Origin of the sequence: Pararhodonellum marinum (assembly GCF_015354735.1) — a bacterium.
In the GTDB taxonomy this organism is placed as follows: Bacteria; Bacteroidota; Bacteroidia; order Cytophagales; family Cyclobacteriaceae; genus Pararhodonellum; species Pararhodonellum marinum.
Genome location: NZ_JACEFJ010000020.1, coordinates 1 through 57,671 on the forward strand (window position 1 = coordinate 1; position 57,671 = coordinate 57,671).

The window sequence follows — 57,671 nt, forward strand, 5'->3', positions numbered from 1 at the left end:
AACACAGGGGCAGAATCCAGCCTGACACCTTATTCCATTTTATCGCGGGTTAAGGTGGTCTAAATTAAAAATCGGTTGGATTTGCCTTAGTCCTATCAATCAGAATTTTTTGTTTCATTACAGTCGATAAATCTCTTTCCCATACTATTTCTTTTTTAACTTCCTCAAATTCCATAATAAGTGTATAAATTTAGTTGATTTTTACCTATTTCAGTAGTATATATGTAGGCATTATAGTTAATTGATTGCAGTCCCTTACTTTAATTCTAGCCTTGACATTATAGACCATGCAAAGACTGTTTTGTGTATTCCTGATTATTGTATTGGTTTCATGTGAAAGGAAAGCCGGTGAAAAATCAGAAGAAATCTATGCCGAAATTCATATCAGCATAGATACCGTAATGGTGGATTCTGGAAATGAGATTTTGATGGCCGCAACTGGAAGCTACGGACATGTGATCAGCAGTGACTTAGACAGGTTGTATTACTGGGACCCCAATTCATCCAAACTCGAAATTATCGATTTAGATGAGTTCCAACTGTTAGAAAAAATCTCTTTTGAAAAGGAAGGGCCCAATGGGGTTGGCCAATATGCCAATACATTGTCCACTTACAGGGAGGATCAATTGGCATTCATTGGCTGGGACGATAGAATTGCCATCTCCAGTTTGGATGGGGAGGTCATCCAAAGGATTAAACTGGATGAACCCTGGATGGTGGAAGATTTTGAAGATAATGGCTCCCTTTCCTTCAAGGGTTTTTCTGAGGATGGGAAAAAAATATACTGTGGGTTTTTGAATTTCAAAAAACTGGATAGTGATATTCTGGAATTGGATCTGGAAAACCAAACAAAAAAAGTTCTCCGATTGGCTGAATTTGACAAGCTTGATCAGTTTAGGGTATCATGGACATCTGATGATGGGAATGCCATGTCAATGAGTCATCCGAGTTTAGATATTACGACCTGGAACGGGCATAAACTTATTTACACCAACATACTCAACAGTGTTTACCGCTATGATCCACAAAGGGATTCACTTCAATTGCTTTCCTATAGCAGTTCGCTCACACCAAATGAAAAATCCGGCACTTATAAGAATGATGTTTCTACCCAAAATGAAGTCCAAGAAATAAGTGCCAAAATAAGAGAAGAGGTGAATTTCACCCAACTTGTATGGGACAAGGAAAACGAAGTATTTTATCGCTTCACTTATTTCTTACTTCCCAAAGTGGCTGATGAACAAACAAAACAGCGTAGTTTCATAAGCATTCTAAATGCTGATCTGGAACTAATAAAGGAAAAGGAAATCACTGAATTGGGTTTTAAATTCCCTAACCCACAATTTGTAAAGGAAGGAAAGATTTATTTCCCCCTCAACCTGGAAGATGAATTGGCCTATGTTAGGATGCAAATAGAATAACATGAATTAAATCAAGGTTTTCCCCTCTATGAAACCTACAATTTTGTCATATTTCTCCTAGAAAACCTACACTTTCACATACACCTTTTTTCTATCCATCCACCAGCCTATCAACCAAATGAGTATCATGTATGTAAGCGCAAAGCCTAAAGAGGCAGATTTATCAGGAAGCCAGCTGAGAAATAGGTTTTGATATAACCATTGATTTAAGGTGTCTCCTCCTACAGGAATGGCCCAGAAAAGGCTGATCAACATCAGGGATAACATATACAAAACCAAGGGATTTCTGCCAAAAACCTCAAAAAAGTAGGTCCATTTTTTTAGCAACCAAACCTCAATCACAAGCATCAGTATACCAATCAAAATCAGATCAAGCCCAACCGTAAGCAAAACAAAAGAACTTGTCCATATCTTTTTGTTGATAGGAAAGCCCAAGTCCCAAACCAATGATAGGCCAATAAAAATTAATCCTACGATCAATAGCACCTTGATTGTTTTGAGGTTGTTACCCCATTTCTGAATAAAAATACCTGCCATATATCCCATCAAAACGTTGACCACTGCTGGAAGGGTGCTCAACAAACCTTCAGGATCAAAAGGTACTCCCTCACCCCCATAAAGATTTTGAGGTCCTATGATGATTAAGTCCAAGTGGTGACCTGCATTTCCCAACATGCTGTAGGGAGCTTCAGGATCACCCAAAAACCAAAGGATTCCCCAATAACCTAGCAAGGCGAGCAAACTGTAAATTATGAGGCCTTTTTTTCCAAAATAGTAGATGATCAGTGAAGCCAACAGATAACAAAGGGCTATCCTTTGCAAAACTCCCATGATTCGGAGTTCTGACAAGTTGATCAGCACATAATCTCCTGCTGCGTTGATGTCGACAAAAGGAAAAGCATTGAGGAAAAGACCGATTAAAAAAATCATCAAAGTCCTTTTCAAAACTTTCCGCAAGAAAAAACCACCCCCAATCTGCATCGAATTCTTCATACTGAAACTCATGGCATTTCCAACCACAAACAGAAAAGTAGGAAATACCAGATCTGTGGGCGTGAACCCATGCCAATCAGCATGCGCAAAGGGAGCATAAATATGTCCCCAGCTTCCCGGTGTATTGACAATGATCATCAAACAAATGGTCAAACCCCTTAATACATCCAGAGATAAATATCGCTCTGAGATCCCAATGCCCCTTTGGACAGGCGCAATAACAGTTGCTTCTCGCATAGATAGATTGAAAACAGATTAATTCCTTTTTCTGTAAAGTTCATTTTCCAAATGAAACTAAAGAAAAATAAACAAATGCAAAAGGATGGACCAGTAAAATTTTATTAGGGGAAAGCGATGATAAATAAAAATTTGGGAGGAAGTAATCCAGATTGACCGAGTTATTGACTTTTAGGACCCCTCAATCACTATTCCATTGGTAGGTGGATAAGGTCCACTGGTAACAAGCCACTTCTCTTCTGCATCTATTTTTTGTAATTTAAAATCCATTCGATCATTTGAATTGCATCATGCCGGAAATAATACTGGAAATAAACGGAAAAGAAGAAAAACTGGATGTTGATCCAAAAACGCCTCTTCTATATGCGCTAAGAGGAAATTTGTCCCTTAACGCTCCAAAATTTGGCTGTGGGCTTGGACAATGTGGTACCTGTATGGTTTTGGTGAATGGAAGTCCTCAGCCTTCTTGTTTATTGACCTGTGAATCCATGAGCGGCAAATCAATCCGTACCTTGGAAGACCTTGGTAATGAGGAGAAGATGGACCCTGTACAGGAAGCATTTTTTGAAAAACAAGCTGCCCAGTGTGGATTCTGCACCAATGGCATGATCATCTGTGCAAAAGCCTTATTGGAACAGCATTCGGAACCTACCACTGCGGATATCACAAACGCTTTGAACCGGGTCTTATGCAGATGTGGCTCTCATTCGAGAATTTTGGATGCGGTAAAGTACGCAGTTAATTTGAAGAGAAACCAAGGGTAGATTCCTTTTCCTCATGGTAGAAAATACAAATAACGAAAAATTGATCAATAAGGGCCGAAGAGATTTTATCAAATCCTCCGGTTATCTGATGGTAGGATTTAATTTGTTTCCGATTGTTTCCTGTGTTCAAGGTAATCAGGCTGAAACCAAAAACCTCAATGAAGAATTTCCTCGTCCCCTTGATGCTAACCAAATCAATGCCTGGCTAAAAATTGACGAGAAGGGCCTGGTTACCGTGATGACTGGAAAAATGGAGCTTGGTCAAGGCATTAAAACGGCTTTACAGCAAATTGCGGCCGAAGAATTGGATGTATCCATGGACAACATGCGGATCCTGATAGCTGACACCGGAATCACCCAAGACGAGAGATATACCGCAGGAAGTGGGTCTATAGAAGGAAGTGGCGGATCAATCAGAAATGCCGCCGCTACTGCCCGGCAATTGTTGCTGGAAATGGCAGCTAAAAAACTGGAAGTAAACGAAAATCAATTGAGCATCAAGGATGGAATCGTAAGTGACATGAATTCCACTAAGACGATTTCTTATGGGGCATTGGTTCAAAATCAGCAAATTGATGGAAAAACCAATGAAGCTGTCAAGAAAAAAGATCCAGCTGCTTACAAAATTGTTGGCCGACCTATTCTGAGAGAGGATATTCGGAATCTGGTTTTGGGGAATGAACATTTTATACATGATTTGAGGCTACCGGAAATGGTCCATGCCCGGGTTTTAAGGCCACCGGTTTATAAAGCCAAGATAAAATCCATTCCTGAGACTGAAGTAAAAAGCATTCCCGGCGTCTTAAGTTTGATCCGTGATGGAAACTATATAGCCGTGATTGCAGATGAAGAATATGCGGCTGTAAAGGCCTTGAAGGTTCTAAAGGAGAAAAGTGTTTGGGAGAAACACCCCCTCTCTTTGGATGATCCAAATCTGAAAGAAGCCATCTTTAAAAGTGATGAAAAAGAACAGGTAGTAGACGGAGAAAAACAATTCGCCTGGGCTTCAGATGCACAGTTTAAAACTTTGGAAGCTTCTTATTTCAGGCCCTATCACATGCACGGATCGATAGGTCCCAGTTGCGCCATTGCGATGTGGAAGGAGGATTTTTTGACGATTTGGTCGCCTTCTCAGGGAGTATACCCTTTAAGGAGAACTGTTTCAGATCTTTTGAAAATACCGGAAGAAAAAATCAGGGCGATTGGCGTTCCCGGTTCGGGTTGTTATGGGCACAACGGTGCGGATGATGTTTCAGCAGATGCAGCCCTTTTGGCCATAAAATTCCCCGGACGACCCGTGCGCGTACAATGGATGCGGGAGGATGAGCACTCATGGGAACCTTATGGTTCAGCCATGGGCTTTACATTGAAGGCACAAATTGACAGAGAAAAGAAGGTAAGCTTTTGGCAAACCAAACTATGGTCAGATACCCACAGCACAAGACCCAATGGGAAGGCCGGTCATTTCATTGGGGCAAGACATCTTGATCAACCATTCAATTTTGATGCAGGGGGATTTTCGGGAGGAAGTTATAGGAATGCAACTCCTCTTTATAACTTTGGAGGCAAACAAATCATCTCCATCCCGTTTGTTGGACCTTTGAGGACCTCCGCATTGAGGAGTTTAGGAGCCTATGCCAATATTTTTGCTTTGGAATCTTTCATGGATGAATTGGCCTACTTGGCAGAACGAGATGTGGTACAATTCAGATTAGATCAACTTGAAGATCCCAGAGCAAGGGCAGTCATTGAAGAGGTTGTTGAAAAAAGTGATTTCAAAAGCAAAAGTTCTAATGTAGGGAAAGGATTGGCTTTCTCCAGGTACAAAAAAACAGCAGCTTACCTTGCCGTGGTAGCTGAGGTGAAAATTGATCCTGTGGGAAAAACTTTTAGGTGTTCTAAGCTTACTGCTGTGATAGATGCAGGCCAGGTCATCAATTCTGATGGGCTCAAAAACCAAACCGAAGGCGGCATGATTCAGTCTGCAAGTTGGACTTTAAAGGAATATGTAAGATTTAATGCTCAAGGTATCAAAAGTACCAGCTGGGAAACCTATCCTATTTTCAGATTTGAAGATGTACCTAAAATAGAAGTCTTGGTTTTAGATAGGCCTCAAGAAAAGGCCCTAGGTGCAGGTGAAGCTGCCCAGGGACCCGTGGCTGCGGCCATTGCCAATGCCATTTTTGATGCCACCAAAAGCCGTGTGAGAGATCTGCCCATTACTCCAGATAAGATCCAATGGAGTCGATGACCACTTAAAACATGACTATTATCAGTTTTTGACCTTTTGATTGTCAGTTCTTTTTTGACTTGCCGGATATATTTTTGTATAAATGATTACTTCCATGCAGGTCAAATCTTCCGATTCGATACAATTCGCCATTCCGGAACAAATCCTGAAAAGGCATTACGATCAAAAATTACCCAAAAGTTTTTGTCAGGATGTATTTAAACGGCCCATCATAAAGTCTGTCTTCCACCCGGAGGAGATACCATCTCTACTTTCGGCCAATCTTCCAAAAGTTTTGGACTGGCTTCATAAACAGGAAAAACCCCTGCCTCTAGAAAATGAGGTGTGCAATATTCCGGTATTGCTTTATGACAAAGCCCTCTCCACTGAAAAACTGCTGCTTCATTACGATGGAAGCCCTACCTCTGCGGAACTGATCAGGAAATTCGTCAATCTTTTTGAAGATGTCATTCAAAACAGCAAAGCAACCATCATTTCACCCAGCTTTATACCCAAATCAAAACTTAAAGAAGAGGAAGAGATTATTCAATTGGTGAGTCAATTTACCGCTGAAACCTCCTTTATCAAATTCAATTTTAACCGGATAGGTGATTTTTGGTCTTATGCGGTTAAAAATGAATTTACCCTGTTGGTAACCTCCAAAAACCATCAGGTAGATTTGGCTAAAGTGCTTTTCCATTTTTACAAAGGAGGAATGTGGTATGACCGGCTATCATTTTATCTTTCGCTTTAAGTCATTTCAAAGTATGATTTTTATCATGTTTTTTAGGGTTGATCCTCAGTAACTTGCTTCGAATGAACAAGCCTATCAGAATCATACCTCAGCAAAATAAGCAGTCCTGCTACCATTGCGGGGAGGATTGTGTGGACGAAAACATCGACTATGACCAGAAAAATTTTTGTTGTAATGGATGTAAACTTGTCTATCAAGTATTGCAGGAAAGTGATCTTTGTAATTACTACGACCTGAATCGAAACCCAGGTACCAGTCAAAAAGAGATTGATAAAAGAAGTAACCGATTCGATTTCCTATTGGATGAAGAGGTCATTCAGAAATTGGTGGACTTTAAAGATGAAAAGGAAACTCACATTACCTTTTCCATACCCATGATCCATTGTGCATCCTGCATTTGGCTTTTGGAGAATCTTCATAAACTTCACCAAGGGATCATCTCAGGCAGAGTGGATTTCATAAGAAAGAAAGTTCAGATCAAATTTGACCCCAAGTGGATTGATTTAAAGGAATTGGTGCTTTTGTTGTCCAAGATTGGATATGAGCCCAGCATAAGTCTGGCAGATTTCGAAAAGAAAACTTCCATTAAAATAGACCGAAAGCTGATATACAAATTGGCAGTTGCCGGTTTCTGTTTTGGAAACATGATGTTCTTTAGTCTTCCAGAATATTTTTCTGAAACAGAGCTCTTGGGGGAAGGTTTTAAAGGACTTTTCAATTACCTCAATGTATTGTTGGCCTTGCCTGTATTTTTTTATTCAGGGAGTGATTATTTCCGTTCGGCCTATCTTTCTTTGAAAGGTAAGAAGGTAAATATGGATGTTCCCATAGCGATTGGGATTTTTACCCTTTTCTTTTACAGCCTTTTTGAAATTTTCCTAATGGGAAGGGAAGGGTATATGGATACCCTGGGAGGACTGGTGTTTTTTCTGCTGATTGGGAAGATTTACCAGCAAAAGACTTACGACACACTTTCTTTTGATAGGGATTACAAGGCTTATTTTCCACTCTCTGTAACCAAAATCCTGAAAGGTGAAGAAGCGGTCATTCCGTTGACAAAAGTGGAAGTAGGGAATGTGATTAGGGTACGAAATGAGGAATTGATTCCTGCAGACAGTATCTTGATTGAAGGAGAGGCATGCATTGATTACAGTTTTGTCACCGGTGAAGCCGTACCTGTAATCAAAAAGAAAGGCCAGCTCATCTATGCAGGAGGAAGACAGAAGGGAAATGCAATTACCTTGGCCGTTCAGAAATCTCCCTCTCAAGGTTACCTGACTGATTTGTGGAACAATGAAACCTTTGAAAAGGAAAAACCGCATGGCCTCAATTCTCTTGCCAATGAGATCAGCGGAAAATTTACTGGTGTGGTTTTGCTGATTGCTTTTCTTTCTCTGGCATTTTGGAGCATGCATGACATAGGGATTGCCGTAAAGGCCTTCACTGCTGTATTGATCATTACGTGCCCCTGTGCCTTGGCCATGTCAACCCCTTTTACCCTAGGTAATACGCTCCGGGTTTTTGGACAGGGAAAGTTTTATCTAAAAAATGCTGATGTCATAGAGAAGCTTGCCAAGACAGATACAGTGGTATTTGATAAAACCGGTACTTTGACTGCGCCCTCTGCCGCTGCTGTTACCTATCATGGTGAACGGCTTTCTGAAGAAAGTAAATCCATCATTAAAGCCATGGTATCCCTATCTACCCATCCATTGAGCAACAGAATCAACAATTTGCTAAAGGAAGTCAAACCTGCAAAAGTTATGGATGTTCAGGAATGGCCAGGTTCTGGGATCCAAGCAACTTACCTATCACAGGTTGTGCGCTTGGGATCAAAGGAATTTGTTGGAGTTCACAATTTTGACAGGCCTGAAGAGGGTAACCTTGTTTACTTTAGTGTGGAAGGGATGGTATTGGGCTATTTTTCTATCCGAAGTGGCCTGAGAAATGGAGTGGGGAGACTCATTGAGGAATTGAGTGATAACCGATCTATTCATATCATATCCGGAGACAGTGACCATGAAGCAGCAAGTCTTCGTCAGTTGGTAGGTCCAAAGGTCCGCATGAAATTCAATCAAAGCCCGGATGACAAACTCAGGTATGTCAAAAAGCTGGGCCATAGGAAAGCCAATACACTGATGATTGGTGATGGACTCAATGATGCAGGTGCCTTGAGGGCCAGTCAGGTGGGTATAGCCTTGACCGAACATGTTGGCCATTTCTCTCCTGCAAGTGATGCCATATTGGATGCATCTGCTCTCAACCTGTTGCCCACTTTTGTGGCTTTCAGCAAAACCAGCCGCAACATCATCAAAGCCAGTTTCGGGTTGAGCTTTGCCTATAATTTTGTTGGGATTTTCTTTGCCGTCCAGGGCTTGGTAAGCCCGGTTTTCTGCGCCATCCTTATGCCGATCAGTAGCATATCCGTGGTTGCTTTCACCACGCTTACCACAAATTTTCTGGCTTACAGAAAAGGAATCAAATCTAAAATATTGTAAAAATGGAGGTGATTTTCATATTGATAGGAATCAGTTTGTTATTGGCCCTTGTATTCTTGGGCTTGTTTTTCAGAGCGATGAACAAAGGCCAATACGATGACAATTATACCCCATCCGTCAGGATGCTATTTGAGAATAAAACAAAACAAAGCATAAAAAACACACAAACTATTAAATCCAAGAAAAATGTCAGGAGTAACACTGGAAAAGTTTAGTTACGACAATAAGATCGTAAAATACTTCGGCGCAGCCACCCTTATTTGGGGTTTGGCTGGTATGCTGATTGGGGTTTTGGCTGCGACACAGCTATTTCTCCCAGAAGCCAATTTGGGTAATCCATACACTACCTATGGCAGGATAAGGCCTTTGCATACCAATGCTGTGATTTTCGCCTTTGTGGGCAATGCCATCTTTGCAGGCATTTACTATTCCATGCCTAGGTTATTGAAAGCACCTATGTGGAACAAGACCCTGAGTTGGTTCAATTTCTGGGGATGGCAATTGATCATCCTTTCGGCAGTCATCACATTGCCTTTGGGCTTGACCACTTCTAAAGAGTATGCTGAATTGGAATGGCCAATCGATATAGCCATCGCCGTTGTTTGGGTTTCTTTTGGGGCCAACATGATCGGTACCTTGTTAACAAGAAGAGAAAAACACATGTATGTGGCCATTTGGTTCTATTTGGCCTCTTTTGTGACCATTGCGGTTTTGCATATTTTCAATTCCCTGGCCCTGCCGGTTTCCTTTTTCAAGAGTTATTCCGCCTATGCAGGAGTGCAGGATGCTTTGGTTCAGTGGTGGTATGGGCACAATGCCGTGGCATTTTTCCTGACAACCCCATTCTTGGGCTTGATGTATTACTTTCTGCCCAAAGCTGCCAATAGGCCGGTTTATTCTTACAAGCTTTCTATTGTGCATTTTTGGTCTTTGATATTTATTTACATCTGGGCTGGCCCTCACCATTTGCTCTACACGGCTTTGCCAGAATGGGCTCAGGTGCTGGGAGTGGCATTTTCAGTAATGTTGATCGCTCCTTCTTGGGGAGGTATGGTCAATGGTCTGCTTACCCTAAGGGGAGCCTGGGACAAGGTAAGGGTTGATCCTGTTTTGAAATTTATGGTTGTGGCCGTTACAGCCTATGGTATGGCTACTTTTGAAGGTCCTTTGTTATCGCTCAAAAGTGTCAATGCCATTGCCCACTACACGGACTGGATCGTAGCCCATGTGCACATTGGCGGTCTGGGTTGGAATGGGTTTCTGACTTTCGGTATGCTTTACTGGTTGTGGCCCAGGATGTGGAAAACCAACCTTTACTCTGTCAGGTTGGCCAACACCCATTTTTGGTTGGGTACGCTCGGCATATTGTTTTATGCACTTCCCATGTATGTGGCTGCGCTTACGCAAAGTTTGATGTGGAAGGAATTCAGTGATATGGGCAGACTGGCCTATCCCAACTTTCTGGAAACCGTCATCCAAATTGTTCCCATGTACATGTTGAGGGCAATTGGGGGACTGTTGTATTTGAGTGGAGCCATCATCATGGTGTATAACCTGATCAAGACCGCCGGTCAGGGCATCTTTGTGGAAGAGGAAATGGATGAAGCACCTGCTTTGGCCAAATACCAAAGTCAGGCTGGGGAGTATTGGCACAGGGCATGGGAAAGAAAACCCATTTTCTTTACCTTAATGGCCACTGTAGCCATCCTTATAGGAGGTATAGTGGAAATCATTCCTACCATTCTAGTCAAATCAAATGTTCCTACCATTTCCAGCGTACAGCCCTATACGCCGCTGGAGCTGCAAGGAAGAGATCTTTACATTGCCAATGGCTGTGTGGGTTGTCATTCACAAATGATAAGACCTTTCCGGTCGGAAACTGAACGGTATGGTGAATATTCCAAAGCAGGGGAGTTTGTCTATGACCGTCCATTTCTTTGGGGGTCTAAGCGTACCGGTCCTGATCTTCACCGTATCGGGGGCAAGTATCCTGACAGTTGGCATTATCACCACATGGTAGATCCAAGAAGTATGTCTCCTGGCTCTTTGATGCCTCCCTATCCTTGGATGTCCACCAACACGCTTTCCCATGATGACATAGGGGCTAAAATCCGGACTCTTCAAAAGCTTGGGGTGCCTTACCCTGAGGGTTATGATGAAATCGCAAGGGCTGATCTTGAAAAACAAGCAGACCAAGTGGTGGAAAACCTAAAAGGAGCAGGCATAGAAGTAGCTCCCAATTCAGAGGTAGTGGCCTTGATCGCTTACCTACAGCGCTTGGGTACTGATATTAATAAAGAAACTGCTGACCTTCCAATCCGATAAAACCATGCAAAAAGAAATTCTAAGAACCATAGAAAATGTTGAAATCTATCCCCTCATCTCACTGATCATATTTGTGCTCTTTTTTATAGGGATGTTTTGGTGGGTGGTAAGGGTAGACCAAAAATACATTGATCATATGAAGCAACTTCCTATGAATGAGGAACATCAAAAAACCAGCGATCATGAGACAAATAAAAATTAACCTATTGACATTCATAGGCATGATTTTGACGATTCCTGCCTTCGCCCAAGCATCCGATCCAGGGCTGATAGAGTCTTTTTCCGCCATGAGCGGAACAGAAGTAGCCATACTAATTATCATCGCAGTGATCATAGGTTTGATTCTTTTGATGTTGGTAATGATGCTATACCTACTTTCCTTTTTAACCAAAGTTTTGAAAAAAGAGGATGAATCATTGGTAAATGAACCCTCATTTTGGGAGAAATTTAAGGTGAGGTACCTTACCGGCCAATTGAAGCCTGTAGAAAAGGAGCATGAAATCATGATGGACCACAGTTATGATGGAATCGTCGAGTTGGACAATTATATGCCTCCATGGCTCAAATATACTTTCTACTTGACCATCATTTTCGGTGTTGGGTACTTTTTGAATTACTCCGTGCTTGGTATCGGTCAGACACAATTTGAGGAGTATCAGGAAGAATTGCGAATTGCTTCAATTGAGGAGGAGCAGAGGCGGTCCATGGCACTTGCCACCATTGATGAAACCACAGTTGTTTTTGATGCAACTGGTCCTGGACTTAGGGCCGGACAGACCATCTATGAAAACAACTGTGCAGCCTGTCACGCCAGAGATGGTGGAGGGGGAGTAGGACCTAACCTTACAGATGAATACTGGATCCATGGAGGCAGTATTTCAGATATTTTCAAAGTGGTAAAATATGGCGTGATCCAAAAAGGCATGATTCCTTGGCAGGATCAACTGAGCCCGGAAGAAATGCAACAGGTTTCAAGTTTCATATTAACCCTTCAGGAAACAACACCGCTTAATCCCAAAGCCCCCGAAGGTGAAAAATATGAACCTGCCATAGAGGAGCCGACAGATGCATTAGGAGGCGATGAGTTGGGTTTGGAACCAGTGGATGAAAGTGAAGAAGAAAATTAACACCAATCAGAAATAGCTTAGATCTCAATAAAATAATCACAGGGATTCCCTTCATTGAATGAGTAAGAAAAACCCACATATACAACCGGATAAATTCAGAGATTCCTTGGCTACCGTCCAAGAAGATGGAAAAAGGAATTGGATTTACCCTAAAAAAGTTTCCGGTAAATTTTACCGTTGGAGAACATATGTGTCATGGGTGTTGCTTGGGATTTTGTTTGCCGGACCATTTATTCAGGTAGGAGGGAGACCTTGGTTTTTATTTAACATATTCGAAAGAAAATTCATCATTTTCGGAGCGGTGTTTTGGCCGCAGGATACCCATTTGTTGATATTCTTGCTTTTGATTTTTGTGGTTTTTATCATATTGTTTACAGTGGTTTTCGGACGGGTATTCTGTGGTTGGGCCTGTCCGCAAACCCTGTTTATGGAAATGGTGTTTCGTAAGATCGAATATTGGATCGAAGGAGATGCCAATCAGCAGAGACAACTGAACGCCATGGAATGGAATGGTGAGAAGATCAGGAAAAAAGGATTTAAAATGACCTTGTTTGTGCTGATTTCTCTTTTGATTTCCCACACTGTAATGGCCTATCTGATAGGTTTGGACAAAGTCGTAGAAATCGTATCCCAGCCTCCAAGCCAAAACCTCTCGGGTTTTATTGGGCTGATGGCTTTTACGGGTATTTTCCTTTTCGTCTTTACCTGGTTCAGGGAACAGGCCTGTTTGGTAGTATGTCCATATGGCCGATTGCAAGGTGTATTACTGGATAACAACTCTATCAATGTCAGCTATGACTATGTAAGAGGTGAGCCTAGGGCACCCATAAGAAAAAACCAAGCGACTGAAGCGCCAAAGGGAGATTGCATTGACTGCGGACTTTGTGTTCAGGTCTGTCCAACAGGAATAGACATCAGAAATGGGATCCAAATGGAATGTGTCAATTGCACGGCTTGTATGGATGCCTGTGATGAGGTAATGGTCAAAGTAGACAGGCCGCTTGGATTGATCCGGTATGCCTCAGAAAACAGCATTCAACAAGGGAAACAGCAATTGGTTACACCTCGTGTAAAAGGTTACTCAGTGATTTTGGTGATTTTGATGGCGATGTTTATTGGCCTTTTAGTCACAAGGGATGATTTAGGAGCTACTGTGATGCGTTTTAGTGGCATGACCTTCCAGGAGAGGGAAAATGGTCAGATTAGCAACCTTTACCAGATAACCATCATCAACAAAACCTTTGAAGCCCAGCAAGTGGGTCTTGGTGCTGAAGACGAAAAATATCACATAGAGATCATTGGGGATCAAAATTGGACCATCCCCGGTCAGACAAAATTTGAAGGTAGATTCTTTGTCGTGATTTCAGGAGAAAATGTTAAAGCCAATCAAGAAAACATCCATTTGAATTTACTTCAAAATGGAAAGATCATAGAGAGAAAAAAAACGAGTTTTGTGGCTCCCTTATCCCAGAAGTAGGAAAGGAAAAAATCATTATTAATTGAAAAAATATGAATTGGGGAAATAGCATTGTAATTGTTTTTGTGGTTTTTGCTGTTATAATGATCAGCATGGTGACCATTTGTATGAAGCAGGATGACTTGCACTTGGTCACTCAACATTACTATGAGGAGGAAATCAAATATCAAGAGCACATAGACAGGGTGATCAATGCCTCGACACTTAATTTGACGGCATTGGCCTATGATAGGGATAAAAAAACCATGACCCTTGATTTACCGATTGGAGCTGTGGGTAGCCTGCATTTTTTTAGGCCATCTGATGCTCGACTTGACCAGATATTGGCAGTGAACATGGATCAGGAAAAAGGTATACAAGTAGATGTAAAGGGCTTGAAACCAGGTTACTGGAGAGTCAAATTGAACTGGACAGCATCCGGCAAGGAATATTTTCAAGAACTCAAAATCAATATTTAAATGCTTTGGACAGCATTCTTATTGGGCTTACTGGGGTCGTTCCATTGTTTGGGCATGTGTGGGCCTATAGCCTTAGCTATATCAGCTAAGGAGAAGAGCCAGTACTACAGCAGAAAGCTGGCTTATAACTTTGGGAGGACTGTTACATACACTTTTTTGGGAGCGATTATCGGAATGCTGGGTTTTTCTCTCAGCCTGGTGGGAATACAGCAATGGGTTTCAATTGGCATGGGCGTATTGATCCTGATCATGGCCTTCAACTATAAAAAAGCGGAAGCTTTGTTGGCCAAAGCCGGGTGGTTTGGAATCATATTCAAACTGAAAAACGCATTGGGATCACGGTTAAATCCTAAGCAAAGCGGCAGTTACTTCATAATCGGGTTGCTCAATGGTTTTTTACCTTGCGGCATGGTCTACATGGCCTTGGTGGCATCTTTGGCCTTACAAAACCCGCTTCAGGGTGCCTTTTACATGTTCTTTTTCGGTTTAGGAACCATCCCACTCTTGCTCGGATTAATGGTGTCAGGAAAGATGTTTTCGCTCCGAGTGAGACAAAAACTGCTCAAAGGCATGCCTTATTTAGCCATGTTTGTAGGTATTCTCTTTATTGCAAGAGGATTGGGACTGGGAATCTCCATGTTCAGCCCGAGTTTTACCATGGCTCAGGGTAGAACCAACGGAACCATTGAAATGACAATGTGTAGCGGGGACTGAAATTAAAATCGGACAGAGCGACATTAATTTGTTGCCGCTCTCTCCAATGAAACAATTTTTTAAGTTGCTTATTCTTTCGCAAAAATTGCTTTGTAAGCCAAGCCTGCCAATATGGCTCCTATAACGGGTGCAACAATAAATAACCAAACCTGACCCAGGACCTCTCCACCCACAAATACGGCCTGACTGATGCTTCTAGCTGGATTGACCGAAGTATTGGTAACCGGTATACTGATCAAGTGGATCAAGGTCAAAGCCAAACCAATCGCCAATCCAGCGAATCCTTTTGGTGCCCTGGAATCTGTAGCCCCTAAAATGATGAGCAAAAACATAAAAGTCATGACGACTTCTGTGAGGAAGGCAGAAGTCAGGTTATATCCCCCTGGGGAATGTTCTCCATATCCATTGGCCGCAAAATTACCAATCGCATCACCGTTTCCGGTAGCAATCACATAGAGAATGGTAGCTGCAAACAGAGCACCCAGGATCTGAGCGATGATGTAGGGGGCCAATTCCTTACTGCTGAACCTCCCCCCGACCAAAAGACCTACCGACACCGCGGGATTGAGGTGAGCCCCGGAAATGTGCCCAAGACCATAAGCAATGGTCAATACAGTTAGTCCAAAGGCAAGAGATACCCCTACCAAACCAATACCTACCTCCGGAAAGCCAGCTGCCAATACCGCACTGCCACAACCTCCCAGCACCAGCCAAAAGGTTCCGAAAAATTCCGCAACTAATTTTTTCATCATAATTTTTAAGACGTTGAATTAAAAGAAAATTGAAAACAATGACTACCAATAACCAATTGGAATAGCGAACTAAAATAAAAATATTATTTCTTAAAAATGAATTATATCAAAATAAAAAATACAAAAAGTCATATAAATTAGAATAATTATTTTTTGATATCTGTTTTAATTTTTTTGTGTAATTATAAATTATTTTAATAATACTTTTCTATAATTTATTATAAAAATCATTGTCGGAAATAGATTAAATCGCATTACTAAAGACAGATTTCCCTTGCCTAGTTGTTCGGAAAGCCGGGTCAAAAGTGGAACAAATATTTCTGACAAAAGGTATACCAGGCTCTAAAATTATCAGCCCCATTTGGTCATATGCAACCATACCATCTTCAACGAATTCATCTAAGCAAATCTTTATGCCCTCTTCCATTTGATTGTAAAATGCGGTATCCCATTCCAGTTGGTGGTTGCAAATCAAAGCTAGTATGATGTTTTTTATCTTGAAGTCTTCTTGGGATAAAACATGGCCTTTTTCGATGGCCAATTGATTATTTTCTAGATGGTTTTTGTATGTCTCAATTGACTTGGAATTCTGGGCATAGGCAAGGTGGACATCACTGATTGCACTGCTGCCCAATCCAATCAAAATCTTGGAAGGCGATGTAGTATAACCCATAAAATTCCGGTGCAATTTTTTTGCAAGTTTGGCATGACAAATCGGGTCTTCCTCCAGGGAAAAATGGTCCATTCCAATTTCCAAATAGCCGGCTTCCTCAAGAATGGCTCGTCCCCTTTCATAAAGCTTTCTTTTTTCTGTTTCTTGGGGAAGAAAAGGGGCAAAATGGTTTTGAGAAGGGAATACGGAAGGCAAGTGGGCATAGCTGTAGAAGGCAATCCTGTCTGGTTTCAGGTCCAAGGTCTTTTGAAAAGTATCTTCTATGCTGCTCAAGGTTTGGTGAGGAAGCCCATAAATCAGGTCGTAATTGATGGATTCGTATCCGATTTTTCTGGCAGTTTCGGTCACTTCCACTACTTTCTCCAAGGGCTGAATGCGGTGAATGGCCTGCTGTACCTTTAGATTCAAATCCTGAATACCAAAACTCACCCTTCGAAACCCCAAATCAAATAGGGTCTGAAGATGGTCTTTTGAAGTATTGTTGGGATGACCCTCGAAACTGAATGAAGCCTGATCCAGCACAATTGCCTTTGAGGTGATCTCAGTAATAAGTCTATGAAGAGAGCTCGGCGAAAAAAAAGTAGGCGTCCCTCCTCCCAGATGGATTCCAGCCAGATTTGGAAGATCGGGTAGCCAACTCATATAAAGGTCCCATTCGGTCAATAGGGCATCTATGTAAGTATCTTCTACTTGGTGATTTTTGGTGATCCTTTTGTTGCAGCCACAGTAAGTGCAGAGGCTTTCGCAATAGGGTAAATGGATGTAAAGAGTGATTCCTTCTTCTTTTCCGAAAAGCTGGTAAGCACTTTGAAATTGACTCACCCAGGATGCTTCATTTACATTTCCAGACCAGTGCGGTAGCGTGGGATAACTGGTGTACCTCGGAACTGGAACATTGTATTTTTGGATCAGATCCTCTTGTGTCAAAGGTTTTTTAATGGTCATAGTGTTGCAAATTTCCCCTAATCTTTATATAAAACACATGAGTAAAAACTTCACTAAACCTGATAAATGTCAGTTTTTAGCACCTAAACATTGTTATAGATTAATGGTTATCCGCTTCTTTGCCACTAACCCAACATTCTTCTTCAAACGGGTTGGAAGTCCGAAGTCTGATGTACCGGACATTTCAATTTGCTGGCGAGAATTATATTGAATTACCATTTTACTGGCATCATTCCGTACATACATGTATAGATTTTAACACACACAAGTTTAGAAGCCTAATTAATTCTTCCTACAGGCGATTTTAAATGATATGAATTGGCTATTAGGATATTTCCTTGTACTAACTCCCAACGTACACCGGATTAAGTAAATCCTTTCAAATCCGGTTTTTTAAAGCTCATTTATTTTGATTAAATTTTGGAATGAAATCCCTAAGGAAAATCGGTTTTTACAGTGCCTTTATTCTCCCATTGCTCCTGGTGCTGGGCTATTTGGGAGGAGGATTTTGGATGTTGAGCATCCATTTGTTTGTTTTCGGTATGGTGCCTTTGATGGATTACTTTTTTCAGAAAGACCAATCCAATGTCCCAAAATCAGCCATCAGTGAGGTGGAGAAAGAAAAGTTTTATCGATTGGTCACCTATGTGTGGGTTTATGTGCAATTGGGTGTTTTGATTTGGGCATTCTATATAGTGAGTCAGATGGACTTAGGGCTTATGGAATGGGTCCTGTTTACAACCGGAACTGCCCTGGTCACTGGAGGAGTGGGCATCACAGTGGCCCACGAATTGGGACACAAACAAAATCGCCTTGAACAGTTCTATGCCAAGGTTTTATTGATGACGGTATGTTACATGCATTTTTTTATCGAGCACAACCGAGGGCACCATGTCAGGGTGGCTACCCCTGATGATCCTGCGACGAGTCGTGTTGGAGAAAATTTTTATGCTTTTTGGTGGAGGTCAGTAACCGATGGATACAAAAGTGCATTAAGCCTGGAAAAGTCCAGACTTCGAAAAATTCAAATTCCATTTTGGTCCACGCAAAATCAGATGATACAATTTGCCTTTTGGCCCTTATGCTTTGTTGTATGCTTTACACTTGTTTTTTCTGGATTCCAAAACCGATTGGTTTTGGAAATTCCAATTTTCTTTTTTGCCCAAAGTGTTTTGGCATTCACCTTACTTGAATTGGTGAATTATCTGGAGCATTACGGTATGGAAAGGAAGCGGTTAGCTACAGGTAAGTACGAACGGGTTACTCCTTTGCACTCTTGGAATGCAAGCCATGTGGTGAGCAATTTCCTACTGTTTCAACTCCAGCGGCATTCGGACCACCATGCTTTTGCCCACAAAAGGTATCAGGTGCTTGACCACCATTCTGACAGTCCGCAGCTCCCAGCAGGCTATTCGGCCATGATCATTCTTGCCATGTTTCCGCCGTTATGGTTTAGCGTTATGAATCCCAGGTTGGAAGAATGGAAGAGACTCACATCCAATTTGAAAACCTGAATTTGATTTAATGATTTGTGAGAAAAAAGATACATCTTTTTAATTTCCACGAAATTCAATGAATGTAGAAGAGACAGCAGAAATAAGACGTAAGTACTGTTGCCATTAACCGATTAAGTAAGATGCCAATGCCTATTCAATCAAACTTGTAACTGTGTGGTTAAAGCATAAAAAAGGCCCTGAATCTAATCAGAGCCTTTCCAGAAAAGAAGCTACTTTATCAGCCTAAAGCGTTCTGCTTACGCTGCACATTTCAAAACAAGATTCCGGATTCAATTCCAATATCCGCAAATATCCAATATCAGTTAATTGTCTAACGGTGATTCTGAACATTTATTCGCAAATGCTAAGAAACGAAAATCGATGCTTTTTTAATTTTCAAGATATTTCTCAACAGGAACAAATGGCAAACCAAATGCTTCCGCCACAGCCTCATACACAATATCCCCATGGATAATGTTCAGACCGGGTTTCAGTTCGGGGTTTTCCAATGCAGCTCTTTTCCATCCTTTTTCAGCCAATTGCATGGCATATGGGAGGGTGGCATTGGTCAAGGCCAAGGTGGAGGTGTAAGGAACTGCACCAGGCATGTTGGCTACACAGTAATGAACCACTCCATCTATGACATAAGTGGGATCCTGATGGGTAGTGGGCTTGCAGGTTTCAATGCACCCACCCTGATCCACCGCAACATCCACCAATACAGTCCCTGGACGCATGGCGCCCAGCATGTCTCTAGTGATGAGGTGAGGAGCTTTTGCCCCGGGTATTAGCACAGCGCCTACGATCAGGTCTGCATCCACAATCATTTTCCGAATATTGAATTCATTGGACATCATTGTTTTCACATTCGCCGGCATCACATCTGCCAAATACCGCATTCGGGGTAAGGAGACGTCCATGATGGTCACATCGGCGCCTAAACCAGCTGCCATCCATGCGGCTTGGGTTCCTACTACACCACCGCCTAGAATCAGGACTTTAGCAGGTAAGGTTCCTGGAACTCCGCCGAGCAGAATACCTCTGCCACCAAGGGGTTTTTCAAGATAATTGGCTCCTTTTTGAACGGCCATTCTTCCTGCTACTTCGGACATTGGGATTAAAAGAGGTAAGCCGCCTGCTCTACCTTCCACCGTTTCGTAGGCCAAGCAAATGGATTTGCTTCGGACCATGGCTTTGGTCAGCGGTTCGTAAGAAGCAAAGTGGAAATAAGTAAATAATAACTGGTTTTCCTTGATTAGGTTATATTCAGGTTCTATCGGTTCTTTGACCTTCATGATCATTTCTGCAGCATCATAGACCTCCTCTATTGTTGGAAGAATCTTCGCTCCTGCCGCCTCGTAAAGTGCGTCTGAAAAGCCACTTCCTTCTCCTGCTGTATGCTGCACATAGACCGTATGGCCCTTTTTCACTAATTCGATGGCACCTGCAGGGGTTAAAGCCACGCGGTTTTCGTTGTTTTTTATTTCCTTTGGAACACCTATGATCATGATAATCGCATTTGGGTTAATATTTTGGACAAATATACACAGGGAATTTGAAACAAAAACCAAGTTCAGAAGGCATGTTTTGTCCTTTTCAAAATTTTCTTTTATTTTCAAAAACAAATTTTGAATTAAATACCAAAAATGAATTTTATTTTAAAAATTCTTTGTATTTAGTGTAAAATTTTAAGGCTAAAACACAATTTAATAAGATATATTCAATATAATAGCAGTTTCATTGCCAAGTTTATAAATATATGCTATTTAAATAAAAACAAAATAATATTCTTTGCCGTATAATTAATTTCAATTAATTCAGAATTTATTTTGGATAATTGAACCAATTAATAGAGAATATAATTTGTTATCCTGATAAAATTTTCTATTTTTGACATAAAACCTATAATAGGTCTTGAACCCAAATTGCTCTTAAGATTAAAATGGAAAAAGTGGCCATATTATCCAACAAGAAAATAAAAGCTGAACTGGACAAATCCCAGGTGATACGCGACTATCAACTCGCTCAGGAAAGCAGGCATGCCTCACTGATGGGTAGAAAAGAAGTATTTATGGGTAAGGCCAAATTCGGGATTTTTGGAGATGGTAAAGAACTGGCTCAGCTCGCCATGTCCAAGTACTTTGAACCTGGAGATTGGAGATCCGGTTATTACAGGGACCAAACTTTTATGTTTGCCGTGGGTGAACTGACCATCCAGGAATATTTTGCTCAGTTATATGCCCATACAGATGAGGTAGCCGAGCCGGCTTCGGCAGGTAGACTTATGAACGGACATTTTGCTACCCGATCACTGAATCCGGACGGTAGCTGGAAAGACCTCGCCAAAATAAAAAACTCCTCCGCAGACATATCTCCCACCGCAGGACAAATGCCCAAATTGTTGGGTTTGGCATATGCATCTAAATTGTTTAAGCTTAACCCTGCTTTAGCCAAACTGCCTAAATTTTCAAATCAAGGAAATGAAGTGGCTTGGGGCACAATAGGAAATGCTTCTACCTCCGAAGGGATGTTTTTCGAAACCATCAATGCGGCAGGTGTATTACAGGTGCCAATGGTGATTTCTGTTTGGGATGATGAATACGGGATTTCAGTTCCCAATGAATTCCATACCACCAAAGGCAGTATTTCTGAGGCTTTATACGGTTTTCAAAGAACCGAAGACAAAAAAGGTTTTGAAATCCTGGTTGTGAAAGGTTGGGATTATCCTGCTTTGTTGGAGACTTATAAAAAGGCATCAAAAATAGCAAGGGAAGAACATGTTCCAGTTTTGGTTCACGTGATTGAGATGACCCAACCGCAAGGGCATTCGACTTCTGGTTCACATGAACGGTATAAGCCAAAAAGCAGGCTTGCTTGGGAAGCAGAATATGATTGTCTACTTAAATTCAAAACTTTCATTTTGGAATCCGGATGGGCTACAGAGGAAGAGCTGGATGAAATAGACAAAAAGGCCAAGCAGACCGCAAAAGAATACAAAGACGCTGCCTGGAAGGCATTTCTGGGTGAAATCAAGCAGGAACTCAATGAGGCTGTTTCAATCCTGAGACAAGCAGCCGAAAAAAGTAGGGAAAAAGGTCATTTGGAAATGCTGGCAGATGAATTGAGTAAAACCATGAATCCGATTCGAAAGGATGTGATCAGTACGGTCAGGAAGGCCTTACTCTCGATGCGCCATGATGATGCAGAAGTGCGGGAACCGCTGAGGATTTGGTATAATTCTCAAAAAGAACTGAACTACGATCGGTACAATAGCCACCTTTACAGCGAATCTGGATTCAGCACTTCCCACGTAAAAGAAATCCCCATTAAATATGGAGAGGAAGATGCCTTGGTGGATGGCCGCGAGATACTTCAGGCTTATTTTGACCAATTGCTTCAGAAAGATCCAAGAGTTTTTGCCTTTGGTGAAGATGTGGGTAAAATAGGGGATGTAAACCAAGCTTTTGCCGGATTACAGGCCAAACATGGTGAGTGGCGCGTAACTGACACAGGGATAAGAGAAGTTACCATCATAGGACAAGGTGTTGGAACAGCACTTAGAGGCTTGAGACCCATTGCCGAAATCCAGTACCTGGACTATTTGATTTATGCCTTACAGACTTTATCAGATGATCTGGCTTGCCTTCAGTACCGAACCAAAGGAGGTCAAAAAGCCCCTTTGATCATCAGAACAAGAGGGCACCGGTTGGAAGGTGTATGGCATGCGGGCTCTCCCATTAGCATGATTTTGGGAAGTCTAAGGGGTATTTTGCTCTGTGTTCCAAGAGACATGACCCAAGCTGCGGGTATGTACAATACCCTGATGAAATCTGACGAACCAGCCTTGGTGATAGAATGTCTTAACGGATATAGGTTGAAGGAAAAAATGCCTTTAAATCTTGGAGAATTTACCGTACCCATGGGTATGCCGGAGGTACTCAAAACCGGAAGTGATATCACTGTGGTAACTTATGGATCCATGTGCAGAATAGTACTTGAAGCTGCTGATCAACTTTTGGAATTAGGTATTTCCATTGAAGTAATCGATGTGCAAACGCTCCTTCCATTTGACAAATCCAACCGAATTCTTGAATCTATCCAAAAAACAAATCGAGTTATTTTTGCCGATGAGGATGTTCCAGGTGGAGCTTCAGCTTACATGATGCAACAAGTCCTTGAGGGACAGAAAGCGTATTATCATTTGGATGCCGAACCGGTTACTCTTACCGGCAAAGCCCATAGGCCGGCTTATTCCTCGGATGGAGATTATTTCTCCAAACCCAGTGTAGAGGATGTGGTGGAAAAGGCCTATGCCTTGATGTCAGAAGCAGATCCTAAACGGTTTCCCGCTTATTGATTTATTGAAGAGGAGATTTGTCCTTAATAGATTACAACATATTCAAACTTTACTCTTTGACCTCAGGCATTCCCTGAGGTTTTTTTTAAATTGGGCTGGAAACCAATTGGCTGCCCTTACTTTATGGTACCGGCAGGCCTTTTTCAAAGAAAAGCATGTATTTTGTAATCAACCTAAAATCATCCTAGATGAAAGCCCTTGTTTTGACCGCGTACAATAAATTGGTTTACCAAGATGAACCAATGCCCGAATACAAATTCGATGAAGTTCTTATCCGTGTAAAAGCCTGTGGCATTTGTGGGAGTGATGTGCATGGAATGGACGGCAGCTCCGGACGTAGGATTCCCCCACTTATCATGGGGCATGAGGCATCAGGAATCATTGAAGAGGTCGGTAGCTCGGTGAGTGACTTTTTACCAGGAGACCGGGTGACCTTTGATTCCACCATTTATGAACTGAATGACTGGTACACCTTGCAAGGGAGGTACAATCTCAGTGATAATCGAAAAGTTTTGGGTGTGTCACCCAAAGAGTACCGCCGGCATGGTGCCTTTGCGGAATATGTGGTGGTCCCGTCCCACATACTTTACAAGTTGCCCGATTCAGTTTCTTTTGAACAGGCAGCCATGGTAGAACCGGTTGCAGTGGCGGCACATGCAATAGACCTGACACCGATAAGGCTCGGAGAGACTGTATTGGTCATCGGCGCAGGGATGATAGGCTTATGCCTGATTCAGGTACTCAGACTTTCCAATGCAGGGACCATCATTGCCTTGGATATTGCTGAAGAGAAACTGGAATTGGCAAGAAAATTTGGTGCGGATTATACTTTTTTGTCCTCTGACCCAGAGCTAAAGGAAAAAATACTTTCCTTGACCCATCAGCGGGGAGTAGATGTGTCTTTTGAGGCAGTTGGGGTAGGGGCAACTGTACAGACTGCTATTCAACTGGTGAGAAAAGGAGGTTCGGTTACCCTAGTTGGTAACCTCGCCCAAGAAATTAATTTTCCCCTGCAAGCTGTCGTCACACGGGAAATCCGACTTCAGGGAAGTTGTGCCATTGCCGGAGAATATGGCAAAGTTCTGGAAATGATGGAAAAGGGGCTGATCAAAGTAGATGATTTGCTCAGTGCCAAAGCACCTTTGAGTGAAGGGGCGGATTGGTTTAAAAGACTTTTTGATAAAGAACCAGGCCTAAACAAAGTAATCTTAGAACCATGACATTCAAGACAGGAATTATAGGCTGTGGAAAGGTAGCTCATCTTCATGCCAAAGCTTTGAAGCAATTAGACAACTCAGTATTTTCTGCTGTTTATAGCCGGACCTTAACAAAAGCTGAGGATTTTGCGCAAAACTATGGGGTGAAAGCCTATGACAGCATCACAGAGATGATTGTCAAGGAGAATTTGCAGGCAGTGGTGATCTGTACCCCTCATCCCAATCACAGAGATCCAGCCATCGAGGCGCTAAGATCCGGTGCCCATGTCATGGTTGAGAAACCCCTTGCTGCCAGTTTATCGGACTGCGATGCCATGATTAAGGTGGCCAAAGAACAGGGAAAGAAACTGTCTGTCATTAGCCAAAGGCGATTTTATGAGCCTGCCCAGCGGGTAAAACAGGCCATTTTAGACGGAAAGATTGGAGAACCTGCTTTAGCAACCGTGGTCATGTTGGGCTGGCGGGATGAAAAGTACTACCGTTCCGATCCTTGGAGGGGTTCCTGGGCCAAAGAAGGAGGAGGGGTCATGGTCAATCAGGCGCCACATCAACTGGACTTGTTGCTCTGGTATATGGGAGATATTGAGGAAGTTTACGGCACTTGGTCCAACATTAATCATCCCTACATCGAAGTGGAGGATACGGCATTGGCCATTGTGAAATTCAAAAACGGGGGGCTTGGGAATATAATACTAAGCAATTCGCAGAAGCCTGGCATACATGGAAAGGTACACATCCATGGCAGCAATGGAGCATCAGTCGGTGTTCAGCCGGAGGGAGGGGCCATGTTCATAGCGGGCGTTTCCAAAATTGCGGAGCCACCCATCAATGACCTTTGGACAGTACAGGGAGAGGAACAGCATCTAGATAGATGGATAAAAGAAGATACCGCTCATTTTAATCAAATTGATGCTACCGTTTATTACATTCAAAAGCAATTGGAAGAATTCATTGCAGCAATAAAGGAGAATAGGGATCCGATGGTCACCGGAGAGGAGGGTAGGAGAACGGTGGAATTGTTTACAGCAATTTATCGATCCAAAAGAGACAAAATGCCTATTTCATTTCCTTTACAACCTGAATTTGCAAGGGATGATTACGACGGGAGGATTCAAAAGAGTTAATCCCAACTGTTCTGAAAAGGCCTGAATAGATAACCAACTCAGATTCTACCTTAATTTCTTGAGATTTGTTGGAGGGTGAAATCCGGGGTGGATACCACATTGCTTTTGTTCAGCTGTCGATCTTGGATGTGGACGTCCAGACGTACGGTATCGTTTCTAAAAATAATATTCCACCCTGATGAAAGCATGGCATATCGGATGGTACCTTCTATGGGCTGCGTCCTGCCTTCATTCAGTATTCTTGGGAATCTGCCATTGAAGGTAGTGAAAAAGGGAGGAGCGGACCAATCAAATTCTGTATAATTCCCTTGTCTTTTGATAAAAAACTTTACAAAAATATTGAAATGGTTGGGATTGATGCTTACCCATACCGTATCCCTGATTTCTATGTTATTGATAACGGGATTAATTTCCCAATCGAGGGGATTGTATGAAGGTGCATTGGGAGGCCGATTGCTGTAAGTGATTAGATTTCCCGTTGCATCTCTCAGATAATCAAGATTGTTAAAAGGTGGATCAGTATCCCTGGGGTTAAGTCCTAGGTCACCTTCGGAATCCCTAAAATCAATGGCTACAATCAAGGAATCAGAACCAGGGGTTTCGACAAATTCAACTGTATTGTACTCTATTTCAGGAACTGTCGGGAAATTCTCTGGCGGGGTAACGCAGGCACTTAAGATTAAGCCGCAAAATAATATGTAACTTAGGTTTTTTACCTTCATGAGGGCGCACTAAATTTGAGGCTAAATATAGGCAATTGTTCAATAAGGTTGAAAAAATGCCTATGACATTATTTTAACGATGACAATATTCAAAAGTTTTGTAGAAAAGGTTCAAAGTTGGGTGAGCACTGGTCACGAGAAATCACCTCAAGAGTTTGAGGCGTTGGCCATGGAGCTTTTTTATTTTCAAGCTGAGGCCAACCCTGTCTACAGGCAATACCTTTCGGCTAGAAAAATCGATCCCGCAAGTATCCAATCCATACAAAACATCCCATATCTTCCTATCGGTTTTTTTAAATCCCATGCTGTCATTTCTGGAAGGGAGGCTGATTTTTCTAAATTTTATGCAAGCAGCGGAACTACCGGTGTCATTACAAGCAGACACTATATATGGAACGAGGCATTTTACCTTCAACACAGCAAAAGGCTGTTTGAGCAGCAATATGGTGCCTTAAGCGACTTTCATATCCTTGCTCTATTGCCTGCTTACCTGGAAAGAAAAGACAGTTCCTTGGTGGCAATGGCTGATTTTTTTATTCAAGAAAGCCAATCTCCAATTTCAGGGTTTTATTTGTATGAGCAGAAAGAATTAATCGAAAAATTGATTGCCATTCGGGATGACTCAAGAAAGGTACTCCTATTGGGCGTGACTTTTGCACTGTTGGATTTGAGTGAATCGGGATTTGCACTTCCTAAGATGTCCAATCTGACGGTAATGGAGACCGGAGGGATGAAAGGCCGGAGAAAAGAGATGATACGGGAGGAGGTGCATGAGAGATTAAAAGTCTTTTTTCAGGTTGAAGCGATACATTCGGAGTATGGCATGACGGAATTGTTGTCTCAGGCTTATTCCAAAGGGGACGGGAAATATACCATGCCCCCGAGCATGCAGGTTTCGCTCAGAGAAATCAATGACCCATTTTCTCCGAGCCACAGAAGCCAAGGAGGCATCAATCTGATAGATCTTGCCAATTTTCATAGTTGTGCCTTTCTGGAAACCCAGGATTTGGGACGTGTAGATGATAAAGGCTTTTTGGAGGTTTTGGGCAGGATTGATAACAGTGAAATCCGGGGATGCAATTTAATGGTCAATTAATTTTGTATTCCTTGGATTATTAAACATATTTGGTTTTTAAAATTCGATGATCATGAAAAAATTAGCAGCAATTGTCCTAGCGGTAGGTATTTTGGCCATGAGTGCCTGTGCCTCGAGCAAACCTTGTCCAGCATATGGAAAGGTAATGGATAAGCAAGAAGTGAAAGGATAAAAATATGCTGACTCAATAGTCAGCATATTTGTTGATGTCGTCTAGGGTAATCACCTGATTGCCTAAAATGACCAGTCTTTCAACCACATTTCTGAGTTCCCGGATGTTTCCGGTCCAGGGATATTCCTGGAGCTTTTTAACGGCCTCTTTTTCAATCGATTTTTTTGCGGTTCCATATTCTAAAGCAATATCCTCCAAAAATTTATCGACAAGGACGGGTATGTCCTCTTTTCGGTCTTTCAGTGCGGGAACGGCGATGAGGATCACACTCAAACGGTGGTATAGATCCTCCCTGAATTTATTGGCTTCAATCTCTTTTCTCAGGTCTTTGTTGGTGGCAGCGATGACCCGCACATCCACTTTGATGTCCTTGTCTCCACCTACCCGCGTGATTTTGTGCTCTTGTAATGCCCGCAAAACTTTAGCCTGAGCTGAGAGGCTCATGTCCCCGATTTCATCCAGAAACAAGGTGCCATCATGCGCCAATTCAAATTTCCCCTGCCTTTGTTTGTTGGCTGAGGTAAAAGACCCCTTTTCATGGCCAAACAACTCACTTTCTATCAGCTCCGAGGGAATTGCGGCACAATTGACAGCAATAAAGGGGGCATCGGCCCGGTTGCTTTTTTGGTGAAGCCAATGGGCCACAAGTTCTTTCCCAGTACCGTTAGGACCAGTGATGAGCACCCTGGCATCTGTTGGGGCGACTTTTTCAATGGTCTGTTTGACTTGAGTCAATGCGGCAGAATCACCCACCATATCCAGTTTTTTGGAAAGTTTTCTTTTGAGGACTTTGGTTTCCGTAACCAGATTTTTCTTGTCCAAGGCATTTCTCACCGTAAGTAAAAGCCTGTTGAGGTCCGGGGGTTTGGGGACAAAATCAAAGGCACCTTTTTTGGTTGCTTCCACTGCGGTTTCTATACTGCCATGGGCCGAAATCATGATGAATTGTGGTTGTTTGTCCAGCGTTTTGACTTTGTCCAATACCTCAATGCCATCCATTTTTGGCATTTTGATGTCACAAAGCACAAGGTCAAAATCCTGTTCTGCAATCATATTAAAGCCCTGTTCGCCATCCTCGGCTTCAAAAATCTCATATTTTTCGTATTCCAATATTTCTTTTAGGGTGGCTCGGATGATTTTTTCATCATCCACAATCAAAATTTTAGGCATATTTTATCGCAATGTTAAATGTAAATAAAAGTGCAAGCCTATAAGCCGGGTTCTGTTCCCTGATCAACAGGGTACTCGCCATTTATCTAGCCCTGACCTCGCGGACAGGATCCATCGATCTACCCACTCCGGTTTTCCGGCGAGCCGGAATTGGACGAGCAGCCCTTGGACCGGAGCCTATTTGATCTTTCAACCCATAAGGTTTGCCCTGCGGCTTCGGTCACCCGAAACCCGGTGGGCTCTTACCCCACCATTTCACCCTTACCGCTACAAAGATAGCGGCGGTATATTTTCTGTGGCACTGTCTGTGACCATACCGTCACCGGTATAGCCCCTTCCCGTTAGGAAGTATGGCGCTCTATGTTGCCCGGACTTTCCTCTCTCCATCTTCTCAAGAGAATTTGGACAGCGGCGAGTCGGCTTGCACGGTACAAAAGTAACACAAAATATCTTCGCAGTTACTCATTGGAATTGAAATAAGCCCCACAATTAATCAAAACTGCCCATCCAAAAAACCTCCTCAGTTCGTAAATGAAATCAATCATTTTGGTACTTAGGTTAAACCGCTTGGTCTGATTTGGTTCAACAGGGGAAGAATCTTTAAGTACCAAAGGATAAAATCCTTGTAAGTGGCAAAATGTAAATCAATACTATATTGCTCTGATTGATGCTTTAAGGCATATCTGAGTCCATAGATTTTTTCGATTTAAAGTGGAATAGTATCTAAAAAAACAATTGCTTATTTAAAGTCCTTATTTGGATTAAGTTTAAATAGGAAATACATTTGCATTGTTAATTGTAATAAATCTAAATAAGGATAAGCGTCATATATTTTCATGCTAAATCTACCCTCCACCCGATTTATCTTTCTATTGGTCCTGTCTATTTTTATTTCTTTTGGGGCTATGGCTTCGAAATCCTTGAAAGATGCTGACAACGAACTAGTCTTAAATGGTATGGTCAAATCCAATGTCGGTGAACCTGTTCCTTATGCCAGTATCATGGTATTGGGAACTGTAAAAGGAACTCTGACCAACTTGGATGGCTCTTTTCAGATTTTTGACCTAAAAGACGGCAAATACAATGTCAAGGTCTCGGCTTTAGGTTTTAAATCCATCACCAGAGAAGTGGAAATCATAGATGGTGTCATTCAACAATTGAATATTGTTTTTTCTGAAATAGGGGTTGAAATGCCTCAAGTGGATGTGATTGCCGGCAAAGACAGGATATTCAGTAAAGTGCCTGGATCGGTAACCTTTATTGATCAAAAAGAAATTCAGACCATCGCCCCTCTTTCTGGCAATGAAGTGCTCAGAAGATCTCCCGGTGTCCACGTGGTTGATGAGGAAGGTCTGGGTATGCGGGTAAATATCGGCATCAGAGGTCTTGATCCGGACAGAAGCCGATCTGTCTTAGTCATGGAGGACGGCATTCCAGTCGCCTTGGCGCCTTATGGAGAACCGGAAATGTACTATTCACCTGCCATTGACCGAATGGCTGGGGTGGAAATTTTGAAAGGTTCGGGACAGATTTTATACGGTCCCCAAACCATCGGTGGAGTGGTGAACTATATCACCCCGAATCCGCCGGAAGAGCAGGAAGGCTCCATCAGGCTGCAGGGAGGACAGGGAGGTTTCTTTAGCGGGCTGGTCAATTATGGCAACACCTTCGGCAATACAGGTCTGCAGGTAAATCTCATGAAGAAAACCGCTCAGAATGTAGGCCCTACCGAATTTGACATTACGGATTTCAACACAAAATTTTTGTTCAATCTCAATGAACGATCTGAATTGGGAGTGAAACTTGGGATTTACAATGAAGTCTCCAATTCCACTTATATAGGATTGAACCAAGTGATGTTTGATCAGGGAGGACAGGATTTTGAGAGATTGGCTCCTGATGATCAGTTGGATGTAAGCAGGTATTCCATCAGCTTCAGCCACCTGTACCGCTTCAATGAGCGGGTAAAGTTGAGGACCATTGCTTATGGGTACACCACGACCCGAAACTGGAATCGACAAGACTTTACCATCAATGAAACCAATACCCCTCCAGCCAACTGGACAGGAGTGGAGTGGGGCGACAGAAATATACCGGGTGGTGCCATCTTCATGAGAAATTCTACGGGAAACAGAAACCGTCAATTTCAGGTAGGAGGTATCGAACCCAGATTGGAAGTGAATCACAACCTCTTTAACAGGGACAATGAATTGATCGTAGGAACCAGACTTTTGGTAGAACAGGCACTGGAACAGCGCGTCAACGGTACCCAGGCAGGTGTAAGAAGCGGGAACCTGGTGGAAGATGAAATGCGTACAGGAAATGCCATCAGTGCCTACGCCCAGAATAAAATCAACTTATCTGAAAAGTTTATGTTGAGTGCCGGGGTTAGGGTGGAAAGTTTCAATTACGAAAGAGATATTTTCAGAAGAAGTTTTCCAGAAATAGGTATTAGGGATACTTCTTTGGTAGCCGGAAACAACGTCGTGGAAGTAATTCCGGGAATGGGTTTCAATTACCGACCCATGCAGCGATTGAGTATGTTTGGGGGAGTGCATAAAGGTTTTGCCCCTCCAAGGGTAAAAGATGCCATATCCAATTTGGCGGATGTTTACGAGTTGGATGCCGAAGAAAGCTGGAACTATGAGCTTGGTTTCCGTTCTGATTTGGTCAGCTGGCTCTATTGGGAAGCGACAGCTTTCAGAATGGATTTTAAAAATCAGATCATTCCCGTTTCAGAATCCAGTGGTGGCTTGGGCTTTGGCGTGGTAAATGGCGGTGCGACATTACACCAGGGAATAGAATCAGCCTTGATTTTCGATATCAGCAAATTAACTGGGCTGAGCCAAGTGAAACTATTGTATGACCTAAACCTGACTTATGTTCATTCTACTTTTTCTGAAGACAGATTCAAGGGGGATATCAATATCAACGGAAACAGAACGCCTTACGCACCCGAATGGTTGATCAACACGGCGATTACCTTGGAGACTGAAATGGGATTGGGTTTCAGGCTGACAGCCAACTATGTAGCTAGTCAGTTTACCGATGAAATAAATTCACTGATTCCCGCGGTAGATGGGAGGACAGGGCAGATTCCAAGTTATTTTGTCATGGATGGCACGGTTAGCTATCAGCTCCCCAAATGGAACTCTCGGTTTAATTTCAGCGTGAAAAACATAACTGATGAAAGATACATTGCCAGCAGAAGGCCTCAGGGTATCAGGGTAGGATTGCCCAGATTCATTACCGCCGGTTATGAATTTAGATTTTAAAAAAAAATAAAAAAAGTTTAAACATTTTTGAAACCAGCAAGTTTTTAAATTATAAAGGCTTTAAAAAGCTTTTCTTCATAGTGCTGGGTTTGAGCCGTTCCGATAATTCGGAACGGTTCTTTTTTTATATTGTATAGATTTTGACGATAATACCAGTAGTATGGAAAGCAAGAGGCACAAAAAATTCAAAAGACTCATCAGGCTAGTCAATTTTTATCCGCCTTTTCTTTTTTCCGGAATCAAGGTGATTGACCACAATGAAGATTTTACCTCCTTCAGGTCGAGGCTCAAACTGACTTTTTACAACAGAAATTTGGTTGGGACGGCATTCGGAGGTTCATTGTATGCCATGTGCGATCCTTTTTTCATGTTTATCTTGATCATTAACTTGGGAGATTCCTACATCGTTTGGGATAAAGCTGCTTCAATAGATTTCAAAAAACCGGGAAAAGGAACCGTTTTCGCTGACTTTACCATTGATCCCAAAAGAATCGAAGAAATCCGACAAATTGTAAATGAAAAGGGAAAAGGGGTTTTTACCTTTCATACCCAAGTAAAGGATCAGTCTTCCCAGGTCATTGCCAAGGTGGAAAAGCAAGTGTATGTGAGAAAAAAGTAAAATGAATGAATTGCCAAAACTGTTATACCTTTGTGGATTAGTAAACTTCAGTAAATATGATTTTGGTTGGGAATGCGGTGCTCAGTGATGATATCAAAGAAAAATTCTTTGTGTGTGATTTACACAAATGCAAAGGAGCCTGCTGTGTGGAAGGGGATTCAGGCGCACCTTTGATGGATGAAGAAACATTGACCATTGAAGAGATTTACCCTAAGGTCAAGCCTTATCTATCCAAAGAAGGGATAGAGGCCATTGAAGCCAAAGGAACTTGGGGCATTGATAGGGACGGGGATAAAGTCACCACCACCATTGGTGAAAATGGGGCCTGTGCCTTTGCTTTTACAGACAGCAAAGGCATATTAAAATGTGGGATAGAACAAGCTTATCTGGCAGGGGAGACCTCATTCAAGAAACCCATCAGTTGTCACCTATATCCCATTCGCGTCACCCAATACGAGCAATACGACGCATTGAACTACGATAGATGGGAAATTTGTGATCCTGCCTGTCATCTGGGCAATCAATTGCAGGTTCCAATTTATAAATTCCTGAAAGATGCGCTGATCAGAAAATACGGAGAAGACTGGTACAACGAGCTTCTTCAGGAAATTGAGGGATGAAATCAGAACGAAATGAAAGCGGGATCCGTTAACAGGAACAATATCCGGTTATGAAAACACTTTTTACTTTTACCGCATTTCTGTTCTTGGTCAGTGTTGGGCATAGCCAAAGTTTTATCAAACGCTACATCAATAGTATCATCAATGATACCTCCGACATTTCTCAGCCACAACTGCTGATCTATCCTACCTTGGCTTATGCGCCGGAAACGAGTTGGGAAATAGGTTTTAGCTCGCTTTATGTGTACTATGCCAAGCGGGATACAACAAACAGGCTAAGTGAAATCAATGGATTTACATTTTTTACTTTGGAAAATCAATACGGGATTTGGTTTGACCATGCCATATACGGTGACAAAGAAAACTGGTTTTTTTTGGGAAGATTACGGTTCCAGAGTTTTCCCTTGTTCTATCATGGCATAGGACCGGATTCTCCGGCTGATTATCTGGCTTTGGTTGACGGGAATCAGATATTGGTTAAGGAAAGGGTTTTGAGAAAAGTCCGTAAAAATCTGTATTTCGGTTTGGAAGTGGATTTTCAAAGATTCAATAGGGTGGAATTTATCCCCAACTCGGAGCAGGTCGATTTTGATTTGCCTATAGGATATGAAGGATCTACCAACCTTGGATTGGGGGCAGGTTTGGTCTATGATAACAGACACAATGTATTGAATGTAAGGAACGGCTTCTTTTCAGAATTGGGATTGATCCGTTCCGGACAGGCATTTAGTGATTTCAGCTTTACCAGTGTCATTTCTGATACCAGGATTTTTAGGCCCATAGGAACCCGAAATGTCCTAGCAGCCCAGCTGTTGGGTCAATTCAACAGCGGAAACGTGCCCTTCAACCAAATGGCACTTCTTGGTGGAGAAAGCATCATGCGTGGTTATTATTTCGGTCGATTTAGGGATAAAAATCAGATCGCCTCCCAGGTGGAAATGAGGTTTCTTCCCCTCAAACTCGGCTTTACAGATCGGATCGGAGCAGCCGTTTTTGCAGGAGCGGGTACCGTTTTTCCAGAGTTTAGCCAATTGTCATTGGATAAATTTGTTTGGTCGGCAGGAGGGGGCTTAAGGTTTCTTCTATTCCCCAAAAAAGACATTTATACCCGTCTGGACTTTGCCGTCACCAGAGAGGGCAATGGCTTTTATCTGTTTATTGGGGAAGCTTTTTGATGTTGACTAAGTTAATAATTATTCTGCCTTTACTTCATTTTTCAGTGGTTTGCCTTCCTCAAAATCCGTCAGGTTGTCCAGCGTGATTTTGGTGATTTCCCGTAGGGCTTCTTCGGTCAAAAATGCCTGATGGCCGGTAATCAATACATTGGGAAATGTCATCAGCCGCATGATCACATCATCCTGTATGACTATTTCTGATAAGTCCTTGAAGAAAAGCTTCTCTTCCTGCTCGTAAACATCTATGCCCAAAAAACCAATGTGTCCATTTTTTAGTCCATGTATCACTGATTTTGTGTCTATCAAAGCACCCCGGCTGGTATTGATCAGTTTTACCCCTTTTTTCATCCATTGAATGGTCTCCTCATTGATCAGGTGATGGGTATCTGGGGTTAGCGGGCAGTGGAGGGAAATGATGTCGCTTTTCGCCATAAGGTCTTTTTTTGAAAGATATTTTACGCCCATTTGCTTCACTTCCTCATTTTCGTAAGGATCAAAGGCCAATACCTCACAGCCAAAACCCATCATGATCCGGCAAAAAGCCCTCCCGATGGCCCCGGTACCGATTACCCCGACTTTCTTCCCATAGAGGTTGATTCCGGTCAAACCTTCTATTGAAAAATTGTTTTCCCTCACCCGGTTATAAGCCTTATGGGTTTTACGGTTGAGCGTCAGGATCAAGGCCACCGTGTGTTCTGCCACCGCTTCCGGGGAATAGGCCGGTACCCTTACCACTATGAGCCCATGATCCCGGGCAGCCTCGAGGTCAACGTTATTGAAACCTGCACACCTGAGGGCAATGACTTTGATCCCTTTTTCCGGCAGTTTTTCGATGATGTCACGGCTCAGCTTATCATTGACAAAAATACAGACTGCCTCATGACCCTCACAAAGGTTGATGGTGTGGTGAGACAGATAATCCTCAAAGTAATCAATTTTGTGGTTGGTTTGTGACAAGTAGGCATTGAAGTGCTGCTTATCGTAGTTTTTGGTGCTGAAGAAGGCAACTTTCATGGAGGGTAAGGTGAGGTTGGTTTTTTGCTTAATCTTACAATTTACCAATTCTTCTCCCAAAAAAATAAGCCATGGAAAATTGATTTTTCCATGGCTTTTATCATTAGAGATGTTGTGGTGTGTTACATGGTTCGGTCGATCTTCACCTGATCCAAACCGCGCTTTTTCAACAAGGCATCTATTTTGGGTTCAGCACCTCTGAAGTTGACATACATGTCCATGGGCTCATCGGTACCTCCTCTTTCCAGGATTTCCCTGCGGAAGGCCTGTGCTTTCTTAGGGTCAAAAAGGTCTGTCTCCTTGAAAGCCTGAAAAGCATCCGTATCCAGTACCCCGGACCAGATGTAACTGTAATACCCGGAAGAATATCCCCCTGAAAATACATGTTGGAAATAGGTACTTCTGTACCGTGGGATGATTTCGTCGATCAACCCAATCTCTTCCATGGCAGCCGCTTCAAAATCAGTGGCATTCTCCGAAATGGGTTCTTTTTGGGTGTGGTAATTCAGATCCAGCATGGATGCCGCAAGGTATTCTGTGGTACCGAATCCCTGACCGAAGGTGCCGCTCGCCTGTAGTTTATCGATGAGCTCATCCGGTATGGGTTCTCCTGTTTTATAATGGACGGCATATTGTTTCATCACCTCGGGTTCAGCAGCCCAGTTTTCCATGATTTGAGAGGGCAACTCCACAAAGTCACGGGGAACCGAAGTGCCTGCCAGGCTTTTGTATTGCACATTGGACAACAGTCCGTGCAAGGCATGTCCAAACTCATGGAAGAAGGTCGTTACTTCATCAAAAGTCAACAGTGCCGGGGTGTTACCGGTGGGTTTGGAAAAATTACAGACTATAGAGATGACGGGTGCTTTTCTTTCTCCCTTCACTGTTTGTTGCGGCCTGTAAGAAGTCATCCAAGCGCCGCCTCTTTTGGATGTTCTTGGATGAAAATCCATGTAAAGGACGCCCACATGGCTTCCGTCGGCCTCTTTTACCTCATAGGCTTTGGCTTCGGGATGGTAGGTGGGGATGTTGTCAATGCGCTCAAATTGTAATCCGTATAGTTTTTGGGTGACCATAAAGACCCCTTCCTGTACCTTGTCCAAGCTGAAATAGGGCTTGATTTCCTGCTCATCCAGATCAAAATTCTGTTGGCGCAGCTTTTCTTCATAAAATCTCCAGTCCCAGGGCTCGAGCGGGGTATCTTTTCCCTCTGCCTGCATCATCTGCTGTATGGCCTCTCCTTCTTCCTTGGCCTTGGCCAAAGCAGGGGTCCACAGCTGATTGAGTAATTTATATACATTCTCTGAATTCTTGGCCATGGATTCTTCCAACACATAATCCGCATGGCTTTCATAGCCGAGTAACTGGGCTTTTTCTCTGCGCAGGTTTGCCATTTCTATCAGAATTTCATTGTTGTCATACTGATTTCCCTGGTCGCCCCTTTTTTTGTAGGCTTCCCAGATTTCTTTTCTCAATTCCCTGTTTTCAGCATATTGAAGGAAGGGCATGACACTGGGATTTTGAAGGCTGAAACGCCACTTGCCTTCCATATCTGCGGCCTTGGCATCATCCGCCGCGGCATCCCTGAGTTCTTGAGGCAGCCCAGCCAAATCAGCCTCATCTTCTATGATCAGTTCATAGGCATTGGTCTCCGCCAGTACATTCTGACCAAACTGCAGGCTGAGGACAGAAAGTTTGCTGTTGATGTCCCGCATTTTTTCTTTGTCTGCATCATTCAGATTGGCACCGCTCCGCACAAAAGATTTGTAGGTTTTTTCCAGGAGTTTGTGTTGTTCAGCATTCAGATCATATTGGTCTTTTTGCTCCCACACGGTTTTGACCCTTTCAAACAAGGCCTCATTGAGGTTGATGTTGTCCCTGTGCTTGGAAAGTTCTGGGGCCATCTCCCGGGCAATTCTTTGGATTTCGTCATTGGTATTGGCAGAGTTCAGGTTGTTGAAAACAGCCCCTACCTTGCTCAGTAACTCACCGGAAGCCTCCATGGCCTCTATGGTATTGGCAAATGTTGGTTGCTCTTGGGAGTTGATGATGGCATCGATTTCTTTTTGTTGTTGGGCAATGCCTTCCTGCAGAGCAGGGGTAAAATGTTCGTTTTTGATGCGGTCAAATGGCGGAACACCAAAAGGTGTTTCGTACTCCTCGAAGAATGGGTTCATGGTAGTTTCTTTTTCATTACGTGGGCTACAGGAAAAAAGCAAAATTCCTGAAACCATCAGGATCATCATGGATTTTCTCATATGTTGTTGTATTTGGGTATGATTTGCTCACAAATATAAAACATTTTTCCTTCGACATGAACTTTGGTGATGGACGGTAGGAGGTGGAAATAAGGTCAAGGAATGGAAAGGATAAGCAAGAGCAAACTCCTGACCATCATCGCGGAATTTGCCCATACATTTATAGGGTAGGTAAAGGGCTTGGATTTTTTAATCCAGATTAGAAAAAACCTCCTCAAGATCAAGTTTGAACCCGGAAATACATTTCGAAGCCACAACATCCCCAAGGGTAAAAAGCTTGGAAGACACATATTTCTTGTCCACCAGGGTATAAACCAACAGGGTCAGTTCAGAAGGGTGTATGATCCAGTATTCTTTTACCCCGCTTTCTTTATACACTTCATATTTGTGCTGAAGTTCTTTTTTGTTGTTTCCCGGGGAAAGTATTTCTACAATGAGATCAGGGGCACCGATGCATCCAAATTCGTCCAACTTACCTTTGTCACAGATTACACATATGTCTGGCTGAATTACAGTACAGATGTCTTCATTTTTCTTTGATTGGACAGGAAGTCTTACATCAAAAGGGGCCTCATATACTTCACAAGGATGCTTGCTTAGGTAGTTGTGTAATTTTGCAAAAACATTGCCTGATATTTTTTGGTGGATTCTTCTAGGAGCAGCTGCAGCCGATCTGAAAACTCTCCCTTTGATGATCTCCACCATTTCATCCAACTCCCATGTCAAATAATCCGCATAGGAATATACCCCGTATTCGGTAAAGGGCTCGGCTGCTTTGTTTTGATTTTCAGGTTTGGAATCCATGGTTTTCATCTAACTAAGATATGAAAAACAAGGGTTAGTCAAAAGAATTTGAAAGGTGAATCAGGCACCTCAGACACCCACTCTGTTCCAAAGGATTTTATTTCCATTTATAGAAATACGTATTGGTTGCAAATTTTCATCCGTTACTTTTGTGACCGGAGCAAACTTGAAAACAATGAACCTTGTAAAGCCCACCTTGGCCGTAATTGTTTTTTTATTTTTATGTGATTCACTGGCTTTTTCACAGGAAAAGGAACAATATGTTATTCTGATTTCACTTGATGGTTTCCGATATGATTATGTAGAGCGGTTTCAACCTGAAAACCTGCTTAAATTTATTGAGAAGGGCACTGCTGCAGAAGCCTTGATTCCCTCTTTTCCTACCAAAACTTTTCCCAATCATTATACAATAGCCACCGGCAAGAGACCTGAAAACCATGGTCTGGTGGACAATTCTTTCTACGACCCGGCAAAGGGCCAAACCTACAGGATCAATAATCGGGAGATAGTGGGTGATGGGGATTGGTATGGAGGAACACCTTTATGGGTATTGGCAGAACAAAGCGGAATGAAGGCCGCGAGTTACTTTTTTGTGGGGACTGAAGCCCCTGTAAAGGGTATCCGGCCTTCCTATTATCATTTGTATGACGTAAACGTCCCTAATTTGACCCGGATTTCTGTGGTACTGGAATGGCTCCAACTGCCTGAGCGTGAAAGGCCGAATTTAATAACACTCTATTTTTCTGATATGGATGATGTTGGTCATCGGTATGGCCCAAGCAATGATGAACAATTGTCAGTCCGCTTGCAGCGACTGGACAAGGAACTCGGGGTTTTATTTGATGGTTTGAATAGTCTGGATATGGATCTCAATGTGATCATCGTATCAGACCATGGCATGGCAGATGTCCCCAAAGAACAACTTCTCGATCTAAATGTGATCACAGCTGATATTCCTGCCCGTGTGGTCAACAATGGCGCTTTGGCTCATTTGTACCTGGAAAATCCTTCTCAAACCGAACAAATAGTCCAACAACTTAACCATACCAAAGGCCCCTATAAAGCGGTAAAAACGAATGATACCGAATATTACCAAGATCTTGAAAAATTTGGGGCAAGAATCGGTGATATTCTGATTATCCCGGATTTTGGACATTACTTGGCCACTCCTGCAGGAATGATGGCCTATCAAAACCGAACCGCCAGATTCAAAACCAATGTGTATGGAGAACATGGTTTCCATCCGGAACACATGGAAATGCACGGAATATTTTATGCCAAAGGTCCGGCTATAAAAGAAGGGATGCAGGTAAAGCCTTTTCAAAACATCCATGTCTATCCTTTGATCTGTCAGATTCTAGGATTGCCTATTCCGGATGACATAGATGGGGATTTGGAAGTCTTGAAACCGATATTGAAAGAAAAATTATGGAAAGAAAAGCAATAGAGAACAGGGAGGATGTGTCGCTTTTGGTGAGGAGCTTTTATGCCAAGATCAGAGTTCATGAAAGCCTTGGGCCGATATTCAATAAAGTGGTGGAAGATTGGGAATCCCATTTGGAACGACTGACTGATTTTTGGGAAATGGTCCTGTTACAGTCTGGTCCAGGAGCAGGCAAATTCAATCCAGTCCCTGTTCATAAGGAAGTTGACCGAAGCACGGGAAACAGCATCGAGCAATTGCATTTTGGAAACTGGCTGGAACTTTGGTTTTCAACTTTGGATGCGTATTTTGAAGGTAAAAATGCGGACTATGCGAAAGAACATGCCCGACGCATGGCCCATATCTTGTTTTTTAGAATTTTGGAAGGAAGGGGAATCAAAATAAAAGGATAAAGGAATATGATCCTTTATCCTTTTAGGGTATCAATTTTTCAGATACGGAGTTTTAACTGTTTTTCTGTTGTCCTTTATTTTCTATTGTTTCTGTACCCAAGTATTGTCCATTTTCATAGGTTTCAGACTTGATCCATAGGCCGTTGTCATTGAAGAAAAACTGATTGCCATGTTTTAAATCATCTTTGAAAATGACCTCACTGTTCAATTGCCCATCCCAGTCAAACCACTGCCAATTGTTTTCCCGTTTGTCATTTTTGAACAATCCTTTTACTGCCTCTGAACCGTTTTCATAATAGGAAATGGAGTAACCATCTTTCTGCCCCATATAATAGTTGGTTTGATCCAAAAGTGTTTCCATTCCATCATCAAAGAAAGTTTTCCAGTTGCCATTGCGAAGGCCATTTTTTAAACTGCCCCTTGCAAGAACCCCACCGGAAGGGTAATAAAGGACATAATCGCCAAAGCCTTCAGTCACCAACTGACCTCCCTCCTGATCCCATTGATTCCATATTAGTTCTTTACCTTCTTCAAATTTGGCTTCCACATGCATTTGTCCGTTTTCATGGTACAAGTTCCAAATCCCGACTTTTTTCCCATTGTCTATTTCACCTTCTTCTTCCACCATTCCATTGGCATAGAAAGACCTGTATTTGCCTTTTCCGTTTTTGATGATGGTTTTTCCTGATGCATCGATCAAAAAGAGCCAATCCATGATTTCATTGGAATGGTAATTTATGGTACTCAACAGTTTTCCGTTTTCATCCCAAGTGTTCCAAAGCCCTTTTCTTTCTCCTTTTTCAAAATGCCCCTCCTCAGAAACCTGGCCATTGGTATGAAAAAAAGTCCAGAGACCTTCTTGCCTGTCCAACATATACTCACCTTTTGCCTGTAATACACCATCCGGGTAATTTACAATCCATGGGCCTGTCATTCTTCCATATTCGTAGACACCCGAATCAGCTACTGATAGGCCCGCATGAAAAGAAATGTATGGTCCATGGGCTAGCCCATTGCTATAGATTTCTTTTTTGGTCAGGTTGCTTTCCTCGTCATAATATTGCCAAAGACCGGTTTCAACTCCATTTTCAAAATGGGCTTCCAATGCCAAGGCATTGTTTTCATGAAAATATTTCCAGGTACCATTGGCTAATCCTCCTGATAATTCCCCTTGTGAAAAGACAGCCCCAGAATCATAGAAATAGGTTTGTTCCCCTTCCTCAGCCTTGGGCAAGCTGAAAATCAGACCACCTATACAGACCGCAGAGAGGATAGACAAGGGAAGACGCAACGCCGATCCTCTTGGCGTCAAATCACCGTCAACCTCCAATTCTGATGGGATGGTTCTAAAGGCAATTTTATAGCCCTGAAAAATGGCAATGCCATAAAACAACAGGTCAATGATGTCAAAGGATTCAATGAACAGTGTCCCTATATTGCTGCTGTCAATCAATCCAAGCACCTGCCAATAACCCATGTCCAACTCATTGCCGATAAAACCTACCTGACTGAGAAGATTGCCCAGTACGCAACCTAAAAGGGCAAAAAAACCTCCAATAAAACCAAATATGGGGTCCACTCCCGCTCCGAAGAACCTGACTCCATAGCCTACCAAAAACCCGACGCCAATGGCCATGAAACCAATCTGATAATGAGTAATTACCGTAACGGTAGCCCATAGTAAAGCAGCGACCACAGCGATCAAAAATCCACCTAGAATAGCAAATCCCAAACTTTGGTGAGACCTGATTTTGTCAAGGATGGGTTCTGGTAATGACGTTAACCATTCTTGGTGATCAGGGGCTAGGATTTCTTTTTCTTCTAGAGTTTGTTCTTTGACAGCAGTGTCTCGTTCAAAATAAGCGCAGTTCTCTTCGAAGTCTGCCGCTTTATCTGTTAACCTGCAAACCAAACCATGCATCGGATCAAACTTCCGTTTGACACATTTTTTGCAAAATTGTAATCTTTCTCGTTTTTCCATTTCAAAAAGGATGGGTGATAAAAAAGGAATAAAAATGAACGTGAAATATAGGTTAAATTTTAAATAAATAGTATAAACTTCTCATTGTTTTTTTTTGGAGTTTTGCCTTCAGGGTAAATGCAAAAAAAACAAGGACCACCTGTAGTTTCAGATTGATCCTTGTTTTACCAAGATTTTTGGTGGATTTCAATTAAAACCCAACCATTTCTTCATCATTCTCTATAGAGACCACCTCCTCCTTTTCGGCGAGTTTCAGAATTTCTTCGCCGGAAAGCGTGGCACTAAAAGTGTTTTCCATCACTTTTTTGGACTTAGGAATGCTTAGATCTGAGGTCTCTTTTGTTAAGATGATGACCTTTTGAACTTGCTTTTTGTCTTTGTCTATGGTCTTTTTCAGACCGCTGGCTATTTTTCCCATAGTTGTAATTTCTATTTTTTAGATTCCTATCGGGTCGCCAAGTCGCAGTTGATTAGACCATAACCGAAGGTAGTATCCAGACCAGGATGACCTAGGTCAGATGAGGTGGTGGCTATTCTTCGGTTGACATTGTATGGTGTGATACCAGGATACCGTTGTATGATCAAAGCGGCCAATCCAGCCACATGGGGACAGGCCATACTAGTTCCGCTTTTTAGGCCATAGGCATTATTTGGTATGGTGGAATTGATGCTGACGCCAGGGGCAACTACTGTCACTTGATTCCAAGGACTTGTCTGCCCACCCCTTGAGGAAGTACCTGCTATGTTTTGGTTTTGATTGATAGAACCTACTGCGATTGGTCTGGAATTTAGGCTGGTGGTCAGGACGGAATTGGCAGGTGCACAAACCCAAGGGAAGCTGGTTCCATAGGAGTTTCCTGAGGCTATCACCACGGTGACCCCATTGTCTTGGCACCGTTTGACGGCATTGGCATAGGCGGTGGAGGGAGGATTGCCACCACCCAAACTCATGTTGGCCACCTTGATCCCATTGCTGATACACCAATCCATGCCGGCAATGATCCAGCTACTCATTCCTGAGGCCCTGCCTGTCGATGCATTGTGCTGAAGAACTTTGACCGCGAACAAATTGCACTCAGGAGCCACTCCGACTACCCCGATCATGTTATTTTTTGCAGCGGCTATCCCTGCACAATGGGTTCCATGGCTGTTTTGATCAGCAAAATCAGTTTCCCCTGGTATGAAGGAAACCCCGCCGGAAATGACCAAGTCAGGATGGGTGGATATACCCGAATCCAATATGGCCAACCTTACTCCCTGTCCTCTCAGTCCCCTTGCCCAAGCTTGAGGTGCTTTGACCATTTCAATGTTCCAAGGCACCGGTTGGGTAAGTTTTGGCAATGGAAAATGCGGGAAATGTGGGAATTGTCTAAAAAACGGAGGAAATTGTGGAATGGGCTGAGGGATGGGCACTATTGGGGGAAAGCCAGGTTGGAAAGAATTGTGTGGAATATGGGCAGCACTCGGATGGGCAGCTAAACCGGCATTTTGGAATGCAAATACATCTGCCAAGGCCCTGTTGTAACCTTCCATATACTCATTGATGAAATTTTCCTTTTTCTCGCCATTTTCCTGTCCAAAGAGTTCGTCAAATTGTTTAAGGTCATCAACCTCCGCCAAAGCATACATTTCATAATCCTCTTCTACCGCAGTTATTTCCGGTTTTTCAGAAAGTTTTTCTGCTTCTTCTGCCGTAAGTTCCGCTGAAGAGATTCCTAGGTTTTCAAAGACCATTACCTCATCGGCTTTAGGTTCATGATCACTAGCCATCATTTCTACTCCCTCTTTGCACTTGCTTTTGGGAACCCCAATCACTTTGCTCACCTCATTGGTGTCCACATGATCATCCGCGAAGGTAATTAGATACCTTTGGTTACTTGACTTTTTCATATTGGTATTGGGTTTGATTTTCCCTACTCTGTTTGGGCTTTTCGGGTACCGCCTAAAAGAAATCCCTGTCTAGAATGTTACATTCAGAAAATGTGTCCTTAAGACTTTTCTGACCGATTGCAGCGGCATGGAGAAGCTTGCCGTGATGAATTTGCAGTAAAAACGGATAAACAAATGATTCAAAAAGTGAAATAAAGCTATGAAAAATTAACATAAATTAAAAGAAAACAACAAGTTAATGCGCCCTGAAATTTGACTCTTTGTGGTAAAGATACCTTCATTTCTTGGTTTTGTAAAAATTGAATTTTGCCCAATTCTCCCTAAGCTTCGGGATTTCAGGCAAGAAAAGAAATTTTTCCAAAACCATCAGCTTCTCAATTCGCAAATCCTGAATTCCTGCTGATACTCCTTTCAGGTCAAGGTACCCTTCAAAAACCCTTTGATTGGTAAAAGGCATTTTACTTTTTTCCCATTTGGCAACATGGACTTCAGAACCATTGAGGTAAAATCTAAACAGGTCAATGGGTTCCTGAACCTGATGCCAACCAAGTGTATCTAGTGTAACTGAATACCGGCTCTTTAACAACCTGACGGTTTTTTCATCAAGAGGATAGTAGGCAATAAAAATCCTGATTTCATTTTGAGCGGTATTGTCATCGGACAATAGGACGCGTGGAAATCTTTGATCATCTTTCAGGTAGGATTCAAAATATAGTGATTTGTCGGACCATAAAAGGTCATCCCCGCTTAAATTGGTTGTATTAGAATACATATGAAACCCTTTGGTGTCAGCCAAAATCAAGGGAATGGAGACGACAAAAATAAAGAAGACGTAAAGGGGAGTAGCCCATTTGCCCAGATTGCTCTGATAAATGGCTTGGATACTTCCAAAAATGGTTTTGGTGAATCTCTTTTTCCATCCTGCTTCTTTTGTCAGAAGCATGGTAAAAGTTAAAACCAGAACACTACCTAAAAATATCAAGTAAACAGTGAAAAAATCCAGATCAAACCATTTGTAAATCAACAGCAGCAAGGAAAGAAATAGTGTAATTGGTAAAATAGCAAAGGCAAACATCAAGGGAATGGCAAAAGACATGCTGCAGACTTTTTCCAGTCGAATAACCATGTCCAAAGGCTTGGCGTATTCATAATTCTGACTGATTTTAAACAATTTTTCTTTGATGACTCCATGTGGAAATGCGTAACTCAACCCGAGCACACCAGTCCATGCAAACCTCAATACCAGATGCGCCACCAGAAAAATTTTAAAAACATTGATGATCGAAGAAAGGTAAATCAAAATCAACCATGCACCTAAAAAATTAAGTCCACCATCCTGCATCAATCTCACAGAAAAGTCGAAAACCTGAGATGGAAAAGCGAAAATAAAGGCCAGAATTATACCTGACATGATGACTTCAGGCTCCCAGCTGTTTTTCTGTAGGTGTTTCAGCCAGCCTAAGTCTTCTTGAGGATTTTCTTCAGGGTCAATGCCTTGGTCAATATCTTGGCTCATATTCTCTTTTTTCGCAGATTATGAAAAATAGAAATTTATTCACAGCAATGAAAATCAATCCTTAAAAAAGAAGAAACTAAATTTACACGAGTGAAGCAGGAATACATGGCTATAACTTGGAGTGGGGAAGGGTAGCCCTATTTCGATAAGTATGAATGCCTGAAGCCAATAACAGAATTCCAACCATGATGAGTGCAGTGAAAGCCACGGTTTTTTCGGTGCCCCAATGTTTGTAGGAAATCGCTGCCAGTGCCCAAGCACCTACCAGGGCTGCTTCCCGCATGTTTCTGTTTCGAATCAGAAAGAGATAAATTCCGGTGGAAACCAGCAGAACGACTTCAGTCCAAATCAATTCATGCTGCATCAACCAGCCTTGTTTGTAAAACCAAACCGACAGATTCGTTACCGACGCTACTACTATCCAACCCGTGTAAATACAAATGGGCCACCAGACGAAAACAATAATGTCCAAAGGAGCATCCCAGATTTCCAGTTTGAGACGAACCACCAAAATCAACAAAACCAGTAAAAGCAAGAAAATAATCAGAACAGACAACCCAATTTGTTCACCGGTCCATACCACAATCCACGCTGCATTGAGCAGATTGGCTACCCCCAACCAGATAAACGTGGGATCTAGTGATTTTTCCGATTGATTTTTGAAATAACTCACCCATTGAAATACAATGAAAGCAGTGAGCAATAGATAGATAAGTCCCCAAATGGCGAATGCATACCCGGCCGGAGTGATCAAAGTGTCAAATTGATTGCTGATCTCCCCTACGGATTTTCTGCCTCCGGCACCGGAACCATAGAGGTAATTGAGGTACAGGGTAATGCCAAAAGTAAGGGTATTGAAAATCAGCAGGAACAGTCGCATGGCAGGATTAAATTTATTGGTGGAAGAATTAAATTTAAGTGTTTATTTCAGCTTTTGCCCTATATGAACTTATGAAAATCAATAATTTCAGAATTTAAAAAAATCAAACCCATTCTATTTACTTTAGGAGAAACACGGTTTATTCATCCGAAACTATTGAGACCTTCGTAGGTTATCAAGTGATGTTAGTACCTCAATTATGATGAAGCTGATCTATTTTTGTCTGTTTGTTTTTCTTTTTTCCTCCTGCTCCTTCAAAAGGGTTCATCGTGTTAAATCCATTGATTACATGGAGGAGAGGCAATTGGATATATTGCCCCAGAAACAACTGAATATCTTTTCGCCCAAAAGATCCAGTGGCAAACGGGATGTATTGATTTTTCTCCATGGAGGAAGTTGGCGTTCGGGCAACAAAGACATTTATAATTTTTTGGGAAATCGCTTGGCAAGGAAAGGTGTTGTGGCTGTGATCATAGACTATCCACTCTCCCCTGATTATCAAGTGCATGATATGGCCCTTGCTGCAGCGCAGGCTGTCAAATGGACCAAAGAAAACATTGCCGGTTACGGGGGTGATCCGAAAAGCATTTTTGTGTCAGGCCATTCTGCGGGTGGGCACCTCGCCGCCCTTATTTCGGTCCGAAATATTTATTTTGACAGTGTTGGTATTCAAAATCCCATCAAAGGAGCTGTTTTGATTGATGCAGCCGGATTGGATATGCATTGGTTTTTGCAGGAAATGGATTATGAACCAGGCACCTCTTACCTTCAGGCTTTTACCGATGATCCCGAGGTCTGGAAAGCAACTTCTCCCATCTATTTTCTGGATGCCCATGATCCGCCCTTGCTGATCATGATGGGAGGGAGGACCTTACCGGGAATTGAAAAAACCACGTTCCGTTTTCTGGAAGCCTACCGGGAAATAGAGCCCAATCCCGAATTCCACCTTCAAAAAAGGAAAAAACATGTGCCCATGATTGCCCAATTTCTCTATTCACCAAACAAGACTTACCGATGGATCTTGGATTTTATGGAAAAGAGCCGCAATGAAAATTAGGCTCTGTAAGTCAGATTAATAGTGATCCAAATTCATAAGGTGATGATTATTTTGATCGGCTTTTTTAAGATAGCTTGGATATTTCCTACCCATTGGCCAATTTGAATCAATATAGACAAACAAATGAAAAATTATAGGTTCAGGTTATTGGTACTCGCTTTCTTTGCAAATTATTTTTTGTTTCAGCCATTGGTTTTTAGTCAAACCCAAGATGAACAATTTGAGAAAGAGGTGGCTGAATTGGTTGAAAAATACAACGCACTGGGTTGGAAAAAGGGATCAGTGGTATTTACCGGGAGCTCCAGCATTCGATTATGGAAAGACTTGGAAACCGGATTTCCGGAATATCCGATCATCAATACAGGTTTTGGGGGATCGCAGACCCATCATTTATTGACCCATTTGGAACCGCTGGTAATAAGATATGAGCCTGCTACCGTTTTTATTTACGAAGGCGATAATGACATCAACGCCGGTAAATCCGTTCAGGAAATCATCAACACCATGGATAAGGTGGTCCGAAAAATTTCCAAAGAAAACGCTGAAGTTCAAATCCACTTGATCAGCACCAAACCTAGCCCTTCCAGGTGGAAACTCAAAGACAACTATCTGGCACTCAACAAGGCGCTCTCAGATTATGCAGAAGGCAGGAAGAAGGTGACCTATATAGAGGTCTGGAAACCGATGATAGGCCAGGATGGCAGGCCCATTCCTGCATATTATGCCGCTGATTCACTCCATTTAAGTGATCAGGGGTATAAATTGTGGGAAGAAATTATTTCTAAATATCTACCTTAAAGGGGAATTCTAACTTGTCAATGAAATAGTTGGGTACCGACAAAGAAGCGATAACCATTTTTTTATAATCAAACAGTTAGTTAAAAAATTATTTTTTAGTTGCAATGGGCATTTCAGTTGCTTTTTGGGAAAAGGATTTGATTTAAATTCTGATGCTTTTGGGTATGTGGAAGTGATCATATTTTTTAAATTGATAAAAAAGTTCATCTTCAGAATTTGCATTAATTTTCACGATTCGTTATTTTGGTTTTAATAGAGGATCATGATTTCAATGGAACTTAAAAAGTATTAATAATGGCGAAATCCAACATCCAAGACCTTCCTTTAGAAAAACTGGTAACAATGAAGCGGACGCTTTTGACTGTCACATTCGTGCCTGCGGTCTTGTTGATTGTTTACCTGATATATGTTTTTAATTCGAATAGTTTTGAAAATACCAAAATCCTCTTGATTATGTTTCCCGTGATAGCCATAGGTGGGATCTTTCTACCGATCATGCAGTTAGGCAAAATCAATGCAGAATTAAAACGCAGAAAAGGCATGGAATGAGTTTAAGAATTTCCTAGTACTATTTACCTAAAGGTTTTGTATTTATTCTGAAGTTCATTTTATGTCTCCCTCAACATGTATTTCCAAGGTAATCCTAGGGGTCGGCATCATTCCATTCAACCAATTTTACTGGATTTCAAATCGCAAAGATATCAGGCTATACGAAAATTTTCCAGCAAAGAAGCGGAGAACCCAAACCTTTAAATCATTTCCTCAAAAACCTCTTCCAAATCGAGCACAAATCCCTCTATGGCCTGAGAGGCTACTTTGTCTCCGTGGGTAAAAATCCTGGAAGTCAGGTATTTCCCATCAACCAAGGTATTGACAATCAAGGTGCATTCATTGGGATGAATGATCCAATACTCCCTTACACTGATTCTTTATACACCTCGTATTTGTTTTGCAGTTCTTTTTTGTCATTACCTGGAGAAAGGATTTCCAGGATCAGGTCAGGAGCTCCTATGCAACCTAATTCATCCAATTTTTCAGGATCACAGACCACACAGATGTCGGGCTGAACGACTGTATCAATGTCTTCATCTTTTTTGGACTTGATCGGTAAGCGGACGTCAAATGGTGCTGTAAAAACCTCACATTTTTTTCCTTTCAAAAAAGCAAATAGTTATGCAGACATTTTCATGGAAACCCTTTGGTGTCTGACACTCGGCGCAGCAGCCTGCCTGAATACCCTTCCTTTGATCAGCTCGACCATCCCGTCAATTTGCCAGGTCAAATAGTCGGCATAGGTATACCTTCCATATTCTGAAAAGGGCTCCTCAGCTTTATTTTTTTACTGCTCCTCGTTCATATTATAAAGATAGTCAAAGGATCGGAGAGCGCAATGCAACATTTGTTCCCGGCAAGGATTGGAGATTTTTCAACTTATTGAAGTTGCCAGGTTTATCAGATGAAAAGAGATTTGGTAGTTGGAAATAAATATCTTCTACTTTTCTTAAACCCGAAAGTTAAAATTACTTAGGGATGGTCTTCAGGCTTTCGAATCTTGGATATTTTGATACTCTTTGTTTGAAAGTAGCCTGTTATAAATGTAAGTAACCCCCAAAACCATCAAGCCCGCGATCAAGGCCAAAAGGACATTGAAGTAAGGAGGAGCTGAAAGGGTTAACCTGAGAAATATGGTTGCCAAGGCAAATGAGGAATACCGGAAAAGATTATAGTATTTGCTGGTATATCTCAAAGAGAATAGGAGGATGAAGACATCAGTGAAAATCAGAAGCGTATAAAACAGTTTGATGCTGTAGATAAACTCATGGGTTTGATAGGCAGAAACGACATCAAAAATACCCAAACCTATGAAAGAAAGGGTCAGATAAATGGAAATCAGTTTTTTGATGGCTACAAAACCCCTTTGCTCTTCATAACTTTGGGTAATGCGGATATGTCTCTGTGCACGGTAAAACAAACCTGTAATCAGGAAAATCAAAATGGCACCAAATGCATCGGATATTATAGGGAGGAGTTCATATAAAAACCCCAAATCCCAATTCAGGTCACCCAAGTAATGTCCAAATTCCTTGAAGGCATCCCTCAACAACAAGAGAGAAATAATTTCAAATTGCTTGCCTACAGAATCTGCAACAGATTTAGGAATAAGGAAAATCAATCCCAAGACTTCAAATATCAGCAGGACATTAAAGGCAAGTTCAATGGCAAAAAACGCAGAGAAATTCTCTCCTAAATCCAGAAAATTCAAATAGGACAACAGCCCTACAAAAAGCCCAACCACAAAAAAACCTACTACAACGTTACTGATCACTTTGGACACCGGGGGACTTTCCCAATGCTCATCCAAAATATCGAATATGTTGATTTGCCATTTAAAAAACTTCTTGATCATATTGTTTCCTAATTGAAATTTTCATTCTATACTAAACTTATTCTGTCTTTTGATTTTTGTTTCAGTTGATAATTTCCAACTTTTTCAAATAGCCCCTCTTACCAACCATGGTCAATTCCAACCTTTTGTATTTCAATAAGTTTCGTTACACTGTGATATTCACAAATTTTTCTAAATTTAAAGATTCAGCAAATTACAACTTGCACCAAAAAATCAAAGCACCCAACAATAGGTCAATATGGAAAAATACACAATTATCATCAATGGAAAAAAACAGGAAGTAACGGCCGCTGAAGATATGCCCCTGCTTTGGGTACTTAGGGACCTGTTGTCCTTAAAGGGCACGAAATACGGTTGCGGGCAGGCCTTATGTGGCGCTTGTACGGTTTTGGTCGGCGATGATGCCAGAAGATCCTGTAGCTTGCCGATTTCTTCTATAGGAAACCAAAATATCACCACCATTGAGGGTCTTTCTCAGGATGGGAATCATCCATTGCAGAAAGCTTGGGTGGAGCACATCGTTCCCCAATGCGGTTATTGTCAAACTGGTCAGATCATGAATGCTGCTGCACTCCTCAAAAGTAATTCCAGTCCATCTGAAGCTGAAATTGAAAATGCCATGGCAGGAAATCTGTGTCGATGCGGCACTTACAACCGGATCAAGGATGCTATATTGACCGCTTCCAAATCTTAATTTTTCATTTGACCTAGACATCTTAAAGTTATGATGCCCAAATTCCCATTCCTCAAAAACAAAGAATCAGAAAATAAAAGCAAAGTATTTATCCCTTCAAGGAGGGAATTCCTGAAGATCAGCACCCTAGCTTCAGGAGGATTCCTCCTTGGAGTAAATTTTCAGTGCAGTGGACCCAAAGGCGAATTGGTAACTTTTGCCCCAAATGTATACCTCAGTATTGATTCCGACAATCAGGTAACAATAATCGCCCACAGGTCCGAAATGGGCACCGGAATCCGGACTTCACTTCCTATGATTGTTGCTGATGAATTGGGTGCTGACTGGAGCAAAGTCAAGATCGTGCAGGCCGAAGGTGACGAGGAAAAATACGGTGACCAAAATACGGATGGTTCCTATTCCGTCCGGATGTTTTACGAACCCATGCGCAAAGCCGGTGCTACAGCCAGGCATATGTTGATCGCTGCTGCCGCAGAAAAATGGGGAATAAATGCTTCAGAATGCGCTACCGAAAACGGACAGGTCATTTCTACCAGTGGTAAGAAAATAAATTTTGGGGATTTGGTAGAAGGCCTCAAGGATAAGCAAATCCCCGATGCGACCACCATTACCTTGAAGGGATTCTCCAGCTACAAACTTATAGGTAAGGATATAGCCATCTATGACAACAAAGACATAGCAACCGGAAAAGCCGTTTTTGGAGCAGATGTAGACCTTCCGAATATGCAGATTGCTGTAGTAAGAAGAAGCCCTGTAGTAGGTGCAAAAGTAATTTCATACAATGACGCAAAAGCCATGGCAGTACCCGGTGTCAATAGGGTAGTCCAAATTGAAGGAGCGGGTATTCCTCCTGGTTTGGACAAACCTTTGGAGGGAGTTGCTGTCATCGCCGACAATACCTGGGCGGCTATGAAAGGGCGGGAAGCTTTGGAAATTGAATGGGATTTGGGTGAAAACCAAACTTATTCTTCTGCAAAGCAATTGGATGATATGCTGAAGAGCACCACCGGAAATGGACAGGTCAGAAGGGAAAGAGGGAATTTCAATGCAGCCCGTCAGTCAGCAGGAAAAGTAATTGAAAGGACTTACTTGGCGCCATTTTACGCCCACGCCACTTTAGAGCCACCTGCTGCAATCGCGGATTTCAGGGAAGATGGAAGCTGTGAGATTTGGGCGCCGAGCCAGCATCCACAATGGGCGAGGCAGGCGGTGGCCGATGCTTTGCAAATGGATTTGGACCAAATCAAAATGAATGTCACCTTGTTGGGAGGAGGATTTGGGAGAAAATCCAAGCCCGACTTTGTGGTGGAGGCGGCCTTGCTTTCCAAATCGGCCAAATCTCCTGTGAGGGTTCAATGGACCAGAGAAGATGATCTACACCATGATTTTTTCCATGCCCAAAGCGCCCAAAGAATCAAAGCCACCTTGGATAAAAACGGAAATTTCTCCGGCTGGAACCACCACACGGTTTTCCCTGCCATCGGTGCCACAGCAAGTGCCGCCGAACTTCATCCTTCCGATGGGGAATTGGGTTTGGGCTGCATTGACTTTCCTTTTGAAGTACCCAATATCAGAATTGAAACACATGAGTCGAAAGCCCATACCCGAATAGGTTGGCTAAGGTCTGTAAGCAATATCCACCATGCCTTTGCCATCAATTGTATGTTGGATGAAATCGCAGAAACAAAAGGAATGGATCCGGTAGATTTTATTTTGGACATACTTCCTGAAAACAAAGACCTGGATTTTGCAGGTGAAATAAAGGGTGATTTTAGTAACTACGGAGAACCTTTGGAAAAATTCCCTTGGAATACCAAAAGGCTGAGAGGTGTGATTGAAAAAGTAGTCCAAGAATCCGACTGGAATAAAATGGTTTCGGATGGAAAAGCTGTTGGCTTCGCAGTCCATAAAAGCTTCCTCACCTATGTCGCCTGTATCGTAGAAGTGACCAATGGCAGCAATGGGCAGATCATTATCCCTGATGTTCACTATGCGGTGGATTGTGGGATAGGGGTTAACACAGACCGGATTAGGTCCCAATTTGAGGGAGGGGCACAATTTGCCACAAGTTTGGCCATGTCCTCGGCAATTACCCTGGAAAATGGCCAAGTGCAACAAAACAATTTTGACGGCTACCAGATCATCCGGATGCCTCAATCCCCTAAAAAAATCCATGTGCATATCATAGAAAGCATGGAAAAACCAACGGGTGTGGGAGAACCTCCAGTTCCACCCTATATCCCTGCTTTATGCAATGCCATCTATAAATTGACAGGCCAGAGGATTTATCAGTTGCCAATAAAGGTTTAGCCCTTTGAGGTTTTTTTTAACCTCGAAGGGTTCAAAGGTTAAGGATTACGTTTAATTTTGTATTCTTGATCTAATTTTCAGAAAGTACATTTGAGGCGGAATTTGATTGGCAGTCAAAGGATTTCCGATAAATTTCTTACAAAAAGTTTTCCCTAAGCCTACCAACTCTGAATTCAAGAGAGTTGGCATCTTTTTTCGGATATTTAATTTTCTTCAAGATACATCAGTTTCCTTTGTAATTGTTTGAATACAAAAGATGGGGACTAAAGTAATTTCAAAAAAGCTTACCTTAATTGTCATATAAAAGTAACTTTTAGACACTAATGGTTAAGAATGAAAAAATCTATACTGGAAGACATCCTTAAAGAACTTCACCAGCAAGCTTACCATTGGTCAAGGCAGTGCTGCTCATTTGATGAGGATTTGGAAAAGGATGTTTTGCAGCAAGTATATTTAAAAATCCTGAATGGAAAAGCCATCTATAAAGAAAAATCCCAATTGAAAACCTGGCTGTTTTCAGTAATCCGATTTACAGCCTCTGAATGGAGAAAAAAAGACCAAAACGTTTTCCCCATGGATATGGATTTTGATACGGCTGAACAGGAAGAAGAGGCCAAAACAGATTCACATGAGGATTTGATCCAAATACTCCCCGAAAGGCAAAAAGAGATTTTACTGTTGGTGTTCTACCACAACCTTACCTTGGAAAAAGCCGCTGAGGTAATGGGAATCAGTATCGGTTCGGTCAGGACCCATTATGACAGGGGAAAGAAAAATCTCAAAGACCTTATCTTAAAAAAGACACTACATGAAAACAAAAGATAATTCCGAAGAACAAAACCTGAAGATTTTCTTTAGCGAAATGAAGGCAAAGGATTCAGCACTTGTGATTCCTCAGTTTCCAAAAATCAGGAAATCAAAATCATGGAGTTTGATACCATTGGGAATTGCGGCTTCATTGGCTTTATTGGCTTGGTTTGATAGGGGGGATAAACCCATCCAAACTTTGGATCACGACGTGATCATCATTACCCTTGAAGAAGGTGAAAACAATGAACTCCAATTCATAATTGAATCCACTACTGAATTGGAATCTTGGGAATCCCCGACTTCTTCTCTTTTGACTGAATTTTAACATTAATTTGAATGATATGAAAAAACTATTGATAATTTGTTTGATATTATGGTCAGTGGCAGGAAATGCCCAAGATATTTTTCAGGAAGAATTGTATTCTGCTAACCTGGTATTTCAAAACAGTTTCGCCATTTCTCTTACTGACCAACAGGCTGATAGAATCAAAAAAATCCATAGCCAAAGTTCCATGGAATTTAGAAAAATCAAATGGGATTTGGATGAAGCTTCTGCCAAGTTGAAGAAAATGCTAAGTGAAACCAAACCCAATCCCGAGGCAACTTCCAAGCAATTGGATATAGTCCTAAGTCTGGAAAATTCACTGAAGAAAAAGCAATTTTCAACTTTGGTTGCCATCAAAAATGAACTCAATGAAACCCAGCAAAAAGAACTTCAGGAACTGAAAGCAGTCAGTAATATTCATAAATATGATATAACGGGGCCATTGACTATTGGACCAACGACTATTTTGAATGGCACGGTGAGCAAAACAGCAACTGAAGCCAACACAAATCCAAACATGAAACTTAGGCTTTCATCAGATTCTGAGAATAGTCCGTTGATGTTAATTTCTACAAAAGAAGGTATGGTTCAGGTTGATAATTTTGACAAAATAAATCCCGAAGACATCCAAAGTCTTGAAGTACTAAAAGACAAATGGGCAACCGATAAATATGGTGAAAAAGGAAAAAATGGTGTTGTAATCATCATCTTGAAAAAAGATAAGCAAGAACAATTTGAGAAGTGAGAATACAGATAAAACCAAAAACGCTAACTACATTTCGAAGTAATTGTAAAATTAGAGTTTTTTAAACCTCAAAGGTCTTTAGGGTTAGGATTACGCTTTCTTTAGAACTTTGACCTTTTTTCTGGTATTAAAACCTTCGAGGTCTGGGAAAAGACCTCAAAGGTTTAAGGGATTATCATCACAATCCACATCCCCCACCACATATTGCAATCCATTGAGGAAGAACCGGAGCAAATCCTGATTCTCAAAACTCTGGGCATTGTGGGAGGGAGAACAGTACATGACCTTTCCTTTCCCTTGCGATCGAATCCATGCCACATAAGTCTTGCCTTCTGATTTTATTTGATTTTTCCTCTGATCGGTAATCTCTGAATTGTTAAAATAAAGCAATGGCCTGAAATCCAAGTCAGCATAAGCATTGCTATAGAAATAAGGCTCATCCACATGATTGAATCCCTCTTTGGGAAATGATTGGACAAGTGGATGGGATGCGTCAACCAATCTGACCTGAATAGGTTGCTGTGGGGGATGGTAGTCAAAACTTGCCCCTACCAAACGGCTAAAAGCCTTGGATTGGTTTAGGGTAGTCACACCTCCATGGACCACCATCAGTCCACCACCTTTTTCCACATATTTGATCAGGTTACTCTCCATTGCCAATGCCTTCCTTATCAATTGGGTACTGTCAGCATCTAATTCAGCGCTTAGTTTGTCCCAGAACAAGTTTCTATGGTCAGGTTTTGAGCAGGTATTATTTAAAATAACCGCATCAAAATTTTTGAGATTTCGCGCTTCAAACATGCTGATATCTTTGCTTCCAGTAACCTCAAAAGCACCACTTTTTTCAGAGATTATTCTCAGCATTTCTTCCGTATGGGGGATTACCCAATGTTCAAAACCGGTATGAAGTGAAAAAACAAGGATGTTTTTCTTTTTGGTGACAGGAAAAGAAGGGCTTTCGGGGGCAAGTGCATGGATTTTCTCAATCCATGAATTGTCAAGCTTTACTTCAGGGAGACTTTGGGCCCTAAGTGAAAAGGAATAGAAAAAAAGAACTGATAGCAGCAGTATCTTTTTTTCCGATGATATAAAAGCGCTGGTATTCATCTGAGTTTATTGGGATTTTTATAAATTGTTCTAACCTTTTACCCAATAACCTAAATACCTATGAAATTCAAAAGGCTTTTCTATCAAAGCTTAATTTTTGTTTTTCTTCCATTGTTTTCCTTTTCGCAGAAAATCAACTTGGAAGAATCCGTGACAGGGTTTCATTTCAAATCGGAAGATCAACTTCTTTTGACCTATCAGAAAGCTGTTGCACAAGTGCCGGACGGAGTTAAAGAAGAATTCAGCAAATCCGGATTTATCCATCCTTTGAATTCTCCTTCGGGTCAAACACTGACCAGAATCCAACCACCGGACCATTATCATCATTATGGTATTTGGGGACCCTGGACCAAAACAACCATCGAAGGCAGAGCAGTGGATTTCTGGAATCTCGGGGATGGGACAGGCAGGGTAGATTTTGGAAAGCTTATCTCAAAGAAAACCAACAAGGATTTTGCTGAAATAGGGGTCAGGCAAAACCACATGGATCTTTTGGCTCCATCAGGACCCCAACTGGCATTGGAGGAAGATTTGACTATCAGGCTTTGGAACAAAAACAGCAATCATTACTTGGTGGATTACACCAGCACCATTTCAACACCATTATCCTCAAGCGTTATGTTGGAGGCTTACCGGTATGGTGGTGGAATTGGCTTTAGGGCAACCGAAATTTGGGACCAAACCAACAGTACAATACTGACTTCAGAAGGTTTGGACAGAAAGGTAGCAGATGGAAGCTTTGCCAAATGGGTAATTGTGGAGGGTGAAAGCGATTCATCCTCCGGAAGAAGCGGGATTTTATTTCTCAGCCATCCTGACAACAGATCC

The 57,671-nt window shown here is 42.0% G+C and carries 48 protein-coding genes, 1 other RNA gene and 2 pseudogenes (1 of these 51 running past the window's edge); 33 read left to right on the forward strand and 18 right to left on the reverse strand.

Going from position 1 to position 57,671, the window contains the following annotated elements:
* The first annotated feature begins 287 nt into the window (after positions 1-287).
* Positions 288-1,421: a DUF4221 family protein gene (locus H1A14_RS22030; protein ID WP_194778478.1), complete on the forward strand. Its 1,134-nt coding sequence runs from the start codon at positions 288-290 to the stop codon at positions 1,419-1,421.
* A gap of 66 nt (positions 1,422-1,487) precedes the next feature.
* On the opposite strand, the gene H1A14_RS22035 is transcribed toward H1A14_RS22030, so the two are convergent.
* On the reverse strand, positions 1,488-2,651 hold the full coding sequence (locus tag H1A14_RS22035) for an acyltransferase family protein (protein ID WP_194778479.1): 1,164 nt from the start codon (positions 2,649-2,651) through the stop codon (positions 1,488-1,490).
* A 290-nt stretch (positions 2,652-2,941) separates the two neighbouring features.
* Here H1A14_RS22035 and H1A14_RS22040 point away from each other — a divergent pair, with 290 nt between their 5' ends.
* From H1A14_RS22040 to H1A14_RS22090, 11 genes are all read left to right on the forward strand, one after another.
* Positions 2,942-3,415, forward strand: a complete 474-nt coding sequence (locus H1A14_RS22040) for a (2Fe-2S)-binding protein (protein ID WP_194778480.1) — start codon at positions 2,942-2,944, stop codon at positions 3,413-3,415.
* A gap of 13 nt (positions 3,416-3,428) precedes the next feature.
* Positions 3,429-5,666, forward strand: coding sequence for a xanthine dehydrogenase family protein molybdopterin-binding subunit (locus H1A14_RS22045; RefSeq protein WP_194778481.1), 2,238 nt, complete (start codon positions 3,429-3,431; stop codon positions 5,664-5,666).
* Between the two features lie 82 nt (positions 5,667-5,748).
* Complete coding sequence (locus tag H1A14_RS22050) at positions 5,749-6,399, forward strand: hypothetical protein (RefSeq protein WP_228527922.1); 651 nt, start codon at positions 5,749-5,751, stop codon at positions 6,397-6,399.
* A gap of 62 nt (positions 6,400-6,461) precedes the next feature.
* A complete protein-coding gene (locus H1A14_RS22055) occupies positions 6,462-8,897 on the forward strand; it encodes a heavy metal translocating P-type ATPase (protein WP_194778482.1) in 2,436 nt (811 codons plus the stop codon).
* Positions 8,898-8,899: 2 nt separating this feature from the next.
* The gene (gene ccoS, locus H1A14_RS22060) at positions 8,900-9,112 is read left to right on the forward strand and encodes a cbb3-type cytochrome oxidase assembly protein CcoS (protein ID WP_194778483.1); all 213 of its coding nucleotides are present in this window, start codon (positions 8,900-8,902) and stop codon (positions 9,110-9,112) included.
* Entirely contained in the window at positions 9,084-11,222 is a 2,139-nt protein-coding gene (ccoN, locus tag H1A14_RS22065; RefSeq protein WP_194778484.1) for a cytochrome-c oxidase, cbb3-type subunit I, read from the forward strand. Before ccoS ends, ccoN begins: the two co-directional genes overlap by 29 nt.
* A 4-nt stretch (positions 11,223-11,226) precedes the next feature.
* The gene (locus H1A14_RS22070) at positions 11,227-11,424 is read left to right on the forward strand and encodes a cbb3-type cytochrome c oxidase subunit 3 (RefSeq protein WP_194778485.1); all 198 of its coding nucleotides are present in this window, start codon (positions 11,227-11,229) and stop codon (positions 11,422-11,424) included.
* Positions 11,405-12,349 (forward strand): cbb3-type cytochrome c oxidase N-terminal domain-containing protein, encoded by a 945-nt coding sequence (locus H1A14_RS22075; protein WP_194778486.1) that lies wholly within the window; start codon positions 11,405-11,407, stop codon positions 12,347-12,349. The genes H1A14_RS22070 and H1A14_RS22075 overlap by 20 nt, the downstream gene beginning before the upstream one ends.
* Positions 12,350-12,407: 58 nt before the next feature.
* Positions 12,408-13,826: a cytochrome c oxidase accessory protein CcoG gene (ccoG, locus tag H1A14_RS22080; RefSeq protein WP_194778487.1), complete on the forward strand. Its 1,419-nt coding sequence runs from the start codon at positions 12,408-12,410 to the stop codon at positions 13,824-13,826.
* A 32-nt stretch (positions 13,827-13,858) separates the two neighbouring features.
* Complete coding sequence (locus H1A14_RS22085; RefSeq protein WP_194778488.1) at positions 13,859-14,284, forward strand: FixH family protein; 426 nt, start codon at positions 13,859-13,861, stop codon at positions 14,282-14,284.
* Positions 14,285-14,998 (forward strand): sulfite exporter TauE/SafE family protein, encoded by a 714-nt coding sequence (locus H1A14_RS22090; protein ID WP_194778489.1) that lies wholly within the window; start codon positions 14,285-14,287, stop codon positions 14,996-14,998.
* Positions 14,999-15,066: 68 nt separating this feature from the next.
* Here the strand turns inward: H1A14_RS22090 and aqpZ are convergent, their stop codons facing one another.
* Both aqpZ and hemN read right to left on the reverse strand, forming a co-directional pair.
* Complete coding sequence (gene aqpZ / locus H1A14_RS22095) at positions 15,067-15,750, reverse strand: aquaporin Z (RefSeq protein WP_228527923.1); 684 nt, start codon at positions 15,748-15,750, stop codon at positions 15,067-15,069.
* Between the two features lie 244 nt (positions 15,751-15,994).
* Positions 15,995-17,368: an oxygen-independent coproporphyrinogen III oxidase gene (gene hemN / locus H1A14_RS22100; protein ID WP_194778490.1), complete on the reverse strand. Its 1,374-nt coding sequence runs from the start codon at positions 17,366-17,368 to the stop codon at positions 15,995-15,997.
* Positions 17,369-17,793: 425 nt separating this feature from the next.
* On the opposite strand from hemN, the gene H1A14_RS22105 reads away from it, so the two are divergent.
* Positions 17,794-18,882 (forward strand): alkane 1-monooxygenase, encoded by a 1,089-nt coding sequence (locus H1A14_RS22105; protein WP_194778491.1) that lies wholly within the window; start codon positions 17,794-17,796, stop codon positions 18,880-18,882.
* Between the two features lie 371 nt (positions 18,883-19,253).
* Here the strand turns inward: H1A14_RS22105 and ald are convergent, their stop codons facing one another.
* Positions 19,254-20,372, reverse strand: a complete 1,119-nt coding sequence (ald, locus tag H1A14_RS22110; protein ID WP_194778492.1) for an alanine dehydrogenase — start codon at positions 20,370-20,372, stop codon at positions 19,254-19,256.
* Positions 20,373-20,806: 434 nt separating this feature from the next.
* Between ald and H1A14_RS22115 the strand changes: the two genes are divergently transcribed.
* The 3 genes from H1A14_RS22115 (at position 20,807) to H1A14_RS22125 (ending at position 25,562) form a co-directional block, all read left to right on the forward strand.
* The gene (locus H1A14_RS22115) at positions 20,807-23,221 is read left to right on the forward strand and encodes an alpha-ketoacid dehydrogenase subunit alpha/beta (RefSeq protein ID WP_194778493.1); all 2,415 of its coding nucleotides are present in this window, start codon (positions 20,807-20,809) and stop codon (positions 23,219-23,221) included.
* 188 nt (positions 23,222-23,409) lie between these two features.
* Positions 23,410-24,441 carry a galactitol-1-phosphate 5-dehydrogenase gene (locus H1A14_RS22120; protein ID WP_194778494.1) on the forward strand — a complete coding sequence of 344 codons (1,032 nt, stop codon included), beginning with the start codon at positions 23,410-23,412 and terminating at the stop codon, positions 24,439-24,441.
* On the forward strand, positions 24,438-25,562 hold the full coding sequence (locus tag H1A14_RS22125; RefSeq protein WP_194778495.1) for a Gfo/Idh/MocA family protein: 1,125 nt from the start codon (positions 24,438-24,440) through the stop codon (positions 25,560-25,562). The genes H1A14_RS22120 and H1A14_RS22125 overlap by 4 nt, the downstream gene beginning before the upstream one ends.
* Positions 25,563-25,612: 50 nt before the next feature.
* Here the strand turns inward: H1A14_RS22125 and H1A14_RS22130 are convergent, their stop codons facing one another.
* Positions 25,613-26,284 carry a hypothetical protein gene (locus H1A14_RS22130; protein WP_194778496.1) on the reverse strand — a complete coding sequence of 224 codons (672 nt, stop codon included), beginning with the start codon at positions 26,282-26,284 and terminating at the stop codon, positions 25,613-25,615.
* A 79-nt stretch (positions 26,285-26,363) separates the two neighbouring features.
* On the opposite strand from H1A14_RS22130, the gene H1A14_RS22135 reads away from it, so the two are divergent.
* The gene (locus tag H1A14_RS22135; protein WP_194778497.1) at positions 26,364-27,380 is read left to right on the forward strand and encodes a LuxE/PaaK family acyltransferase; all 1,017 of its coding nucleotides are present in this window, start codon (positions 26,364-26,366) and stop codon (positions 27,378-27,380) included.
* Between the two features lie 184 nt (positions 27,381-27,564).
* Here H1A14_RS22135 and H1A14_RS22140 read toward each other — a convergent pair whose 3' ends face one another.
* Positions 27,565-28,722, reverse strand: a complete 1,158-nt coding sequence (locus H1A14_RS22140) for a sigma-54-dependent transcriptional regulator (protein ID WP_194778498.1) — start codon at positions 28,720-28,722, stop codon at positions 27,565-27,567.
* 25 nt (positions 28,723-28,747) lie between these two features.
* An RNA gene (rnpB, locus tag H1A14_RS22145) (RNase P RNA component class A) lies at positions 28,748-29,150 on the reverse strand.
* Between the two features lie 528 nt (positions 29,151-29,678).
* Here rnpB and H1A14_RS23460 point away from each other — a divergent pair.
* The 5 genes and pseudogenes from H1A14_RS23460 to H1A14_RS22165 all read left to right on the forward strand — a co-directional run.
* A pseudogene (locus H1A14_RS23460) lies at positions 29,679-30,272 on the forward strand (carboxypeptidase-like regulatory domain-containing protein); the annotation flags it as partial.
* A gap of 12 nt (positions 30,273-30,284) precedes the next feature.
* On the forward strand, positions 30,285-31,997 hold the full coding sequence (locus H1A14_RS22150) for a TonB-dependent receptor family protein (protein ID WP_394355343.1): 1,713 nt from the start codon (positions 30,285-30,287) through the stop codon (positions 31,995-31,997).
* A gap of 160 nt (positions 31,998-32,157) precedes the next feature.
* Positions 32,158-32,616, forward strand: a complete 459-nt coding sequence (locus tag H1A14_RS22155) for a DUF4442 domain-containing protein (protein ID WP_194778500.1) — start codon at positions 32,158-32,160, stop codon at positions 32,614-32,616.
* Between the two features lie 56 nt (positions 32,617-32,672).
* Positions 32,673-33,236 (forward strand): DUF3109 family protein, encoded by a 564-nt coding sequence (locus H1A14_RS22160; protein ID WP_194778501.1) that lies wholly within the window; start codon positions 32,673-32,675, stop codon positions 33,234-33,236.
* A 50-nt stretch (positions 33,237-33,286) separates the two neighbouring features.
* Entirely contained in the window at positions 33,287-34,411 is a 1,125-nt protein-coding gene (locus H1A14_RS22165) for a BamA/TamA family outer membrane protein (protein WP_194778502.1), read from the forward strand.
* An 18-nt stretch (positions 34,412-34,429) separates the two neighbouring features.
* On the opposite strand, the gene H1A14_RS22170 is transcribed toward H1A14_RS22165, so the two are convergent.
* The 3 genes from H1A14_RS22170 to H1A14_RS22180 form a co-directional block, all read right to left on the reverse strand.
* Positions 34,430-35,425 (reverse strand): 2-hydroxyacid dehydrogenase, encoded by a 996-nt coding sequence (locus H1A14_RS22170; RefSeq protein WP_194778503.1) that lies wholly within the window; start codon positions 35,423-35,425, stop codon positions 34,430-34,432.
* A 122-nt stretch (positions 35,426-35,547) separates the two neighbouring features.
* On the reverse strand, positions 35,548-37,683 hold the full coding sequence (locus H1A14_RS22175) for a M3 family metallopeptidase (RefSeq protein WP_194778504.1): 2,136 nt from the start codon (positions 37,681-37,683) through the stop codon (positions 35,548-35,550).
* A 189-nt stretch (positions 37,684-37,872) separates the two neighbouring features.
* Complete coding sequence (locus tag H1A14_RS22180; RefSeq protein ID WP_194778505.1) at positions 37,873-38,487, reverse strand: Uma2 family endonuclease; 615 nt, start codon at positions 38,485-38,487, stop codon at positions 37,873-37,875.
* A gap of 175 nt (positions 38,488-38,662) precedes the next feature.
* Here H1A14_RS22180 and H1A14_RS22185 point away from each other — a divergent pair, with 175 nt between their 5' ends.
* Both H1A14_RS22185 and H1A14_RS22190 read left to right on the forward strand, forming a co-directional pair.
* Positions 38,663-39,934, forward strand: coding sequence for an alkaline phosphatase family protein (locus H1A14_RS22185; RefSeq protein WP_194778506.1), 1,272 nt, complete (start codon positions 38,663-38,665; stop codon positions 39,932-39,934).
* The gene (locus tag H1A14_RS22190; RefSeq protein ID WP_194778507.1) at positions 39,916-40,323 is read left to right on the forward strand and encodes a group III truncated hemoglobin; all 408 of its coding nucleotides are present in this window, start codon (positions 39,916-39,918) and stop codon (positions 40,321-40,323) included. The genes H1A14_RS22185 and H1A14_RS22190 overlap by 19 nt, the downstream gene beginning before the upstream one ends.
* 52 nt (positions 40,324-40,375) lie before the next feature.
* Here H1A14_RS22190 and H1A14_RS22195 read toward each other — a convergent pair whose 3' ends face one another.
* From H1A14_RS22195 to H1A14_RS22215, 5 genes are all read right to left on the reverse strand, one after another.
* Positions 40,376-42,304: a hypothetical protein gene (locus tag H1A14_RS22195; protein WP_194778508.1), complete on the reverse strand. Its 1,929-nt coding sequence runs from the start codon at positions 42,302-42,304 to the stop codon at positions 40,376-40,378.
* A gap of 190 nt (positions 42,305-42,494) precedes the next feature.
* A complete protein-coding gene (locus tag H1A14_RS22200) occupies positions 42,495-42,722 on the reverse strand; it encodes a protease inhibitor I9 family protein (protein WP_194778509.1) in 228 nt (75 codons plus the stop codon).
* A 26-nt stretch (positions 42,723-42,748) separates the two neighbouring features.
* Complete coding sequence (locus H1A14_RS22205; protein WP_194778510.1) at positions 42,749-44,194, reverse strand: S8 family peptidase; 1,446 nt, start codon at positions 44,192-44,194, stop codon at positions 42,749-42,751.
* 277 nt (positions 44,195-44,471) lie between these two features.
* Positions 44,472-45,710, reverse strand: a complete 1,239-nt coding sequence (locus H1A14_RS22210) for a hypothetical protein (protein ID WP_194778511.1) — start codon at positions 45,708-45,710, stop codon at positions 44,472-44,474.
* Positions 45,711-45,819: 109 nt separating this feature from the next.
* Positions 45,820-46,590, reverse strand: coding sequence for a tryptophan-rich sensory protein (locus H1A14_RS22215; RefSeq protein ID WP_194778512.1), 771 nt, complete (start codon positions 46,588-46,590; stop codon positions 45,820-45,822).
* A 199-nt stretch (positions 46,591-46,789) separates the two neighbouring features.
* Between H1A14_RS22215 and H1A14_RS22220 the strand changes: the two genes are divergently transcribed.
* The 3 genes from H1A14_RS22220 (at position 46,790) to H1A14_RS22230 (ending at position 48,994) form a co-directional block, all read left to right on the forward strand.
* Positions 46,790-47,647: an alpha/beta hydrolase gene (locus tag H1A14_RS22220; RefSeq protein WP_194778513.1), complete on the forward strand. Its 858-nt coding sequence runs from the start codon at positions 46,790-46,792 to the stop codon at positions 47,645-47,647.
* Positions 47,648-47,770: 123 nt separating this feature from the next.
* On the forward strand, positions 47,771-48,445 hold the full coding sequence (locus H1A14_RS22225; protein ID WP_194778514.1) for a GDSL-type esterase/lipase family protein: 675 nt from the start codon (positions 47,771-47,773) through the stop codon (positions 48,443-48,445).
* A gap of 294 nt (positions 48,446-48,739) precedes the next feature.
* A complete protein-coding gene (locus H1A14_RS22230; protein WP_194778515.1) occupies positions 48,740-48,994 on the forward strand; it encodes a hypothetical protein in 255 nt (84 codons plus the stop codon).
* 200 nt (positions 48,995-49,194) lie between these two features.
* Here H1A14_RS22230 and H1A14_RS22235 read toward each other — a convergent pair.
* Together H1A14_RS22235 and H1A14_RS22240 are read right to left on the reverse strand one after the other, a co-directional pair.
* Positions 49,195-49,784: pseudogene (locus tag H1A14_RS22235) on the reverse strand (Uma2 family endonuclease); the annotation flags it as partial.
* A gap of 198 nt (positions 49,785-49,982) precedes the next feature.
* Positions 49,983-50,852 carry a hypothetical protein gene (locus H1A14_RS22240; protein WP_194778516.1) on the reverse strand — a complete coding sequence of 290 codons (870 nt, stop codon included), beginning with the start codon at positions 50,850-50,852 and terminating at the stop codon, positions 49,983-49,985.
* 238 nt (positions 50,853-51,090) lie between these two features.
* Between H1A14_RS22240 and H1A14_RS22245 the strand changes: the two genes are divergently transcribed.
* The 5 genes from H1A14_RS22245 (at position 51,091) to H1A14_RS22265 (ending at position 55,736) form a co-directional block, all read left to right on the forward strand.
* Positions 51,091-51,546, forward strand: a complete 456-nt coding sequence (locus tag H1A14_RS22245) for a (2Fe-2S)-binding protein (protein ID WP_194778517.1) — start codon at positions 51,091-51,093, stop codon at positions 51,544-51,546.
* A 30-nt stretch (positions 51,547-51,576) separates the two neighbouring features.
* Positions 51,577-53,856, forward strand: a complete 2,280-nt coding sequence (locus H1A14_RS22250) for a xanthine dehydrogenase family protein molybdopterin-binding subunit (RefSeq protein WP_194778518.1) — start codon at positions 51,577-51,579, stop codon at positions 53,854-53,856.
* 333 nt (positions 53,857-54,189) lie between these two features.
* The gene (locus H1A14_RS22255) at positions 54,190-54,681 is read left to right on the forward strand and encodes an RNA polymerase sigma factor (RefSeq protein WP_194778519.1); all 492 of its coding nucleotides are present in this window, start codon (positions 54,190-54,192) and stop codon (positions 54,679-54,681) included.
* On the forward strand, positions 54,665-54,991 hold the full coding sequence (locus tag H1A14_RS22260; protein WP_194778520.1) for a hypothetical protein: 327 nt from the start codon (positions 54,665-54,667) through the stop codon (positions 54,989-54,991). Before H1A14_RS22255 ends, H1A14_RS22260 begins: the two co-directional genes overlap by 17 nt.
* A gap of 16 nt (positions 54,992-55,007) precedes the next feature.
* Positions 55,008-55,736 carry a Spy/CpxP family protein refolding chaperone gene (locus tag H1A14_RS22265; protein ID WP_194778521.1) on the forward strand — a complete coding sequence of 243 codons (729 nt, stop codon included), beginning with the start codon at positions 55,008-55,010 and terminating at the stop codon, positions 55,734-55,736.
* Between the two features lie 156 nt (positions 55,737-55,892).
* Here H1A14_RS22265 and H1A14_RS22270 read toward each other — a convergent pair whose 3' ends face one another.
* Complete coding sequence (locus H1A14_RS22270; protein ID WP_194778522.1) at positions 55,893-56,843, reverse strand: ThuA domain-containing protein; 951 nt, start codon at positions 56,841-56,843, stop codon at positions 55,893-55,895.
* Between the two features lie 60 nt (positions 56,844-56,903).
* Between H1A14_RS22270 and H1A14_RS22275 the strand changes: the two genes are divergently transcribed.
* A protein-coding gene (locus H1A14_RS22275) for a DUF6807 domain-containing protein (RefSeq protein WP_194778523.1) crosses the window boundary here: on the forward strand, positions 56,904-57,671 show its 5' portion. The gene runs 204 nt beyond the window's last position; 768 of the gene's 972 nt are visible here — the first part of the coding sequence; its start codon is at positions 56,904-56,906; the stop codon falls past the right edge of the window.

Bases quoted from the DNA above. Each gene is read 5' to 3' on its own strand.
- H1A14_RS22185 (WP_194778506.1), top strand. From the start codon at position 38,663: ATGAACCTTGTAAAGCCCACCTTGGCCGTAATTGTTTTTTTATTTTTA.
- H1A14_RS22205 (WP_194778510.1), bottom strand. From the start codon at position 44,194: ATGAAAAAGTCAAGTAACCAAAGGTATCTAATTACCTTCGCGGATGAT.
- H1A14_RS22245 (WP_194778517.1), top strand. From the start codon at position 51,091: ATGGAAAAATACACAATTATCATCAATGGAAAAAAACAGGAAGTAACG.
- ccoG (WP_194778487.1), top strand. From the start codon at position 12,408: ATGAGTAAGAAAAACCCACATATACAACCGGATAAATTCAGAGATTCC.
- H1A14_RS22155 (WP_194778500.1), top strand. From the start codon at position 32,158: ATGGAAAGCAAGAGGCACAAAAAATTCAAAAGACTCATCAGGCTAGTC.
- H1A14_RS22210 (WP_194778511.1), bottom strand. From the start codon at position 45,710: ATGAGCCAAGATATTGACCAAGGCATTGACCCTGAAGAAAATCCTCAA.
- H1A14_RS22250 (WP_194778518.1), top strand. From the start codon at position 51,577: ATGATGCCCAAATTCCCATTCCTCAAAAACAAAGAATCAGAAAATAAA.
- H1A14_RS22175 (WP_194778504.1), bottom strand. From the start codon at position 37,683: ATGAGAAAATCCATGATGATCCTGATGGTTTCAGGAATTTTGCTTTTT.
- H1A14_RS22130 (WP_194778496.1), bottom strand. From the start codon at position 26,284: ATGAAGGTAAAAAACCTAAGTTACATATTATTTTGCGGCTTAATCTTA.
- H1A14_RS22125 (WP_194778495.1), top strand. From the start codon at position 24,438: ATGACATTCAAGACAGGAATTATAGGCTGTGGAAAGGTAGCTCATCTT.
- H1A14_RS22225 (WP_194778514.1), top strand. From the start codon at position 47,771: ATGAAAAATTATAGGTTCAGGTTATTGGTACTCGCTTTCTTTGCAAAT.
- H1A14_RS22230 (WP_194778515.1), top strand. From the start codon at position 48,740: ATGGCGAAATCCAACATCCAAGACCTTCCTTTAGAAAAACTGGTAACA.
- H1A14_RS22255 (WP_194778519.1), top strand. From the start codon at position 54,190: ATGAAAAAATCTATACTGGAAGACATCCTTAAAGAACTTCACCAGCAA.
- H1A14_RS22035 (WP_194778479.1), bottom strand. From the start codon at position 2,651: ATGCGAGAAGCAACTGTTATTGCGCCTGTCCAAAGGGGCATTGGGATC.
- H1A14_RS22030 (WP_194778478.1), top strand. From the start codon at position 288: ATGCAAAGACTGTTTTGTGTATTCCTGATTATTGTATTGGTTTCATGT.
- H1A14_RS22075 (WP_194778486.1), top strand. From the start codon at position 11,405: ATGAGACAAATAAAAATTAACCTATTGACATTCATAGGCATGATTTTG.
- H1A14_RS22045 (WP_194778481.1), top strand. From the start codon at position 3,429: ATGGTAGAAAATACAAATAACGAAAAATTGATCAATAAGGGCCGAAGA.
- ald (WP_194778492.1), bottom strand. From the start codon at position 20,372: ATGATCATAGGTGTTCCAAAGGAAATAAAAAACAACGAAAACCGCGTG.
- H1A14_RS22260 (WP_194778520.1), top strand. From the start codon at position 54,665: ATGAAAACAAAAGATAATTCCGAAGAACAAAACCTGAAGATTTTCTTT.
- H1A14_RS22160 (WP_194778501.1), top strand. From the start codon at position 32,673: ATGATTTTGGTTGGGAATGCGGTGCTCAGTGATGATATCAAAGAAAAA.
- H1A14_RS22220 (WP_194778513.1), top strand. From the start codon at position 46,790: ATGATGAAGCTGATCTATTTTTGTCTGTTTGTTTTTCTTTTTTCCTCC.
- H1A14_RS22265 (WP_194778521.1), top strand. From the start codon at position 55,008: ATGAAAAAACTATTGATAATTTGTTTGATATTATGGTCAGTGGCAGGA.
- H1A14_RS22105 (WP_194778491.1), top strand. From the start codon at position 17,794: ATGAAATCCCTAAGGAAAATCGGTTTTTACAGTGCCTTTATTCTCCCA.
- H1A14_RS22140 (WP_194778498.1), bottom strand. From the start codon at position 28,722: ATGCCTAAAATTTTGATTGTGGATGATGAAAAAATCATCCGAGCCACC.
- H1A14_RS22085 (WP_194778488.1), top strand. From the start codon at position 13,859: ATGAATTGGGGAAATAGCATTGTAATTGTTTTTGTGGTTTTTGCTGTT.
- ccoN (WP_194778484.1), top strand. From the start codon at position 9,084: ATGTCAGGAGTAACACTGGAAAAGTTTAGTTACGACAATAAGATCGTA.
- H1A14_RS22050 (WP_228527922.1), top strand. From the start codon at position 5,749: ATGATTACTTCCATGCAGGTCAAATCTTCCGATTCGATACAATTCGCC.
- aqpZ (WP_228527923.1), bottom strand. From the start codon at position 15,750: ATGATGAAAAAATTAGTTGCGGAATTTTTCGGAACCTTTTGGCTGGTG.
- H1A14_RS22070 (WP_194778485.1), top strand. From the start codon at position 11,227: ATGCAAAAAGAAATTCTAAGAACCATAGAAAATGTTGAAATCTATCCC.
- ccoS (WP_194778483.1), top strand. From the start codon at position 8,900: ATGGAGGTGATTTTCATATTGATAGGAATCAGTTTGTTATTGGCCCTT.
- H1A14_RS22170 (WP_194778503.1), bottom strand. From the start codon at position 35,425: ATGAAAGTTGCCTTCTTCAGCACCAAAAACTACGATAAGCAGCACTTC.
- H1A14_RS22115 (WP_194778493.1), top strand. From the start codon at position 20,807: ATGGAAAAAGTGGCCATATTATCCAACAAGAAAATAAAAGCTGAACTG.
- H1A14_RS22270 (WP_194778522.1), bottom strand. From the start codon at position 56,843: ATGAATACCAGCGCTTTTATATCATCGGAAAAAAAGATACTGCTGCTA.
- H1A14_RS22240 (WP_194778516.1), bottom strand. From the start codon at position 50,852: ATGATCAAGAAGTTTTTTAAATGGCAAATCAACATATTCGATATTTTG.
- H1A14_RS22215 (WP_194778512.1), bottom strand. From the start codon at position 46,590: ATGCGACTGTTCCTGCTGATTTTCAATACCCTTACTTTTGGCATTACC.
- hemN (WP_194778490.1), bottom strand. From the start codon at position 17,368: ATGACCATTAAAAAACCTTTGACACAAGAGGATCTGATCCAAAAATAC.
- H1A14_RS22180 (WP_194778505.1), bottom strand. From the start codon at position 38,487: ATGGATTCCAAACCTGAAAATCAAAACAAAGCAGCCGAGCCCTTTACC.
- H1A14_RS22055 (WP_194778482.1), top strand. From the start codon at position 6,462: ATGAACAAGCCTATCAGAATCATACCTCAGCAAAATAAGCAGTCCTGC.
- H1A14_RS22200 (WP_194778509.1), bottom strand. From the start codon at position 42,722: ATGGGAAAAATAGCCAGCGGTCTGAAAAAGACCATAGACAAAGACAAA.
- H1A14_RS22190 (WP_194778507.1), top strand. From the start codon at position 39,916: ATGGAAAGAAAAGCAATAGAGAACAGGGAGGATGTGTCGCTTTTGGTG.
- H1A14_RS22135 (WP_194778497.1), top strand. From the start codon at position 26,364: ATGACAATATTCAAAAGTTTTGTAGAAAAGGTTCAAAGTTGGGTGAGC.
- H1A14_RS22195 (WP_194778508.1), bottom strand. From the start codon at position 42,304: ATGGAAAAACGAGAAAGATTACAATTTTGCAAAAAATGTGTCAAACGG.
- H1A14_RS22040 (WP_194778480.1), top strand. From the start codon at position 2,942: ATGCCGGAAATAATACTGGAAATAAACGGAAAAGAAGAAAAACTGGAT.
- H1A14_RS22120 (WP_194778494.1), top strand. From the start codon at position 23,410: ATGAAAGCCCTTGTTTTGACCGCGTACAATAAATTGGTTTACCAAGAT.
- H1A14_RS22090 (WP_194778489.1), top strand. From the start codon at position 14,285: ATGCTTTGGACAGCATTCTTATTGGGCTTACTGGGGTCGTTCCATTGT.
- H1A14_RS22165 (WP_194778502.1), top strand. From the start codon at position 33,287: ATGAAAACACTTTTTACTTTTACCGCATTTCTGTTCTTGGTCAGTGTT.